The organism is Oceanobacillus sp. J11TS1, from assembly GCF_018333215.1.
In the GTDB taxonomy this organism is placed as follows: Bacteria; Bacillota; Bacilli; order Bacillales; family Amphibacillaceae; genus Oceanobacillus.
Genome location: NZ_BORO01000024.1, coordinates 1 through 57,671 on the forward strand (window position 1 = coordinate 1; position 57,671 = coordinate 57,671).

At 38.3% G+C, this 57,671-nt stretch carries 63 protein-coding genes, 1 riboswitch and 1 other annotated feature (1 of these 65 running past the window's edge); of the genes, 35 read left to right on the forward strand and 28 right to left on the reverse strand.

Features of this window, described 5'->3' with window-relative positions:
- Positions 1–275: 275 nt before the first annotated feature.
- The 4 genes from mnmH to pepT all read right to left on the reverse strand — a co-directional run bounded on the left by mnmH (position 276) and on the right by pepT (position 5,091).
- Entirely contained in the window at positions 276–1,328 is a 1,053-nt protein-coding gene (gene mnmH, locus KI343_RS15420; protein WP_212927318.1) for a tRNA 2-selenouridine(34) synthase MnmH, read from the reverse strand.
- Positions 1,329–1,351: 23 nt separating this feature from the next.
- Positions 1,352–2,404, reverse strand: coding sequence for a selenide, water dikinase SelD (selD, locus tag KI343_RS15425; RefSeq protein ID WP_212927319.1), 1,053 nt, complete (start codon positions 2,402–2,404; stop codon positions 1,352–1,354).
- A gap of 180 nt (positions 2,405–2,584) precedes the next feature.
- Positions 2,585–3,610 (reverse strand): D-alanyl-D-alanine carboxypeptidase family protein, encoded by a 1,026-nt coding sequence (locus KI343_RS15430; RefSeq protein ID WP_212927320.1) that lies wholly within the window; start codon positions 3,608–3,610, stop codon positions 2,585–2,587.
- A 251-nt stretch (positions 3,611–3,861) separates the two neighbouring features.
- Positions 3,862–5,091 carry a peptidase T gene (gene pepT / locus KI343_RS15435; RefSeq protein WP_212927321.1) on the reverse strand — a complete coding sequence of 410 codons (1,230 nt, stop codon included), beginning with the start codon at positions 5,089–5,091 and terminating at the stop codon, positions 3,862–3,864.
- Positions 5,092–5,404: 313 nt separating this feature from the next.
- On the opposite strand from pepT, the gene KI343_RS15440 reads away from it, so the two are divergent.
- The 3 genes from KI343_RS15440 (at position 5,405) to KI343_RS15450 (ending at position 7,822) form a co-directional block, all read left to right on the forward strand.
- Complete coding sequence (locus tag KI343_RS15440; RefSeq protein WP_212927322.1) at positions 5,405–6,247, forward strand: sulfurtransferase; 843 nt, start codon at positions 5,405–5,407, stop codon at positions 6,245–6,247.
- Complete coding sequence (locus KI343_RS15445; protein ID WP_212927323.1) at positions 6,240–6,821, forward strand: DNA-3-methyladenine glycosylase I; 582 nt, start codon at positions 6,240–6,242, stop codon at positions 6,819–6,821. Before KI343_RS15440 ends, KI343_RS15445 begins: the two co-directional genes overlap by 8 nt.
- A gap of 176 nt (positions 6,822–6,997) precedes the next feature.
- Positions 6,998–7,822 (forward strand): aldo/keto reductase, encoded by an 825-nt coding sequence (locus KI343_RS15450; protein ID WP_212927324.1) that lies wholly within the window; start codon positions 6,998–7,000, stop codon positions 7,820–7,822.
- 139 nt (positions 7,823–7,961) lie between these two features.
- Here KI343_RS15450 and KI343_RS15455 read toward each other — a convergent pair whose 3' ends face one another.
- Positions 7,962–8,504, reverse strand: a complete 543-nt coding sequence (locus KI343_RS15455) for an HD domain-containing protein (protein WP_212927325.1) — start codon at positions 8,502–8,504, stop codon at positions 7,962–7,964.
- A 462-nt stretch (positions 8,505–8,966) separates the two neighbouring features.
- On the opposite strand from KI343_RS15455, the gene fni reads away from it, so the two are divergent.
- The 8 genes from fni (at position 8,967) to KI343_RS15495 (ending at position 16,593) form a co-directional block, all read left to right on the forward strand.
- On the forward strand, positions 8,967–10,016 hold the full coding sequence (fni, locus tag KI343_RS15460; RefSeq protein ID WP_212927326.1) for a type 2 isopentenyl-diphosphate Delta-isomerase: 1,050 nt from the start codon (positions 8,967–8,969) through the stop codon (positions 10,014–10,016).
- Positions 10,017–10,345: 329 nt separating this feature from the next.
- Positions 10,346–10,798: a DUF2188 domain-containing protein gene (locus tag KI343_RS15465; protein WP_212927327.1), complete on the forward strand. Its 453-nt coding sequence runs from the start codon at positions 10,346–10,348 to the stop codon at positions 10,796–10,798.
- 83 nt (positions 10,799–10,881) lie between these two features.
- Positions 10,882–11,592, forward strand: coding sequence for a DsbA family oxidoreductase (locus KI343_RS15470; protein ID WP_212927328.1), 711 nt, complete (start codon positions 10,882–10,884; stop codon positions 11,590–11,592).
- Positions 11,593–11,951: 359 nt separating this feature from the next.
- A complete protein-coding gene (locus KI343_RS15475) occupies positions 11,952–12,905 on the forward strand; it encodes an ABC transporter permease (RefSeq protein WP_212927329.1) in 954 nt (317 codons plus the stop codon).
- Complete coding sequence (locus KI343_RS15480; protein WP_212927330.1) at positions 12,895–13,845, forward strand: iron chelate uptake ABC transporter family permease subunit; 951 nt, start codon at positions 12,895–12,897, stop codon at positions 13,843–13,845. The genes KI343_RS15475 and KI343_RS15480 overlap by 11 nt, the downstream gene beginning before the upstream one ends.
- Positions 13,839–14,594: an iron ABC transporter ATP-binding protein gene (locus KI343_RS15485; RefSeq protein ID WP_212927331.1), complete on the forward strand. Its 756-nt coding sequence runs from the start codon at positions 13,839–13,841 to the stop codon at positions 14,592–14,594. Before KI343_RS15480 ends, KI343_RS15485 begins: the two co-directional genes overlap by 7 nt.
- A gap of 144 nt (positions 14,595–14,738) precedes the next feature.
- Positions 14,739–15,704, forward strand: coding sequence for a siderophore ABC transporter substrate-binding protein (locus KI343_RS15490; protein WP_212927332.1), 966 nt, complete (start codon positions 14,739–14,741; stop codon positions 15,702–15,704).
- Between the two features lie 169 nt (positions 15,705–15,873).
- Positions 15,874–16,593, forward strand: a complete 720-nt coding sequence (locus KI343_RS15495; protein ID WP_212927333.1) for a SurA N-terminal domain-containing protein — start codon at positions 15,874–15,876, stop codon at positions 16,591–16,593.
- 88 nt (positions 16,594–16,681) lie between these two features.
- Here KI343_RS15495 and KI343_RS15500 read toward each other — a convergent pair whose 3' ends face one another.
- The 13 genes from KI343_RS15500 to hisZ form a co-directional block, all read right to left on the reverse strand.
- Complete coding sequence (locus KI343_RS15500; RefSeq protein WP_244857006.1) at positions 16,682–17,902, reverse strand: Nramp family divalent metal transporter; 1,221 nt, start codon at positions 17,900–17,902, stop codon at positions 16,682–16,684.
- A gap of 52 nt (positions 17,903–17,954) precedes the next feature.
- Positions 17,955–18,899: an agmatinase family protein gene (locus tag KI343_RS15505; RefSeq protein WP_212927335.1), complete on the reverse strand. Its 945-nt coding sequence runs from the start codon at positions 18,897–18,899 to the stop codon at positions 17,955–17,957.
- A 586-nt stretch (positions 18,900–19,485) separates the two neighbouring features.
- The gene (locus KI343_RS15510) at positions 19,486–19,686 is read right to left on the reverse strand and encodes a hypothetical protein (protein ID WP_212927336.1); all 201 of its coding nucleotides are present in this window, start codon (positions 19,684–19,686) and stop codon (positions 19,486–19,488) included.
- Between the two features lie 27 nt (positions 19,687–19,713).
- A complete protein-coding gene (locus tag KI343_RS15515) occupies positions 19,714–20,130 on the reverse strand; it encodes a hypothetical protein (protein WP_212927337.1) in 417 nt (138 codons plus the stop codon).
- Positions 20,131–20,403: 273 nt separating this feature from the next.
- On the reverse strand, positions 20,404–21,468 hold the full coding sequence (hisC, locus tag KI343_RS15520) for a histidinol-phosphate transaminase (RefSeq protein WP_212927338.1): 1,065 nt from the start codon (positions 21,466–21,468) through the stop codon (positions 20,404–20,406).
- Positions 21,461–22,093, reverse strand: coding sequence for a bifunctional phosphoribosyl-AMP cyclohydrolase/phosphoribosyl-ATP diphosphatase HisIE (gene hisIE, locus KI343_RS15525; RefSeq protein ID WP_244857019.1), 633 nt, complete (start codon positions 22,091–22,093; stop codon positions 21,461–21,463). The genes hisC and hisIE overlap by 8 nt, the downstream gene beginning before the upstream one ends.
- Positions 22,094–22,095: 2 nt before the next feature.
- The gene (gene hisF, locus KI343_RS15530; protein ID WP_212927340.1) at positions 22,096–22,854 is read right to left on the reverse strand and encodes an imidazole glycerol phosphate synthase subunit HisF; all 759 of its coding nucleotides are present in this window, start codon (positions 22,852–22,854) and stop codon (positions 22,096–22,098) included.
- Positions 22,844–23,566: a 1-(5-phosphoribosyl)-5-[(5-phosphoribosylamino)methylideneamino]imidazole-4-carboxamide isomerase gene (hisA, locus tag KI343_RS15535; protein ID WP_212927341.1), complete on the reverse strand. Its 723-nt coding sequence runs from the start codon at positions 23,564–23,566 to the stop codon at positions 22,844–22,846. The genes hisF and hisA overlap by 11 nt, the downstream gene beginning before the upstream one ends.
- Positions 23,563–24,168, reverse strand: a complete 606-nt coding sequence (gene hisH / locus KI343_RS15540) for an imidazole glycerol phosphate synthase subunit HisH (RefSeq protein ID WP_212927342.1) — start codon at positions 24,166–24,168, stop codon at positions 23,563–23,565. Before hisH ends, hisA begins: the two co-directional genes overlap by 4 nt.
- A 414-nt stretch (positions 24,169–24,582) precedes the next feature.
- On the reverse strand, positions 24,583–25,167 hold the full coding sequence (hisB, locus tag KI343_RS15545) for an imidazoleglycerol-phosphate dehydratase HisB (protein ID WP_212927343.1): 585 nt from the start codon (positions 25,165–25,167) through the stop codon (positions 24,583–24,585).
- Positions 25,154–26,458: a histidinol dehydrogenase gene (gene hisD / locus KI343_RS15550; protein ID WP_212927344.1), complete on the reverse strand. Its 1,305-nt coding sequence runs from the start codon at positions 26,456–26,458 to the stop codon at positions 25,154–25,156. The genes hisB and hisD overlap by 14 nt, the downstream gene beginning before the upstream one ends.
- Positions 26,459–27,091, reverse strand: coding sequence for an ATP phosphoribosyltransferase (gene hisG / locus KI343_RS15555; protein WP_212927345.1), 633 nt, complete (start codon positions 27,089–27,091; stop codon positions 26,459–26,461).
- A complete protein-coding gene (gene hisZ / locus KI343_RS15560; protein ID WP_212927346.1) occupies positions 27,079–28,302 on the reverse strand; it encodes an ATP phosphoribosyltransferase regulatory subunit in 1,224 nt (407 codons plus the stop codon). Before hisZ ends, hisG begins: the two co-directional genes overlap by 13 nt.
- Before the next feature lie 109 nt (positions 28,303–28,411).
- Here hisZ and KI343_RS15565 point away from each other — a divergent pair, with 109 nt between their 5' ends.
- The 5 genes from KI343_RS15565 to KI343_RS15585 all read left to right on the forward strand — a co-directional run bounded on the left by KI343_RS15565 (position 28,412) and on the right by KI343_RS15585 (position 32,381).
- Entirely contained in the window at positions 28,412–29,200 is a 789-nt protein-coding gene (locus KI343_RS15565; protein ID WP_212927347.1) for a histidinol-phosphatase HisJ family protein, read from the forward strand.
- Positions 29,201–29,500: 300 nt separating this feature from the next.
- A complete protein-coding gene (locus KI343_RS15570) occupies positions 29,501–30,307 on the forward strand; it encodes an alpha/beta fold hydrolase (RefSeq protein ID WP_212927348.1) in 807 nt (268 codons plus the stop codon).
- 171 nt (positions 30,308–30,478) lie between these two features.
- Positions 30,479–31,402 carry a UDP-N-acetylmuramate dehydrogenase gene (murB, locus tag KI343_RS15575; RefSeq protein WP_212927349.1) on the forward strand — a complete coding sequence of 308 codons (924 nt, stop codon included), beginning with the start codon at positions 30,479–30,481 and terminating at the stop codon, positions 31,400–31,402.
- 107 nt (positions 31,403–31,509) lie between these two features.
- Positions 31,510–31,556: riboswitch (PreQ1 riboswitch) on the forward strand.
- Between the two features lie 91 nt (positions 31,557–31,647).
- Positions 31,648–32,145 (forward strand): preQ(1) synthase, encoded by a 498-nt coding sequence (gene queF, locus KI343_RS15580; protein ID WP_212927350.1) that lies wholly within the window; start codon positions 31,648–31,650, stop codon positions 32,143–32,145.
- A gap of 50 nt (positions 32,146–32,195) precedes the next feature.
- Positions 32,196–32,381, forward strand: a complete 186-nt coding sequence (locus KI343_RS15585; RefSeq protein WP_212927351.1) for a hypothetical protein — start codon at positions 32,196–32,198, stop codon at positions 32,379–32,381.
- A 299-nt stretch (positions 32,382–32,680) separates the two neighbouring features.
- On the opposite strand, the gene ehuA is transcribed toward KI343_RS15585, so the two are convergent.
- The 4 genes from ehuA to ehuB form a co-directional block, all read right to left on the reverse strand.
- The gene (ehuA, locus tag KI343_RS15590) at positions 32,681–33,451 is read right to left on the reverse strand and encodes an ectoine/hydroxyectoine ABC transporter ATP-binding protein EhuA (protein ID WP_212927352.1); all 771 of its coding nucleotides are present in this window, start codon (positions 33,449–33,451) and stop codon (positions 32,681–32,683) included.
- Positions 33,451–34,164, reverse strand: coding sequence for an ectoine/hydroxyectoine ABC transporter permease subunit EhuD (gene ehuD, locus KI343_RS15595; protein ID WP_212927353.1), 714 nt, complete (start codon positions 34,162–34,164; stop codon positions 33,451–33,453). Before ehuD ends, ehuA begins: the two co-directional genes overlap by 1 nt.
- Positions 34,164–34,823 carry an amino acid ABC transporter permease gene (locus KI343_RS15600; RefSeq protein WP_212927376.1) on the reverse strand — a complete coding sequence of 220 codons (660 nt, stop codon included), beginning with the start codon at positions 34,821–34,823 and terminating at the stop codon, positions 34,164–34,166. The genes ehuD and KI343_RS15600 overlap by 1 nt, the downstream gene beginning before the upstream one ends.
- A 142-nt stretch (positions 34,824–34,965) precedes the next feature.
- The gene (ehuB, locus tag KI343_RS15605; RefSeq protein ID WP_212927354.1) at positions 34,966–35,826 is read right to left on the reverse strand and encodes an ectoine/hydroxyectoine ABC transporter substrate-binding protein EhuB; all 861 of its coding nucleotides are present in this window, start codon (positions 35,824–35,826) and stop codon (positions 34,966–34,968) included.
- 344 nt (positions 35,827–36,170) lie between these two features.
- Here ehuB and ytzI point away from each other — a divergent pair, with 344 nt between their 5' ends.
- The 3 genes from ytzI (at position 36,171) to KI343_RS15620 (ending at position 38,124) form a co-directional block, all read left to right on the forward strand.
- Positions 36,171–36,359 (forward strand): YtzI protein, encoded by a 189-nt coding sequence (gene ytzI / locus KI343_RS15610; protein ID WP_212927355.1) that lies wholly within the window; start codon positions 36,171–36,173, stop codon positions 36,357–36,359.
- A gap of 9 nt (positions 36,360–36,368) precedes the next feature.
- Positions 36,369–37,709, forward strand: coding sequence for a right-handed parallel beta-helix repeat-containing protein (locus KI343_RS15615; protein WP_212927356.1), 1,341 nt, complete (start codon positions 36,369–36,371; stop codon positions 37,707–37,709).
- Positions 37,710–37,812: 103 nt separating this feature from the next.
- Positions 37,813–38,124 (forward strand): hypothetical protein, encoded by a 312-nt coding sequence (locus KI343_RS15620; protein ID WP_212927357.1) that lies wholly within the window; start codon positions 37,813–37,815, stop codon positions 38,122–38,124.
- Between the two features lie 429 nt (positions 38,125–38,553).
- Here KI343_RS15620 and KI343_RS15625 read toward each other — a convergent pair whose 3' ends face one another.
- A complete protein-coding gene (locus tag KI343_RS15625) occupies positions 38,554–39,114 on the reverse strand; it encodes a M15 family metallopeptidase (protein ID WP_212927358.1) in 561 nt (186 codons plus the stop codon).
- Positions 39,115–39,291: 177 nt separating this feature from the next.
- On the opposite strand from KI343_RS15625, the gene KI343_RS15630 reads away from it, so the two are divergent.
- From KI343_RS15630 to KI343_RS15660, 7 genes are all read left to right on the forward strand, one after another.
- Complete coding sequence (locus KI343_RS15630; protein WP_212927359.1) at positions 39,292–39,912, forward strand: glycerol-3-phosphate acyltransferase; 621 nt, start codon at positions 39,292–39,294, stop codon at positions 39,910–39,912.
- A 20-nt stretch (positions 39,913–39,932) separates the two neighbouring features.
- Positions 39,933–40,415 carry a DUF456 domain-containing protein gene (locus KI343_RS15635; protein ID WP_244857021.1) on the forward strand — a complete coding sequence of 161 codons (483 nt, stop codon included), beginning with the start codon at positions 39,933–39,935 and terminating at the stop codon, positions 40,413–40,415.
- A 110-nt stretch (positions 40,416–40,525) separates the two neighbouring features.
- Positions 40,526–40,763: a binding site (T-box leader), on the forward strand.
- A 75-nt stretch (positions 40,764–40,838) separates the two neighbouring features.
- Positions 40,839–42,275, forward strand: a complete 1,437-nt coding sequence (gene proS, locus KI343_RS15640; protein ID WP_212927360.1) for a proline--tRNA ligase — start codon at positions 40,839–40,841, stop codon at positions 42,273–42,275.
- Between the two features lie 162 nt (positions 42,276–42,437).
- Positions 42,438–43,613: a M20 family metallopeptidase gene (locus KI343_RS15645; protein ID WP_212927361.1), complete on the forward strand. Its 1,176-nt coding sequence runs from the start codon at positions 42,438–42,440 to the stop codon at positions 43,611–43,613.
- On the forward strand, positions 43,613–44,386 hold the full coding sequence (locus KI343_RS15650; RefSeq protein WP_212927362.1) for a substrate-binding periplasmic protein: 774 nt from the start codon (positions 43,613–43,615) through the stop codon (positions 44,384–44,386). The genes KI343_RS15645 and KI343_RS15650 overlap by 1 nt, the downstream gene beginning before the upstream one ends.
- A gap of 30 nt (positions 44,387–44,416) precedes the next feature.
- Entirely contained in the window at positions 44,417–45,076 is a 660-nt protein-coding gene (locus KI343_RS15655; protein WP_212927363.1) for an amino acid ABC transporter permease, read from the forward strand.
- Positions 45,069–45,791 carry an amino acid ABC transporter ATP-binding protein gene (locus KI343_RS15660; RefSeq protein WP_212927364.1) on the forward strand — a complete coding sequence of 241 codons (723 nt, stop codon included), beginning with the start codon at positions 45,069–45,071 and terminating at the stop codon, positions 45,789–45,791. The genes KI343_RS15655 and KI343_RS15660 overlap by 8 nt, the downstream gene beginning before the upstream one ends.
- A gap of 65 nt (positions 45,792–45,856) precedes the next feature.
- On the opposite strand, the gene KI343_RS15665 is transcribed toward KI343_RS15660, so the two are convergent.
- Entirely contained in the window at positions 45,857–46,336 is a 480-nt protein-coding gene (locus KI343_RS15665) for a glutathione peroxidase (RefSeq protein WP_212927365.1), read from the reverse strand.
- A gap of 88 nt (positions 46,337–46,424) precedes the next feature.
- On the opposite strand from KI343_RS15665, the gene KI343_RS15670 reads away from it, so the two are divergent.
- Complete coding sequence (locus KI343_RS15670) at positions 46,425–47,114, forward strand: GNAT family N-acetyltransferase (RefSeq protein WP_244857024.1); 690 nt, start codon at positions 46,425–46,427, stop codon at positions 47,112–47,114.
- 79 nt (positions 47,115–47,193) lie between these two features.
- Here KI343_RS15670 and trhO read toward each other — a convergent pair whose 3' ends face one another.
- The gene (gene trhO, locus KI343_RS15675) at positions 47,194–48,171 is read right to left on the reverse strand and encodes an oxygen-dependent tRNA uridine(34) hydroxylase TrhO (RefSeq protein WP_212927366.1); all 978 of its coding nucleotides are present in this window, start codon (positions 48,169–48,171) and stop codon (positions 47,194–47,196) included.
- A 477-nt stretch (positions 48,172–48,648) separates the two neighbouring features.
- Between trhO and KI343_RS15680 the strand changes: the two genes are divergently transcribed.
- The 4 genes from KI343_RS15680 to KI343_RS15695 all read left to right on the forward strand — a co-directional run bounded on the left by KI343_RS15680 (position 48,649) and on the right by KI343_RS15695 (position 50,714).
- Positions 48,649–48,858 (forward strand): spore coat protein, encoded by a 210-nt coding sequence (locus tag KI343_RS15680; protein ID WP_212927367.1) that lies wholly within the window; start codon positions 48,649–48,651, stop codon positions 48,856–48,858.
- Between the two features lie 267 nt (positions 48,859–49,125).
- Entirely contained in the window at positions 49,126–49,659 is a 534-nt protein-coding gene (locus tag KI343_RS15685) for a spore coat protein (protein WP_212927368.1), read from the forward strand.
- Positions 49,660–49,694: 35 nt separating this feature from the next.
- Positions 49,695–50,123, forward strand: coding sequence for a spore coat protein (locus KI343_RS15690; RefSeq protein ID WP_212927379.1), 429 nt, complete (start codon positions 49,695–49,697; stop codon positions 50,121–50,123).
- A 390-nt stretch (positions 50,124–50,513) separates the two neighbouring features.
- Positions 50,514–50,714, forward strand: a complete 201-nt coding sequence (locus tag KI343_RS15695; protein ID WP_212927380.1) for a cold shock domain-containing protein — start codon at positions 50,514–50,516, stop codon at positions 50,712–50,714.
- A 136-nt stretch (positions 50,715–50,850) separates the two neighbouring features.
- Here the strand turns inward: KI343_RS15695 and KI343_RS15700 are convergent, their stop codons facing one another.
- Positions 50,851–51,747: an NAD(P)-dependent oxidoreductase gene (locus KI343_RS15700; RefSeq protein WP_212927369.1), complete on the reverse strand. Its 897-nt coding sequence runs from the start codon at positions 51,745–51,747 to the stop codon at positions 50,851–50,853.
- A gap of 246 nt (positions 51,748–51,993) precedes the next feature.
- Between KI343_RS15700 and KI343_RS15705 the strand changes: the two genes are divergently transcribed.
- Positions 51,994–52,617: a TraR/DksA C4-type zinc finger protein gene (locus KI343_RS15705; protein WP_244857026.1), complete on the forward strand. Its 624-nt coding sequence runs from the start codon at positions 51,994–51,996 to the stop codon at positions 52,615–52,617.
- Positions 52,618–52,731: 114 nt separating this feature from the next.
- Here the strand turns inward: KI343_RS15705 and KI343_RS15710 are convergent, their stop codons facing one another.
- Positions 52,732–53,538, reverse strand: coding sequence for a zinc ribbon domain-containing protein (locus KI343_RS15710; protein WP_212927371.1), 807 nt, complete (start codon positions 53,536–53,538; stop codon positions 52,732–52,734).
- A gap of 315 nt (positions 53,539–53,853) precedes the next feature.
- Positions 53,854–55,209, reverse strand: coding sequence for a S1C family serine protease (locus tag KI343_RS15715; protein WP_212927372.1), 1,356 nt, complete (start codon positions 55,207–55,209; stop codon positions 53,854–53,856).
- 275 nt (positions 55,210–55,484) lie between these two features.
- On the opposite strand from KI343_RS15715, the gene KI343_RS15720 reads away from it, so the two are divergent.
- The 3 genes from KI343_RS15720 to typA form a co-directional block, all read left to right on the forward strand.
- Entirely contained in the window at positions 55,485–56,171 is a 687-nt protein-coding gene (locus tag KI343_RS15720) for a response regulator transcription factor (protein WP_212927373.1), read from the forward strand.
- The gene (locus tag KI343_RS15725) at positions 56,172–57,554 is read left to right on the forward strand and encodes a sensor histidine kinase (RefSeq protein ID WP_212927374.1); all 1,383 of its coding nucleotides are present in this window, start codon (positions 56,172–56,174) and stop codon (positions 57,552–57,554) included. It abuts the gene before it with no gap.
- Positions 57,555–57,659: 105 nt separating this feature from the next.
- Positions 57,660–57,671, forward strand: the 5' end (the start) of a protein-coding gene (gene typA, locus KI343_RS15730) for a translational GTPase TypA (RefSeq protein WP_212927375.1). The gene runs 1,809 nt beyond the window's last position; the window shows 12 of its 1,821 coding nt (coding positions 1–12); its start codon is at positions 57,660–57,662; the stop codon falls past the right edge of the window.

Here is a 57,671-nt window from a genome sequence, read left to right on the forward strand (position 1 = left end):
AAACTGTAATTGAGTCATTATTAATTCCTCCTACTTTGTTTATCGTCGTTGAAAACATTGTATCATAAGGAATTAATATGGCTCTTTTTTTATTTCCCCTTTTTACACAATTATATGGACTTAATCCAGAAAAAGGTAAACTCGCTCCACCTCGCTCCGCCCCCGCTCCAAATTCAAACTAAATCCACACACGAAAAAAATAAACCACATAAAATAAACGTAAAAGTTTGATTTTATGTGATTTACTCGCCTTAATAAGAGCTTGATTAAGTTTGTTACATCTTGATTTTTATATTCTCTTCCTGATTAATAAAGTTAATAACGGCTTCCAACGCCTCATCAACACCATCCGCGTGGATATGAATCTGTCTGTCGCTTGGATATTGCTCGAGCGTATGTTCATACCTTGGATCATAATAATAATCTAGCAGAAGTTCTACTGCGGAGGAGAAATTTCCTTGTTCTAAATCCTCAGCGATTTGTTTGGCGACAGGTGTGTGGATATGCTTTTGTATTCTTTGAAAAGCTTCGATGATTTGCGTTTGATGCTCCTCTGGATGGTACTCGTGCAAGATATTTTCAATTCGTTTCTCCAAAGGCAAATGAATAAACAATTGCATACCTGCTTCCTTTGCTTCATGTAAAAACAAAGGTAAGGATACCTTGCCAACTCGTTTGCTTTCTCCTTCTAAAAGAAGATATGGTGATTGATTGTAGTGTTCCAGTTCTTGAACCAACAAAGATTCAAATGTTTTTTGATTATGCGGCTCCAAGCCGATTTGCCCAAATATAGACCCGCGGTGATTCGCCATTCCTTCCAAATCAATTACAGGATAGCCCTTTTGTTTTAATCTTTGTAATAAAATTGTCTTGCCTGATCCTGTATAGCCGTTAAGCACATACAATTTTGGAGTGGAATGCAGCTCATCTAATTTTTTTACCACCCATTGCCTATAGGAACGGATTCCGCCATCTAATCTGGAAACATGCTCACCCATTAAGTCTACAACTGTTGCAGCGGTTTTACTGCGCATGCCGCCGCGCCAGCAGTAAACGACCTTTTCTTTTCCTAGTGTTTGGAATTGAGCAATAAACTCTGGGAGCTTGGCAGAAAAAATCTCTAAACCTTTCTTTTTAGCAGCTTCAGGACTGACTTGCTTATAAATCGTACCTACTTCAGCACGTTCGTCATCATCAAAAACTGGAATATTTATACTTCCTGGAATACGGAACTCTGCAAATTCTTTAGGGGAACGCACATCAACTAATGCGATGGATTCTTCTTTTTGTTTCTTTAATAAATCATGTAATTTTATATCCTGAAACATATTCTCACGTCCTAACAGACCAATTATTCTTCAATGGTTATATGTCCATTATTCCCATCTATGACGTTGCCAATAATAGCTGCCTCAATATTTTTATTTTGGAGATCAGCAAGTAATTTTTCTGCATCCTCTTCCTTTACAGCAGCTAATAAACCACCCGAAGTAACCGCGTCACATAATATCCATTGATCTAATTGATCCAATGATTCTGTGAAAGTAACATCCTCTTTAATATAATTAAAGTTATTTTTGGTACCACCGGGAACCGCACCGTTTTCAGCAAGTTCTTTCACTCTTGGTAAAACAGGCACTTGCTGGTTAGAAATACGGACTTCCACGTTGCTTCCTTTTGCCATTTCTGAAGCATGTCCAAGCAAGCCAAACCCAGTAACATCTGTGCATGCATGGATTTCATAGTTATCCATTGTTTCTGCAGCTGTTTTATTTAACGTAGCCATTACTTTTGTTACGCGGTCAATTTCTTCTTTATTTAATAAACCTCTTTTAATCGAAGTCGTTAAAATTCCTACCCCGATTGGTTTCGTTAAGATAAGGACATCACCAGGTTTTGCACCACTGTTTGTACGGATTTTATCAGGATGGATTGTTCCGGTGACAGCCAATCCAAATTTAGGCTCTTTATCATCAATAGAATGCCCGCCAACTAAGGCTACACCAGCCTCTTTCAGCTTGCTGTCTGCACCTTCTAAAATGCTGGATAGAATTTGTTTATCTAAATCTGCAATTGGAAAAGCGACAATATTCAGTGCTGTTATTGGCTTTCCTCCCATTGCATAGACATCGCTGATAGCATTCGCAGCAGCGATTTGTCCAAAGGAATACGGATCATCCACAATTGGAGTGAAGAAGTCGAGCGTCTGAACAATAGCTGTATCATCATTTAATTTATAAACACCTGCATCATCACTGGTATCTAAACCAACTAATAAATTCGGATTTTCCGTCGCAGGGGAAAGTGACTGTAATACTTGGCGTAAATCTGCCGGTCCGATTTTGCAGCCGCATCCACCTTTGGAAGACAAAGCAGTTAGTTTAATTGGTTCTTTGCTAGTCATATGATCAACCCTTCTGTAATTATATTTTATATCAATTCTACCATATAAGAGGGGGAAGGATGCTTTAGCGAGATTCTAATAAGAAAAATTGGTTTATCCAGAACACTGAAATACTTTATATAAACAAAAAAACACACTAGAATACATAATGATTTTAGTGTGTTTTTTCGATGGATAGCTTTATTCAAATTGTGCTACGTATTCTTCTAAAGTAATGTTTTCTTTTGTTATATATTTAGCTACCTTTTCACCAACATAACGTATATGCCACGGCTCATACTGATACCCTGTAATATCTTCCTTGCCTTCAGGAAAACGAATGATAAATCCATAATTAGGAGCATTTTCCGCAAGCCATTTTCCTTCTTCTGTATCAGCAAACTCGGTTACTAAATCTAAATTTACTTCTGGACTGGTTACATCCATCGTTAGTCCCGTTTGATGCTCACTCTCTCCTGGGCGAGCACTAAATTTATTGGCGTAGTCTTCACCATGTTGGGAAGCATTAGCCGCGAATACATCGACTTGTCGATCGTAGGAACGGTAACCGGATTGGGCGTACATTTCTAATCCTGCTTCCTCTGCAGCAGCGAATAAATCTTCCAAAGCATGTGCCGCATTTTCACGCAGGTATTTTTTAGGTAAATCTTCTGTGAAAGGGAAAGGTACATCTGGCACCATCAAATCTTCTGGGATATAATCTTCCGGAAGCGCAAAGTTTTTATTGATAAGCGCCAGTTCATCGTATGGATTGCTGACAATTTCTGTTCCCGCATCGGTTGTTTCCGGTTGATCAGGAGGTGCAGCTAAACCTTCTCCCGGTTCAATACTTTTATCTTCCTCGAAAAAGGTGAATAATGCTTCTTTTGTAGCTTCGTCATAAACCCCAGAAGCAATTAAGTTTTCGGATTGTAGTTGAAAGTCTGTAATTGCCCAGGTCAATTCTTCATCAAACGTGTCAGATAGATCCAAATCATATCCTATTTGATTTAAGGACGCCTTTAAAAACTGCACATTTTCCCCTTTATCGAATTTCTGTAAATGCATATCGGGAGGAGTAACCTCTTCGCCAAGAGAAGATTCTGCTTGTGAGACATGCTGGTTAGATGCTTCCGAATCTGCATTTTCTTTAACATCTCCTTGAGCTGAACAGCTGGCAAGTAATAAACAAATGGTTGAAAAGGCAATCCAGCCAAGTGGTTTCATTATAATATCCCCTTACTAAAATGGTGTCTTTATTAATTAACCTCCTATGCCCAGAATCGTTTTTCTTTGGGATGGAGTTTTATTTTAGTATAAGTAATTTCAATGTAGAATGAAAGTCAGAAAGTAGAAATTTTCTAGAGAGCATGCGTTCACCTATTTTTCTATTTCTAATATGTAAATGAAGGAAAGCTGGATAAAACCAGTCCATTGATTTTATCCAGCTTAAGTTTGATAGGATGAGTAACCTTTTATTATTTGGAAGCTGCAAATAAACGGCTAATTTCAACAATTACTTTAGCTGCTTTTTCCATATTATTGATGGAAATATATTCAAATTTACCATGGAAGTTCTCCCCGCCAGTAAATAGGTTCGGCGTTGGCAATCCCATAAATGAAATTTGTGAACCGTCTGTACCGCCACGAACTGGTTCAATAATAGGTTCAATATCAAGGTTTTTCATTGCTTGTCCAGCAATATCAACAATATGTTTTACGGGCTCAATTTTTTCGCCCATATTGTAATATTGGTCTTTCATTTCCAACTGAACTGCTTTTTCCCCATATACGATCTTGATTTCTTCTGCATACTGTTTAAGCGTATTTTTGCGAGTTTCAAATTTTTCCCGGTCATGGTCACGGATGATATAGTATACAGTTGTTTTTTCAACATCCCCTTCTACAGAAATAAGGTGATAGAAGCCTTCATAACCTTCCGTGTGCTCTGGAGATTCTTCTTCTGGAAATTTGCAAATAAATTGTGCTGCCATTTTTCCTGCGTTCACCATTTTATTTTTAGCTGTTCCTGGATGGACACTATTTCCATAAAAAATAACGCTGGCAGCTGCAGCATTAAAGCTTTCATATTGCAACTCCCCTAAAGGACCGCCATCTACTGTGTACGCATAGTCGCAGTCAAAGCGTTCTACATCAAATTTATGCGGGCCGCGTCCAATTTCTTCATCTGGCGTAAAAGCAACACGGATTTTTCCATGTTCTATCTCAGGATGATTTATCAAGTATTCCACTGCTGTCATAATTTCGGCAATACCAGCCTTATCATCAGCTCCAAGCAACGTTGTTCCATCGGTCACCATCAATTGATGCCCTTTATAATTAGAAAGCTCTGGAAAGTCATTTGGAGACAGAATGACGTTTTGAGATTCATTCAATACAATGTCTCCACCTTCATATTGGATGACTTTTGGCGATACACCTTTTCCCGTAAAGTCTGTAGCTGTATCTACATGTGCTAAGAAGCCGATTGTTGGAATATCTTTATCTGTATTAGCAGGCAATGTAGCCATTAAATACCCGTTTTCATCATAGGACACTTCTTCCAGCCCAACTTCTTTTAATTCTTTTTCCAATAACTTAATTAAATCCCACTGTCCTGGTGTTGAAGGCGTTGCTGTCGAGTTCATATCCGATTGGGTGTCGATTTTTGCATAAGTTTCTAAGCGTCTAATTAATTGGTCCTTCATAAAAATGTCTCCTTTAAGTAAATTTTAATGCATTAACATAAATACCAATCTAAAAGTTTTTGCAATTCTATTTTCACACTTCTTTGTATATTTTATCATAGTCAGAAAAAATCCGTATTAGAATACTTCTCTAAAAAGCTTTGTATGATGAAAAAAGGCTTTTTCCTGAATAGAATACCATTTTTAATGGGGGATGGAATTACCTCTCACTAAATAATGTTTTCACTCTATCATTTCTTAAGAAAAATTTTTTCTGTTAAAATAAACAGAGAATGATAACACGAGAAAAAATAGAATATGGGAGGGTTTGATTTTGAAAAACATCATTAGCGTGGAAAGACTAAAACGACGCCTAGCGCAAAATAATATTGTCATTGTAGATGTGCGATTTGATTTAATGGATGCTGATGCCGGAAGAAAGGCTTATTTACAAGGTCATATACCTGGTTCTGTCTATATGGACCTAAATAGAGATTTATCTGGCAAAGCAGGCAAGCATGGCGGAAATCACCCTTTACCTGACTGGGATTTGTTTGCAAGGAAGCTTGGGAAATTAGGCATTTCAAACGAAACGACGGTTGTCGTGTATGACCAGGGAAATGATATGTATGCACCGCGTTTTTGGTGGCTGCTTGACTACTTAGGTCATGAAAAGATTTATATTTTAGATGGCGGCATAGATCGCTGGGTAGAAAAGGGAGGAGAGCTTACATCAGAAGTTCCGAATCTTCAGCCAAAAACCTTCCGGAGAAACGAGAAGATAAATCGATACGTTGATATGGAAGAAGTCAGGGAAAAGCTTAGATCTCCTAAAACGACGATTATTGATTCCAGGGCGCCTGCCAGGTATTTAGGTGATGAGGAACCACTTTATTCCCGTGCAGGTCATATTCCGGGAGCAGTGAACTATTTTTGGAAGGGTGTTTTAAAAGAAGATGGTACCTGGAAAAATGAGGAGCAGTTAAGGGAGCATTTTTCCCAATTAGATAAGGACGCAGAAATTATTGTTTCCTGTGGATCTGGTGTTTCCGCATGCCCGAATATTCTAGCGCTTGATAATGCTGGATTTACGAATGTGAAGCTATATCCTGGCAGCTTCAGCGACTGGATTTCTTATGATAAGAATGAAGTAGCTATTGGTGAAGAGGATGAGTAAAGAACGTTGTGCCTGGGTAAGCGAGGAACCTGTTTATATTGCTTACCATGATAAAGAATGGGGTAATCCTGTATTCGGTGATGATCGTTATCTATTTGAAATGCTGACATTGGAAGGAGCCCAGGCTGGATTGAGCTGGATTACGATTTTAAAACGGCGGGAAAATTATCGCCGGGCTTTTGATAACTTTGAACCCGATGTTATCGCTGACTATTCAGATGAGAAAATAAAAGCTTTAATGCAGGATGAAGGGATCATCCGAAACAGACGAAAAATTGAATCTGTGATTAAGAATGCAAAAGCATTCAAGCAGATTCAAAAAGAATTCGGATCGTTTGATCATTATGTATGGGGGTTTGTCGGGAGAGAGCCAATTGTGAATAAGTGGGAAAAGCATGAAGATGTCCCGGCTCAAACGGAATTGTCAAAACAAATAAGCAAGGATTTGAAAAAGAGAGGTTTTTCCTTCGTAGGTCCTGTGATTTGTTACTCGTTTATGCAGGCGATTGGCATGATAAATGATCATACTGCAAACTGTTTTTTAAGTGAAAATAAAAAGGACTTAAGGAATTAATCGATCGGTTGTTTCTGTTGTATTTCCACGGCAAAAGCATCTTTTTAAAAGACAAGCAATTTTCTTTGTTTTATCTATTTCTTCATGTAGAATCAAACTGAATTAACTAGAAGTAATTATATGATAACGCCATCTAGAAACAATGGAAGATGGTTCATAGGAGGGAATGTAAGAAGATGAAATACGTTACATTAAATAATGGATTAGAAATGCCGCAGCTTGGGTTTGGCGTGTGGAAAGTAGAAAATAAAGAAGCTGCTCCTGCAGTGGAACATGCGTTAAAGTCTGGCTATCGTTCCATTGATACAGCAAAAGTTTACGGAAATGAAGAAGGCGTTGGAGAAGCAATCGCCAATAGCGGTGTTTCCCGTGAAGAATTATTTATTACTACAAAAGTGTGGAACGCAGATCATGGTTACGAGGAAACGTTGAAGGCATTTGACGCCAGCTTAGAAAGACTTGGACTAGATTATGTGGATTTATATTTAGTACACTGGCCAACACCTGCTTATGATCAGTATATTGACACATATAAAGCATTGGAACAAATCTATAAAGACGGCAAAGCAAAAGCAATTGGCGTATGTAATTTTGAAATTGAGCATCTAGAACGTTTATTAGATGAATGTGAAGTCGTTCCTGCTGTAAACCAAGTAGAATGCCATCCGTACTTACAGCAAAAAGAATTACGTGCATTTTGTAAAGAAAAAGGTATTCATGTGGAAGCTTATAGCCCTCTTATGAACGGCAGAGATGTGTTAGAAGATGAGGATCTTCAACAGATAGCTGCGAAAAAAGGAAAAACAATTGCCCAAGTAATCCTTCGCTGGCACTTGCAATCAGATTTAATTGTCATTCCAAAATCAGTAACACCTTCTCGGATTGAAGAAAATTTAGATGTATTTGATTTTGAATTAAGTGAAGATGAGATGAAAACAATCGATGCTCTAGATCGTAATATCCGAAGCGGCTCACACCCAAATGAAATGAATGTGCGTTAATTTTTATTATTGGTGGGAAACGCACTATAATATTTTAGCTTAACGGAACAAGCAATCAAAAAACACCTTTCTTCTCTTGTTAGAACTAAAGTGAAACCAAGTTAAGGACACGTTAGTTAGAGGTGGAAGGTGTTTTTTCTTATTTGAAAAAACGTTTTACAGCTTGTTCAAATTCTTTAAAGTAAGGAGGGATTTCATCGGGTGACAGGTGGGAATACATTTTTTCAGCAATGGACTGGTTGTACCATTTTTGTTGGTCATAGCCAGCATTGAAGTTTTTCCAAATACGATCACCGAATTTTTTATGCTCTTTCTCCAATTCCAAAAGATTATCTAGTTTATCCGCGATAATCAGATATTTCACTTCTTTCGGTGCATTTTGCAGATGATTAACGGTTGCTGTTTTTCGCTCCCACCAAGACTTTGATTTATCCTCCGTATGAGAGGCAACAAGATCTGCAACTTCCTTCCCAAATTGCTGTTCAATATCTTTAAGGCTGACACTGGTATCTTCTACCACGTCATGTAAGTAGCCTGCACTAATCAAATCATCAGAGTAACCTGCTTTTTCTAAACGTTCTGCAACACGAATAGGATGGGTAATATAAGGCTCGTTTGAATTTTTACGTACTTGTCCTTCATGAGCTTTCGTAGCAAAAGCTTTTGCATCGTCTCTTTTCATTATTTCCTCCTAAAAACAAAAATAGGTAGTCTTATTATAACAGAAAAAGCGTATATAATCTGACTTTTTTCTCATTAATAACGCCTGTTTTTTTCGACATTAAAAGTGATTAATATTCAATTTTGCGAGTGTTACAGCTTTAAAGAGCATTTGAACGGAACAAATATTGGTAAAATAGTCCCTTAGAAGAGTTTGTCTGCTGTATGTGCCAGTACAGAATTTTATGAGGAAAGATTCCCCTAATAACTTCATCTGTCTTTCATTTATTGCAGGAAACAAGTACACTAGATGTAAGATAAAACGAAACTTCATTTAGTGGAAGCTTCTGTTCTTTTCCTCCTAAGTGTAGTTGCGTGATTCGGAAATCAGCCGTTAAAATAGACTTCATTTTCCTCTGTTTTTGAGGCAGGAAGCTACGGATGATGATACTATGATAATTTTTAAGATAAGCGAGGGACATTCATGGAAAAAGGAATTAACCAACGTAAAACAGAACATATTCGTCTTTGCCTTGAGGGGAATGTAGAAGGTGTGGACAAATCTACTGGGCTAGAAGGAATTCATTTTCTGCATAATGCTTTGCCAGAGATTGACTTTGCAGATATTACATTAGAAACATCATTTTTGGATAAGGCGCTTAAAGCACCGTTTCTTGTCAGTTCCATGACTGGCGGCTCAGAACTGGCAACAACGATTAACCAGAATTTAGCTTTAGCAGCAGAACAAAAAGGATGGGCACTAGCAATCGGTTCAACAAGGGCGTTTCTAGAGAGTGATCAGCATAAAGATTCCTTTCTTATCCGTCAACAGGCGCCGACAGTACCATTAATCGTAAATATTGGTGCGGTGCAACTTAATTATGGCTACGGAGCCGAGGAATGTCAGCGTATTATTGATAAAACAGAGGCTGATTCTATTGTCCTTCATTTAAATTCACTTCAAGAAGCTGTCCAAGATGGCGGTGATTTGAATTTTAAAGATTTGCTGCCAAAAATTGAACAGGTGTGTAAGCAGGTCGATGCGCCAGTCGGTGTGAAAGAAGTAGGATTCGGGATTGATGGAGAAGCTGCAAAAAGACTTTATGATGCAGGAATAGCTTATATCGATGTTGCTGGAGCTGGGGGAACTTCTTGGAGCCAAGTAGAAAAATTACGTTCGAAAGATCCTTTAAAGAAAGCTGCCGCAGAAGCATTTAATAATTGGGGAAACCCAACGAAAGATTGTCTTGTATCTGTGCGGAGCCAGCTTCCTGATGCCCCCCTTGTTGCAAGCGGCGGCATGAAAACAGGAGTAGATGCTGCCAAAGCGATAACAATTGGTGCAGATGTTATCGGTTATGCAAGACATTTACTCCAAGCGGCAACAGAGTCTGCAGAATCCGTTGTGCAAACGATGGATCAATTAGAATTAGAACTCAAAATGACTATGTTTGGTATCGGGGCTGTCAATCTTCAAGAATTGAAAAATACAAAACGAGTATCCATTAATGGAAAATCACTTTTAGAAGCATAAAAAAGACGTGGGAGCTGCTCCCACGTCTTTTACGTTAGAAAGCGCTCCACCTTAAGTCCGACCCGCTCGAAAAAAAGAAAAAGCGCTCCACCTCCAGCTGAAAGCGCTCCAAAAAAGAAAAATGCGCTCCAATCCAGGCAGAAAGCGCTCGAAAAAAGGAAAAAGCGCTCCACGCCCAGCTCAAACCGCTCGAAAAAAAGGCAAAGCGCTCCAATCCAGGCAGAACGCGCTCCACCCCCCGTCCCATCCTCCTCCTGCCCGCTCTAAAACCGAAAAGATGTTTCAAGAAGAGTAAATAGGGAAAAGGCTTTTAAAAGGAGGTATTTACAATGGTTTGGACGATGCGTGATTATCCAAGTTCCATGAAAAACCTTGATAAAGTCGTACGTAAAAAGGCAATTGATATTGCTAATTCCATGGTTGATGAAGGTTATAAGGAAGGACGGGCAATTCCGATCGCAATTGAGCAGGCAAAGGAATGGCATAATAATGCCGATGAAAAGGAGATACGAAAATATGAGAATAGCGGAAAACCAACACAGCGTTCTAAAGAAGGCAAAGAACGGACAAATAATCCGGAGCGACTGGAAGAAGGACAAGAGGTTTATAAACATAAAGAAGGCTGGGCGGTAGCATCTTCAGGGGCCAAACAGGCAAGTGAAGTATTCGATAAAAAAGATGAAGCAGTAAAGAGAGCCATGGAAATTGCTGAAAATAAAGGAACATCGTTAACGGTCTATCGGGCAGATGGCACAATAGAAGAGGAAAGAAGTTACAAATAAAAGCTATACAGATTACTAAACAGATTACTTTGTTCCTTCATTTCCCTATGCTAAAATAAGTGAGGAAAATGAGGTGAACATGTATGAAAGTTGAGATATGGTCTGATTTTGTATGTCCATTTTGTTATATTGGAAAGCGCCGATTTGAGCATGCCTTGGAGAAATTTCCCCATCGCGATCAAGTAACAGTGCAGTATAAAAGTTACCAGCTCGACCCAACTGCGAAGCATATTGCCGGAAAAAACTACGCTGAAACATTTTCAGAGTTAAAGGGTATTCCTTTAGAACAAGTGAATGAGATGAATAAACAAGTCGCTATTCAAGCGGAGGAAGTAGGTTTAATTTACCGCTTTGATGCGATGAAATATAGTAATACATTTGATGCACATCGAATCGCCAAGTTAGCATCAGTTAGTGGAAAAGAGCAAGCGCTTATAGAGCGATTATTCCAAGCTTACTTCACAGAGTCTGAGCTATTAAGTGATCAAGATACGTTAGTTCGATTAGCAGAAGAAGTTGGATTGGCAAAAGATGATGTAGAGAAGGTATTGGACAGCTGTAAATTTCAGAAAAAAGTCAATGAAGATATAGATATAGCAAAACAACTTGGTGTTCAAGGTGTGCCTTTTTTCGTCTTTAATGAAAAATATGCTGTTTCCGGTGCACAGCCGGAAGAAACTTTTAAGCAAGTCCTTGAAAAGGTAAGGCAAGAAGAACAAACCAAGCCAATTTTGCAATCACTTAATCCAAATGAGAATAAAACATCCTATTGTACTGGTGACGAATGTAATTAATAAAAGGAACAGCAGCACGTATTAGCTGTTCCTTTTGAAAAGTTTCCCAAGTTTTTTGATACGCAAAGGGACTGTATTTATTCGCAACGGTGTATATGAAATATGACAAAAGATTGAATAGATTATAAAAAAAACTGCCATTATCGGCAGTTTTTTTTATTCTTTTCTGATTAATAGTAATCTATTATTGACGGTGGCTGATATTTTGGTATACTTAGAAGTGTCATCTAATTGATAATGAATATCATTCTTATTTAGAACAGTTAGAAGTTGATAATAATTATTATCTGGGTTCAGTTTGGATGAAATATGGGATAAGAAAGTTTGAATACTTTCTGTCAGGAAAGGCTTTGCATGTTATGAAGATTTGGCATCTGGTTACATTATTAATTGTTTTTTCGTTTGCTTCTATTTTTCTGGGAGTAACCGATTTGTCACCAAAACATATTTTTAACCTTTCAGAGACGCAACAGCAGGTTTTGCTTACTAGTCGTCTTCCTAGACTGGTCAGTATTATTATAGCTGGAGCGAGCATGAGTATTGTCGGTTTGATTATGCAGCAGTTAAGTCGTAACCGTTTTGTTTCACCTACAACAGCTGGAACAATGGATGCGGCAAGACTGGGGATTCTTGTATCCTTAATGCTATTTACTGCAGCAAGCCCGCTGCAACAAATGAGTATCTCATTTGTATTCGCTTTACTGGGAACATTTGTATTTATGAAGATATTAGAAAAGGTTAAATTTAAGGATGCCGTCTTTATTCCATTAATTGGCCTGATGTTTGGTAATATCATTAGCTCGATTTCCACCTTTATCGCATACCAAAATGATTTAGTACAGAATATGTCATCTTGGATGCAGGGAGACTTCTCCATGATTATGACTGGAAATTATGAGTTAATGCTTATCAGTATACCTATCCTGATCCTTGCCTACATTTTTGCAAATAAGTTTACAATCGCGGGAATGGGTGAGGACTTTGCAAAGAATCTTGGACTGAATTACAGGCAAGTGGTTAATATAGGCTTAGTAATTAGTGCACTTGTTACTGCTTCGGTCGTCTTAACAGTTGGTGTGATTCCGTTTTTAGGGCTAATCATTCCAAATATTGTTGCCATTTATCAAGGTGACCATCTAAAGAGGACATTGATGCATACTGCCTTGCTCGGTGCGGTGTTTGTTCTGTTTTGTGACATTATTGGAAGGATTGTCATTTATCCGTATGAGATTCCAATTAGCCTGACTGTTGGTGTTATTGGAAGTGCCGTATTTATTTTCCTTCTATTAAGGAGGAGAAAATATGGGTTATAAAATGAAAACGTGGATTCTCGCTGCTGTTGCAGTTATTTTGATGGTGTTGTATGTGGTGTATGGCTTAACGGGAAACTTGGATTATATATTACCTAGACGTTTACTAAAATTACTTGCCATATGTTTAACCGGAGGCGCTATTGCATTTGCAACAACAATCTTTATGACCATTACGAATAACCGCATTTTGACGCCGAGTGTTTTAGGCCTGGATTCATTGTACATGTTGGTCCAAACAATTATTATCTTTTTCTTTGGTTCGAATATGATGGTGCTATTAGGTGGAACTGTAAATTACCTGATTTCGATTATGTGCATGGTTCTCTTTTCCTTAGTTTTATATCAATTTTTATTTAAAGGTGAAAAGAATAATATTTATTTCTTGTTATTAGTCGGAATGATTTTAGGTACCTTCTTTGGAAGTTTTACAGATTTTATGCAAGTTTTAATTGATCCGAATGAATTTATGATCGTTCAGGATCGAATGTTTGCAAGTATTAACAACGTAAATACAGATTTGCTTTATATCTCTATAGGGATTATCGTACTGACATTTATTTACTTTATGCGTTTTTATAAATACTTAGATGTTTTGGCACTGGGCAGAGAAGAAGCAATTAATCTGGGTGTTCCTTATCATTATGTTGTTAAAAGATTGCTTATTATCGTCGTTATTCTCATCTCAGTAGCAACTGCATTAATTGGTCCAATTACTTTTTTAGGACTACTTGTGGTGAATGTTTCGTATGAATTAATGAAGACTTATCGTCATTTTTATATTATCTGGGGAGCAGTGCTTATTAGTATCATTGCGCTTGTCGGCGGACAGTTTTTAGTAGAGCGTCTGTTTACCTTCAGTACAACGATCAGTGTTATCATTAATTTCATTGGTGGATTATACTTTATATACCTGTTGTTAAAGGAGAATCGAAAATGGTAAAGCTAAAAAGTGTTTTCAAAGCCTATAATCAAAAAAAGGTTATAGAAGATGTATCATTAGAAATCGAAAAAGGAACAATTACTTCTTTTATTGGTCCCAACGGTGCGGGAAAAAGTACGCTTGTATCCATGATCAGCCGACTTATTTCCAAGGATGGCGGAGCAATTACCATTGACGGGCAAGATATTATGCACACGAAGAATAATGAAATGGCTAAGAAAATATCGATTCTTAAGCAAACGAATGCAGTGAATTTAAAGCTGACGATTCGTGAGCTTGTATCATTTGGACGTTTTCCATACTCCCAAGGGAAGTTAACAAAGGTGGATGAAGCGAAAATTGATGAAGCTATTGATTATATGGAACTTCGCGATATGCAGGATAGATACTTGGATGAACTAAGTGGCGGGCAGCGTCAACGTGCACATATTGCTATGGTTATTGCACAGGATACAGAGTATATCTTATTAGATGAACCATTGAATAATCTGGATATGCGTCATTCTGTCCAAATCATGAAGACATTGCGCAATTTAGTCAATGAGATGGGAAAAACCATTTTATTAGTTATTCACGACATCAATTTTGCTTCCTGTTATTCTGATCATATTGTTGCCTTAAAGGATGGCAAAATAGTGAAACAGGGAAGAACCTGTGATGTAATCGATCGCTGTGTACTTAAAGATATCTATGATATGGATATTGATATCAAAGAAATAGACGGAAGAAAAATATGCGATTATTTCTAAATAAATCGTAAAAAATAAAAAAGTCCCTTTCATATCAATAGATATAAAAGGAACCAAACTCATATTTCCATTTTAACTTATAAAATGAAGCTGGTAAACTACTTTGCTTATAAAAAAAGAACGTTATAACGAGGAGACAATAAAATGAAAAAATCATTACTTTTTATAATGCTTACATCTTTCTTACTTCTTATGGCTGCTTGTGGATCTGATTCGAATGACAATGCGGGCGAAAGCGACAAATCAGAGGGAGAAACACCAAAAGAAGAAACGGTTACAATTACACATGAACTGGGAGAGACAGAAGTTCCTGTGAACCCTGAAAAAGTGGTTGTTTTTGATTTTGGTATTTTAGATACACTTGATAAATTAGATATTCCTGTAACAGGAGTAGCAAAATCAGGAAGTATTCCATCGTACTTAGAAAAATACGAAAGTGATGAGTATGAAAATATTGGCGGATTAAAAGAGCCGGATTTTGAGAAAATTGCTGAGATTGCTCCAGACCTAATTATTATTTCTGGTCGTCAAGCTGATATGTATGAAGAGTTTCAAAAACTGGCACCAACTGTTCATTTAGGCGTAGATACAACAAGATATATGGAATCGTTTGAAGAAAACATGCATAAAGTTGGACAAATATTTGACGTTGACGATCAAGTTGAAACAGAATTACAAACGATTGAAGATAATATTGCCGAGTTAAATGAAAAAGCAGCTGATGCAGGGGATGCTTTAATCATCCTGGCAAATGATGATAAAATCAGTGCATATGGACAAAATTCTCGTTTTGGGATTATTCATGATGTGTTTGGTGTGTCTGCTGTCGATGAGGATATCGAAGCTTCTACACATGGAATGAATGTATCCTTTGAATATGTTATGGAGCAAAATCCAGACATGCTTTATGTTGTTGATCGAGGCGCAGCAATCGCAACAGACGGTGAAACCAATACTGCTGATTTAGTAGAAAATGACTTAGTAGCAAATACAGAAGCATATAAAAATGATCAAATATACTATCTGAACCCGGATGTATGGTATCTCTCAGGCGGAGGTTTAACATCTGTTCAAAAAATGATTGATGAAATTGACGCAAGTTTAGAATAATACCGCATAAATAAACTCCTAGGTTTTCGATCTAGGGGTTTTTTATGTCAGGAAAGAAAATTTTTTAAAATACCTCATCCTAAAATTATTTACTCGAAAACTTGAAACAGGGGAAGCATATATGATTGAATGAAACAAGATCAAATTTTAAAAGTGAGGGATGTTCTCCATGAAGAAGCTAACATTATTGATCGTAATGATGATAACCATGTTCTTAGCAGCATGCGGAAATGACGATAAAGATAATAATGAACAGGAAGAAGGATCACAGCAAGAAGAGGCTGCACAAGCACCAGAACCACTTGAATTTTCAGATAAGGAATTTAAAGATGAAGACGAGACTGTCGTTGTTGTTAACGGAGAAGAAATCCAAGGAAATGCATATAATACTGCCTATTCTGTAGTCAAATCAATTATGCATCAGTCAGGACAGGATACAAAAGATACCGAAGCTTTACAGCAAGAGACAATTAATTTTCTTGTGGAGCAGGAACTAATTACGAAAGAAGCGGCTGAAGCAGGCGTTAAGGTAGACGACAATGAAGTTGAAAAGGAATTAAATGCAGTTAAAGAAACCAATGGTGAAGAGCAATTTGCAAAAACGCTTGAAGACATACATTTAACTGAAGAACAATTTAAACAGCAGCTTAAATATAATATAACAACGGTACAGTATATGGAAGAAGCATTTGAAACAGAAGTAACTGACGAAGAAGTACAAGAGATGTACGATGGATTGAAAGAGCAAGCTGGTGATCAAGAAATACAAGAGTTAGATGAAATTAGAGACCAGATTGAAAATATGATTGTACAGCAAAAACAACAAGAACAATATGCAGCAAAAGTGAATGAACTTAAAGAATCTGCAGAAATTGAAGAGTTGGTTTAATTATAAAGCAAGCAAAAATCCAGTCATTACAGAAAATGACTGGATTTTTGGTATTGTATCCTTATTTGAATGTGACCGATGCGTTAGCTTATAGAAAGGTACCAATCGCATCTACTAGACTGTAAATACCTAAGAACGTTACCACAGCAGTTACCAGCCAGCCGATAATATTTAACCAAAGTTTATTTACATATTTCCCCATGGCATTTTTCTTATTAACGACAACCATAATTAAAATTGCGATTAGTGGCAGAATGAATCCGTTTAATGCCTGTGCAATCAACAGCACTTCTAGAGGTTCAAAACCAAGTCCTGAAGTGATAATGCCTAAAACAATGACAGCAGTAAAGACGATCTTATATTTTTTATTAGAGAAACCGCCCTTCCACCTCATAAAGCTGCTTACTGTGACAGCAGCTCCCATTGGGGAAGCGATTGCTGAAGAAAAACCAGCAGCAAATAGACCGATACTAACAAATAAAGGTGCTAAATCTCCCATGAATGGCTGCAAGGGAGCAGCAAGTTCAACAACACTTCTAACCTCTGTGCCATGAATTAATGCACCAGCTGTAATTAGAATAGCAGCAGTAATAATACCGCCCACGGAGATTGAAATAATGGTATCCCATCTGGCTGCTTTGAGGCCGTCAGTACCATTCCATTTTTCTCCTACTGTTGACGCGTGGATGAAAAAGTTATAAGGAACCACCGTTGTACCAATTAACGCAATAACCATCAAGATAGATCCTTCTGGAATAGATGGGATGAAGGCTCCTTGAAGTACACCGAGAACATCAGAGGTAGCTACAACCATCGTAGTAATGAAAGTGATACACATGATAACGATTAAACCAATCATTATTTTTTCAATAAATTTATAACCGCCGAGTAAATTAAGAATCAAAATAATAATTCCTACCATTGGTGCAACATAATTTTCTGGAATTCCGGATAAATAAGAGATACCCAGAGAAGTTCCCAGTAAATCTCCGCTAATATAGGCAGCACAGCCAACACAAACAGCAATGAGAACAATCCATACGGTTGCAAACTTTAGGATTTGATTTTGAAATAGTTCTCTGATATTTTCTCCTAGGCCCTGCTTTGTTACAATTCCAATTCTGGCTACCATTTCTTGCAGGATAATGGTGGCTACAATGGAAAAAATAACGGCCCATAATAAAGCAAATCCAAATCCAGCTCCCGCACGTGTCGCGGTTGTTACGGTGCCTGGTCCGATAAAGGAAGCGGTAATAATGGCACCTGGCCCTATGACCTTTAGCTTCTCAACAAATTTTGATTGAGACAAATAAACTCCTCCTTGTTTGGCAAGCAATAAACGAGAAGTTTCTCTAGTTATATCACTTGTTATGACCTCCATGAATATGACCTGCCAGTACATAAAGGACAGCTGTGGATACAAAGTGTGCTGAATTTTGATTGAAATCCTGCTGTGGATATACTTCTACAAAATCCATACCGCAAAGTCCTCGTTTACCAAATTCATAGATCATGGTAACAAGCTCATAAGATGTCAATCCATTTCCATCAACAGGTCCGCCCGGGTTGAAGGCAAAGTCAAGTACGTCACTACAAATGGTGAGGTACACAACATCTACATCTTTAGAAGCCATGTCATATATTTGATTAGCGTATTTTTTTAAATCTGTTTGTGCCCGGATATCATTAATGGTTAAGGTTACAGCGCCCGCCTCTTCCGCATGCTTGCCTGTTTCGGGCTTATTTCTAGGCCCTTTAATTCCCGTGTGAATCAAACTTTCATTTCGTACTCCTTCTGTTTCATACAAACGCATAAAAGGTGTGCTTCTGGCAAACTTGTCTCCTTCATGATGCGGCAGATTATCATAGTGTGAATCCAAATGAATGATGCCGACTTTTTTGCCGGTATTCGTCAGGCCTTTGACAATTGGGTAAGTAATTCCATGATCCCCTCCAAGCCCTACGAGAAATTTCTCGTTTTTCCACAGGTTTTCTGCAAAGCTTTCGATGCGGTTCATTGTTTCTGGAACATCATGTGGAACAATGCTCACATCACCTACATCACCTAAGCTTAGATGATCTTCTACATTAATATGGTCGAGCTCCGGCAGATATGTACTGTATCTGGCAGAGGATATTCGTATTTGTTTTGGACCAAGCTCGCATCCAGTATAATCTCCCCAAGTACAGGCGCCTTCCCAAGGCACCCCATAAATCAGTACATCTGTATCGTACTCCTTTGTGCTTGTTAAATTTTTAGCACCTAGCATTGGCGGGGTATTTCCGTAAATATTATTCGAACTCATGAATTCATCTCCTCTTTAAAAAAATGTTATTAATTACTGTTTAACCTGGGACTAGGGGGTTAAAACTCCTTTTTTTGCAAGTTGAGAAAATAGATAATTTTAAGGTATCTGAATGAGAGGACGATCAAAAAATCTTCCAATGATAAGCGGCGAATTTCTGCGTTGACCTGGCTTTTTCGATGGGACTGGGACTGGGACTGCGATTACTCGTCCCATCGAAGAGCCTTTGCGATTACTCGTCCCACCGAAAACCATTGGCTACTTTTGAACACGTACTATAAGAAAAAGTCCCGATTCACTAAAAGAGTAAGCTAACGCAAATTTGGTGGAATTTTTTAAATAACTGGAACGGTTGTACAATTTTTGGAAGGCTGTATCATCGAATGTGAAGCTATAATTAAGGTATTGTCTAAATGGAGATTTTATGCTCTTTAGAAAAGTCATTGATCACTACGCAATGAAAAAGACCCCTATCACGACGACTTTTTTATTGAGTGGTATTAAGAAATTAAAGTAGAGGAACGATAAAAAAGACTGGAAGCTAAGCTAATCCAGTCTTTTTTATCGCTATTTTACTTCGGAATGTCTAATTTTCATCTTCATTTTCTTGATTTTCTCGTTTGAAATTTTGATAAGTGAACCAACAACCTAGCAAAATAAAGGGAACCATAACAAGAATATTTCCTAATGGCGAAAATTCTAATGTGATATTAAGAATTACCAGCACTGCAACGAAAGCTAAAAGTATTAGTATTTGTTTCAATTTAAATTTAAACTTTGATTCCACCTTATTCACTTCCCTTCAATTCATATCTTACTCTATTGTAACACTTTTATTTTTTATTTTATGAACAGATTGAGAAGTGTTGCCATTCCAATATTCATATTTTGTTCTGACACCTTTACCTTGTGCTTCTGCATCTTGGAAAGTATCCATCATTCTAGCAGTTGAAATACTCTCAGCAAGAAGCATAAAGCCGACAACTGGATAAGCACTTGCAATACCTCTCATAACTTGTCTTGCAGTGGCATCCCTGTCTTCATAATCGGCAACGATTTCTTTAGTTTTGCTTGGTGTGAAATAATGAGTGACTTCATATACATCGTAGGTGACCATTCCTTCTTTTTCTGTTCTGTCTGGTCCTGCCGCGGCTTCTGTACTTTTTGTAAAACTGAGGTTTACCCCTAGAAGAATAGTACAGGCTAGTAAACCTATTACGAACTTTCTCATTATTACACCTCCCTTTTTTTAGTTATTAGTTGTCTTCCCGATCTCTATTTTAATAAACATTAAATTGGTAAAATTCCAATCTATTTTCAAGCTAAATGCTTATTTGCTTAAGAAAGAAAAAATATGGCTTTTACAATGGTAAGCGGATCACAGGGAGCATTAAGGAATTGATAAATACTCTACATCTATACCCTCTAGAGGTTCAATGAAACTTATAATGTAAAAGCCATTAAATTTATAATATCTAATGGCTTTTGAGTAATCTATTGAATTTTAGTTTGCTTTCTGAATCCTATCTATCGCATCTAATAGCTTTGACATCTGTTCCCTTGTTCCAATCGAAATTCGCAAATAGTTTTCTAGTCTTGGCTGGTTAAAGTAACGAACTAGGAATCCTGCCTGCTTTAACTCAGAGAAAAGTTTTTCCGCTTCTATATTTGCTGGGGAAGCAAGGACAAAATTAGTTTGAGAAGGGAGGACATAAAAATTTCTTTTCTCTAATTCATGTCGAAAATATTCTCTTGTTGCAATGATTTCTTGTCTTGTTTTTTCAAAATAAGCTGTATCTCGAAAGGCTTCTATTGCTCCAACAATGGCTAGACGGTCCATGGTGTAGGAATTAAAGGAATCCTTTGCCCGCGTTAATCCTTCAATGAGGTCTGGATGCCCTAGTGCCAGTCCGATACGAAGCCCTGCAAGGGAGCGTGATTTGGATAAGGTTTGGACAACAAGCAGGTTCGGATAAGTGTCGATTAAAGGTACAGCTGAAGCTTCCGCAAAATCAGCATAGGCTTCATCAATTATCACCACTTGCTCTGGATTATTTTTTAAAATTTCCTCGATAGACTCAAGTTCTAAATAAATGCTAGACGGTGCGTTCGGATTTGGGAAAATAACACCGCCTTCTGAGTGAAAGAAGGACTCGACAGGGATAGAAAAGTCATCCTTCAAAGAGACTTCTTCCACGTCTAACTGATAAAGCTTTGTATAAACCGGATAGAAGCTATAGGTGAGATCTGGGTATTTAATCGTCTTTCCAGGCTCAAAAAATGTCATAAAACTAAAGGCAAGCACTTCATCAGATCCGTTACCGACAAAAACCTGCTCTTTCTTCAACCTATAATAACTAGCAATTTCCTCTCTGAGTTCATCCACGGTAGGGGAAGGGTAGAGCTGTAATTTTGTCTTTGCCTCTTCCTCTATAGCTGCCAGCACTTTAGGAGAGGGAGGAAAGGGATTTTCATTGGTATTTAATTTTATAATAGAAGGGTCATCTAATTGTTCTCCAGGGACATAAGGTTCTAGCTGCTTGATTAATGGATTCCAGAATTTACTCACGGTGCTGACCCTCTTTTTCAATGTGACGCTCATTTAGTATTTTTTTGATATCCTTTGTAGATACGCCTTGCTCTTCCATTAAGACAAGAGAGTGATATAGTAAATCCGCCAATTCATTCGTTAATTCTTCTTTATCCCTATTTTTTGCGCCGATAACCACCTCTGTAGATTCTTCACCGATTTTCTTCAGGATTTTATCTAACCCTTTATTAAACAGATAAGTCGTATACGCACCCTCCTGCGGGTTTTCTTTACGGTCTTTAATTTTATTGGAAAGTTCGTTAATCATGGAGAATAAAGGTTTTTCGCTTTCGAATAAAGTTGTATCAAAGCAAGTAGTTGTTCCTTGATGACAAGCAGGACCAAGCGGCTGCACTTGAATTACTAAAGCATCCTGATCACAATCAACGCTTATTTTTTTAACTATCTGCTTATTCCCTGACGTTTCTCCTTTATTCCAGAGTTCCTGGCGGCTGCGGGAATAGAACCATGTCTCACCGGATTCTAATGTTTTTGTGAAAGCAATGTCGTTCATATAAGCCAAAGTTAATACTTCTCCTGTTGCATAATCTTGAACAATCGCCGGAACTAGCCCGTTTTCATTGTATTTTATTTCAACATCCATTATCATTTCCTCCTCATTGGTATTCCTTGTGAAGATAAGTACTCTTTTAATTCTTGAATCGGAATCTCTCCGTAGTGGAACACAGATGCAGCCAATGCAGCATCAATTCCTTCTGCTAAAATTTCTGAGAAGTGTTCTCGTTTGCCTGCTCCGCCACTAGCAATGACAGGAATATTTACCGCATCAGCGATTTTTTTCGTTATTTCGATTTGATAGCCGTTTTTTTCGCCATCCGCATCCATGGCATTTACAACAATTTCACCTGCTCCGAGTGCTTCGCCTTGTTTTGCCCATTCAATCGCATCCATTTCTGTATCTTTTCTCCCCCCATTGATAAATACATTAAATTCGCCATCAGCTGTTTTCTTCGCATCAATGGAAAGCACAATACATTGGCTGCCGAATTTATCGGATGCTTCTGTAATTAATTCTGGACGCTGGACCGCGGCACTGTTAATCGATACTTTATCAGCACCTGCATGAAGTACGCTGTGAATATCTTCTATCGTGCGGATGCCCCCGCCCACCATAAATGGAATAGCGATTTCGCGTGCGACTTGTTCTACAACATCTAGGAAAATATCCCGTTCTTCGTTTGAAGCGGTAATATCATAAAATACGAGCTCATCAGCCCCTTCTCGGTTATAGCGTGCAGCCAGTTCCACCGGATTAGCAACATCTTTGATATTTTGAAACTTCTTTCCCTTTACCACACGGCCTTTATCTACATCCAGGCAAGGAATAATTCGTTTAGCGAGCATGATTATCCTCCTTTACAACCTCTTCTAACTGAATAGTCCCATCGTATAATGCTTTTCCGATAATCGCTCCATAAAGGCCGAGTGCCTGAAGGTTTGTAACATGCTCTTTTCGGGAAACCCCGCCAGAAGCGATAATATTCATTGTAGTCGCTTCCTGCATAGCTTTTAATTCCTCTAGATTCGGTCCGCGCAGCATGCCATCTTTTAAAATATCTGTATATACAATGGTTTTTAAACCAGCTGCTTCTAGTTCTCTTGCAAGATCAGCTGCTTTTGTATCACTATTTTTAGTCCAGCCATCCGTTGCAACATAACCATTGCGCGCGTCTAAGGAAACAGCAATCTTATCGCCGTATAACCCGATTGCCTCTGTAAGCAGCGCCCAATTGGTTATGGCAGAGGTACCAAGAATAACCCGGGCAGCCCCGCCTTCTATATATTCCTTAATTGTATCTAAAGAACGAATCCCGCCGCCAACCTCTACAGGAATAGATAGACTTTGAATTGTTTTGAGGATAACCTCTTTATTTTTCGGTTCTCCCGTTTTCGCACCATCTAAATCGACCATATGCAAGAAAGCTCCGCCAGCATCCTGCCATTTTTTTGCTGTTTCCACTGGGGAGTTACTATACGTTGTCTGCTGATGGTAATCCCCTTGCTTTAATCGGACACAATTTCCATCTTTCACATCAATTGCTGGGAAAATGATCATGAAATCAACTCCTCGTAATTTTTCAATAAAGTAATTCCAATTTCACCACTTTTTTCCGGGTGAAATTGCATGCCTGTGATATTTTTATCCTGTACAATCGCAGGGACACGTCCGCCATATTCTGCGCTTGCTATCAGGGTATCTTCAGCCAAACGATCTACGGCATAGGAATGAACAAAATACACATAAGGTTCTTTGCCTAGTTGATCGAATAAGCTATTGTCCTGATTGGCTGTGAGTATGTTCCATCCCATATGGGGAACCTTGACCGAATCAGAGATACGGTTGACTGAACCAGTTAGAAGGCCGAGCCCTGCGCAGCCGCCATTTTCTTCACTAAATTCGTAGAAAAGCTGCATACCAAGACAGATTCCTAGAATGGGTTTGCCATTCGCTGCTTCATCTTTCAAAAGGCTATCTAGTTGATAGCGTTGTAATGCTTCCATCGCATCTTTAAATGCACCCACCCCAGGCAGAATAATTGAATCAGCCTGTTTAATTTCTTCTGGGTCCATCGTCAGTTTGGATGGTTTACCTAGTTTATCTAAGGCAAACTGCAAACTTTTAATATTTCCTGCACCGTAATCAATAATGGCAATCATTTTTTTAGCTCCTTTTTCAATAATAAAAAATATAAGGAAGGAGGAAAGGGAAATTCGAGCCGAACCCGCTCAGAAATCAAGAAATGCGAGGCGCTCGAAAATTAGAGAATGCGCTCGAACCTGGTCGGAGTCGCTCGAAAATCAGAGTAAGCGATCCACCTTGGTCCAAGCCGCTCGAAAATCAGAATAGGCGCTCCACCTTGGTCTAAGCCCGCTCGAAAATCAGAGTAAGCGCTCCACCCCAGTCCGAACTCGCTCCAAAATTAGAGTAAGCGCTCCACCCCGGTCCGAAACCGCTCCAAAATCAGAAGAACCCGCTCCAACATGATCCCAAACCGCCCCAAAATCAGAGGAACCCGCTCCAACCTAATCCCACCCCACTCAACAATCAGTAAACGCCCTCTAATCCTCATGTTATAGACTTCCTTTAGTAGAAGGAACGCCTTTCATCGTCGGGTCCACGGATACTGCTTCGCGAATTGCTCTTCCTAACCCCTTAAAAATGGATTCAATCATATGGTGTGTGTTTGTTCCGTACAAGACTTCTACATGAAGGGTTACTTTGGCATGGCTGGTAAATCCAATTAAAAATTCTTCAACCAGTTCTGTATCAAAATTTCCAACTTTATCTTTTAAACCGTCCACTCGATAAACTAAGAAGGAACGGCCGCTAATATCAAGAGAGACTCTAGAGAGTGCTTCATCCATTGGCGTTGTCGCTGTGGCGTAGCGTTCGATGCTTTCTTTTGTGCCTAATGCCTCGTGGAATGCCTGGCCAAGCACGATACCGATATCTTCTACAGTATGATGCTGGTCTACTTCTAGGTCTCCTTCACATTCTACTTGTAAATTTAGTCTGCCGTGTTTGGTAAGAAGGGTCAGCATATGATCGAAAAAACCAACTCCTGTTTTTAAATCAGATTTACCTTCTCCATCTAAATCAAGAGAAAGCGATATATTGGTTTCTTTAGTTTGGCGTTTTTTTTCAGCGTGACGCATGATGATTCTCCTTTCGAATTCGGATTGCATTCGCATGTGCAGTGAGTCCTTCCGCTTCTGCAATCGTAATAATAGAGTCTGCACAATCGAGCAGTCGTTCTTTAGAATAATGAATGGTGCTTGATTTTTTCATAAAGTCATACACCCCAAGCGGGGAGGAGAAACGTGCGGTTCCGTTTGTTGGTAAAGTATGATTTGGACCTGCAAAATAATCTCCTAACGGCTCACTGGAATAAGGTCCGATAAATATCGCTCCAGCATGTTTGATTTTTTTTAGCTGTTCTTCTGCATTTTCTCCCATTAATTGCAGGTGCTCTGGGGCAATCGAATTAATGAATTCAATCGCTTGCTCTTCCTGATCACAAACTATGATTCTCCCATTCGACTGAATGGATTCACGAATAATAGCTGCACGCTCTAATAAGGGAATTTGCCGACGAACTTCTTTTTGAACCGCTTCGGCATAAGAAAGATCTGTTGTCACACAAATGGAAGTAGCATCCTCTGCGTGTTCCGCCTGGGATAATAAATCAGCTGCGACATAGGAAGCTGGGACTGTATTATCAGGGAACACGCAAATTTCACTGGGGCCAGCAATTATATCAATTGCAACATCACCGAATACCCACTTTTTTGCACGAGCTACAAAGGCGTTTCCTGGTCCGACAATCTTATCTACTTTTCGAATTGATTCTGTTCCATAGGCTAAAGCGGCAATGGCCTGAGCTCCACCAATTTTATAAACAGACTGAGCACCAGCTATTTTTGCTGCGGCAAGGACAGCGGGGCTAATCGTTCCGTCCTGGCGGGGAGGGGTTGTAACCACAACTTCTTCCACGCCAGCAACGATCGCTGGTATGACATCCATTAATACAGTAGAAGGATAGCTGGCTTTTCCTCCTGGTACATAGACACCAACACGGTCGATCGGCGTTATTTTTTGGCCTAAGCGAATACCTGGCCGCGGGCTGAATTGAAAGCCTTCTTCTTTTGTTTTCTGCTGATATTGACGAATGTTTTCAGCTGCTTCTGCCAATGCCTGATAGAGCGCTGGCTGTTCAGATTTTACTTGATCAGAAGCTGTATTCCATTCTTCCTCTGAAACGTGAAGCGAGGATAAATTTGCTTTATCAAATTTTTGGGTATAGTCAAAAACCGCTTTATCTCCATGCTCCTGCACGCCGTAAATAATTTCTAATACCTGTTTATCTAAATTTTGCTGCATCAGCTGCGTTTCCTTTTTTGCATTCGCCAAAGTTTGTTTATATGTGCTGTACCGAAGAATTTGCATTTATCCTACCCCCACAACCTGTTCCAGTTTTTTTAATACATCTTGAATTTCGTTGGATCGTGTGACAAAGCTTGCTTTATTTACGATAAATTTGGTGCTGATTGTTTCTATATCTGCTAATACTTCAAGCCCATTCTCACGTAACGTATTTCCTGTCTCTACAATGTCAACGATATAATCTGCCAGGCCAATCAATGGAGCTAATTCCACCGAACCATTAAGCTTTACTGTCTCTATCGTTTGATTGCGCTTCTCAAAGAAATTTTTAGCGATATTCGGATATTTGGTTCCAATGGTTAAAGTCTGACTATCAGGAAGGAAGGAACCTTTTTTTCCAGCAACGGAAAACTTGCATTTTCCAATTCCTAAATCCAGAATTTCATACACATCTGCCTCTGTTTCTATAATGTTATCTCTGCCAACGATACCGATATCAGCAGCGCCTTTTTCTACATAAATTGGGACGTCCATCCCCTTTAAAAAAATCAGGCGCAGGGTTTTATCTTTATTGAAAAAAACAAGCTTGCGTGTCTTCTCATGAAAATCTTCAAAATGGATTCCTGCTGCTTTTAATAAATCGATAGATTGCTTAGCAGGGCGTCCTTTTGCTAAAGCAATAGTTACAGGTTGCATTTTTCAACGTCCTTTCTCAAAAACCACTCTAGTAATTCCTGATCTGTCTTAAATTCCCGTTGTTCTTTTTGATTGCTATATATGGATTTTTTAGATTTTACGAATATGTTTGGAGCTTTTAAGTCTGATCCACTTTCGCCTGCCGCTCGGGTGATAATTTTTTTGTTAAACACTCTTAGTTGTTCTGCAAGAATAAATGCTCGCTCACGTTCGGCAGATTCATACAAAAGTTCGATCACTTCTGTTTTTTCAGGCATTTCATAAAGCAAATTAGCGAGTAAATCTACTTCAAATGCAAAACCAATTGCCGGCGTTTGCTGTTGGAAGGTATGCGTCAGATAATCATAGCGTCCCCCCATCATAATTGGCTGTCCAAGTCCTTCCGCAAAGCCTTGGAAGATAATACCAGAGTAATAGTTCATATGGTTAATCAAGCCTAGATTAATCGAAATATAAGATTCAATATGATAGTCTTGAAGCAATTGATAAACGTCAGATAGATAATCGAGTTCTTCACGCATCCGATCTGTAGAAATAATATTTTCTGCTTCTTTGATAACCATGCTCGTATCGCCATAGAGCATCGGTATTTTTCGAAGCTTTTTAATCAAATCAGGATCCAGATTCAATTCTTTTAAAAAAGGAACAATCTCCGAAATGTTTTTAGACTGAATGTACTGATCAAGCTGTTTTTGCTGTATAGCATTCAGGTTGGCTTCATGTAATAATTCTTTATAGAAAGTCGCGTGACCAATTTCTATTTTAAAAGAAGGGATTTTTATTTCGTTTAAGCTTGTTACAGCTAATGCAATCAGTTCCGCATCTGCTTCAGGCGTGCGCTCTCCAAATAATTCTACACCTGCCTGCGTGCGGGAACGTTCTTCGGCAGTAGAACGAAAAATATCCAGCACATAAGAAAGACGTCCAGGTGTTTCTAAATTCTGTAAATTCGTATAATGTCTGGTAATTGGAATCGTTGCATCTGGTCGCAGGACAAGCACTTCTCCAGATGGATCGATTAGCTTTAACATGTCCGTTGTATTGACTGTTCCCTGAACATCATTATATAAATCATAATTTTCAAAAACAGGTGTCTCTACCTGCTGATAGCCAAATTTAGCGAAACGGTCAGTTAATTTATGAATAACATGGCGTTTCTTTGCAAACTGTTCCGGGTAAAACATGGAATGAAGCAGTTGTTTATTTCTCATAAAATTCTCCTTCTTAAACACTTTATTAATTTAATGCTTTATCTAATTAAAGTTATTTAGTATTATATAAATGTTCAGAAAAAATGTCAATGAGAGGAGCATAACTTTTATGTATGATTTTCATATGCATTCCAACTTTTCCGCAGATTGCGATGCTAAGATGGAGGATATGATTCAAGAAGCGATAAAAAAAGGATTAAAGGAAATTGCTTTTACGGAGCATTTAGATGTGGATTATCCGGATAAGGAATGGGATTTTAGTTTTAACCCGGAGGTTTATCAAGAAAAATTAGAACTGCTGCGCACGAAATATCAGGATAAAATTCAAATTCGTAAAGGGATTGAAGTCGGTGTGCAGCCGCATGTACTAGAGGAAACATCCGATTTTATTAATCGATTAAAGCCAGAATTTATCATTTGCTCGATGCATTCCGCGAATAAACAAGATTTGCATTCCGGTATATTTTTTGAAGATAGAACGGTGGATGAAGCATACCGCATTTATTTTGAAGAATACTATGCGTGCATAAAAAAGTTTAAAAACTATCATATTTTAGGGCACCTTGATTTAGTCAGCAGATATGCTTCAGCAGAGCCGGAACATGTACCGACAGAAATAATAGAAGAAATTTTAAAGCTTGTTATCTCTGAGGGGAAGGGAATTGAATTAAATACATCCGGCTATAAATACGGCATGAATGCCCCGCTCCCAAGTGATTTTATTTTGCGTATGTATCGGGAGCTTGGAGGAGAAATAATAACACTTGGCTCTGATGCGCACCGGCCGGAGGAGATTGCTGCTCATTTTAAGGAAGCTAAAGAGATATTAACAAATTGCGGTTTCTCCTATATATGTAGTGTGAATGGGGAAGAAATCCATTATCATTCCATAAAATAAGTTTTTATATCAGCGAGCATTGCGTGTGCTCGTACCGTTTACAAATGATTAAAAGCAAATAGAATGCTGCTTTTTAAAAGGCAGATTCTATTTGCTTTTTTCTTGTGTGAAAAGATGTTCTAATAAGCGAAGGATGTTATAATAGCAATGTATTTTTAGCGGTTAAAAAGGGATGGGTGTATCATTCCTTTGTTTTGCATAAGTACGACGATGGTATCTGCGAGGATATATGGCGGATGCCGACTTTTCTAATTAGGAGACAAACATAGATCTACAATAGAAATTGAGGGAAGTAAATACATGAGAAAGAAGATTGCAGGTATTGTTTTATGCGTACTAATCGTCAGCGGTATTGCTTTGGGTGCTTATTTTTATCAGCAGGACCAAACCAGGGCGGAAGAGTATACTGGCGCACCGACTATTTTTATACATGGATATAAAGGAACAGAAAATTCATTTGGTCATATGCTTGACCGATTCGAGAATACGTACCAGTGGGGAAATAAAGGCTTTGTTTACTATGTTACAAAGGATGGAAGCATCGTCGATTATAATTTAAATGAAGGAAGATATGCACCAATGTTTGTGCAGATTGTCTTAGAGGATAATCGCGCAAGCTTTCAAAAAAGCACAGAATGGATTGCAAGTGTTCTTCTTCATTTAAAGGAAAATTATCGCGTAGAAGAAGTAAACTTAGTCGGGCATTCTATGGGCGGTATCTTGGCAGTGAAATATACGATGGAATATACTTTGAATGGCTATCCAAAAGTGAATAAGCTGGTTACAATCGGCAGCCCATTTGACGGTATTTATAATGAAAATTATTTTAAAGTTCATCAAGACGAAGCTGCAGAAGATTTGAAGCCGAATTCGGATGCTTTAAAAGTCTTGCGAGATAATATGTTTCCGGCAGAAGTGAAGGTGTACAGTATAGCCAGTACGGGAGACTCTGTGGCTGTCCCAGAAAGTGCGAAGGCGCTCAGATATATGATACCAGAACAAAATTATAAAGAGACAATCATTGATGATCCGCAACTTACACATAGTGCATTGCATGAAAGTATGCAAATTGATAAATTGATTCACAGCTTTTTGTGGCAAGATTAACTGGATTCAACTACAATAGTATAGGATTCATCATTTACTCCAGTCCTTTTTGATATCCAAGACGGAGTAATCATGGTGTCTGCACTTAAAAAATGGCAGGAAACCTCAGTCGGAAACAGAATAACAAAGCCAAATATAGAAGGTCATTTGGCAAATTAAAGGAATGATAGCATGAATAACTACCATCATTTATATGATAATCTAATTCAACATACAGATAAAGATAATGTATTGGTTAATGAACCAATAAGAGAACATACGTATACTAAATTAGGCGGTACCGCAGATTTTTATATCACTCCATCGTCCTATGAAGAAGTACAGGCGATTATTCGTTTTGCCAATCAAGAGAATGTGCCATTTACGATGCTTGGAAATGGCTCTAATTTGATTGTAAAGGATGGCGGTATTCGCGGGATTGTTATGAATCTTCAACAGTTGTCATCGATATGGAGAGATGGAGATAAGATTATCTCTCAGAGTGGCGCGAGAATTATTGATGCCTCTCGTTTTGCTTTAAAAGAAGAACTGGCAGGACTTGAATTTGCTTGCGGGATTCCAGGTTCCGTTGGCGGCGCTTTGTATATGAATGCAGGCGCGTACGGTGGAGAAATCAAAGATGTATTGGAAAGTACAGTTGTTGCAACCAAGGATGGAGAGTTGCTGACGTTAACGGCGGAACAGTTAGATCTTAGCTACCGTACAAGTAATATCCCGGATAATGGCTATATTGTTTTGGAAGCCACGTTTGCTTTAAAACCTGGAGATAAGGCAGAAATTAAAGAAAAAATGGATGATCTTACGTATAAAAGAGAATCCAAGCAGCCATTAGAATACCCGTCTTGTGGCAGTGTGTTTAAACGCCCGCCAGGATATTTTGCCGGCAAATTGATTCAAGATAGTCATCTTCAAGGAAAGCAAATTGGTGGAGCGGAAGTATCTAAAAAACATGCCGGTTTTATTGTCAATAAAAATAATGCAACGGCATCTGAATATATTTCATTAATTCAATTTGTCCAAGCGACAGTGAAAGAGAAGTTTGATGTCCAATTAGAGCGTGAGGTTCGAATTATTGGCGAGGACGCAGAGGCATAACGTACTGCGAAAAGTAGAAAGATCGTGTTCAAACCTTTTTAATGTGAAAAAGAAAGATTGACATCTATTTTATTCATTCTTATACTTATGAAGTGTTAATTAACTATTTGACAGAGGTTCTTAGCAATAACCCTCTATAAAAAACTAAGGACAACTTGCGATTATAAGCCATGTTCCTTAGGAGCGTGGCTTTTTTTAGTGCATGTAAGGGTGCTTTTATAGATTTATTAAAGGAGATGAGCAGCATGGCAGGAAGAAGTGAAAAGGATCTTCAAGGAATTGAATTATTGGGAAATCAGGAGACTGTATATGCATTTAACTATACACCAGAAGTGTTAGAGGTATTTGATAACCAGCACCCGAATCGAGATTATTTTGTAAAATTAAACTGTCCGGAATTTACAACACTTTGCCCTAAAACCAATCAACCAGATTTTGGAACCATTTATATCAGCTATATTCCAAATATCAAAATGGTAGAAAGCAAGTCTTTAAAATTGTATTTATTCAGTTTTCGGAATCATGGAGATTTTCACGAGGACTGTGTCAATATTATTATGAATGATTTAATCGAACTGATGGATCCCCGATATATTGAAGTGAGAGGGAAATTTACCCCGCGTGGCGGAATTTCCATTGACCCATATTGCAATTATGGAAAGCCGGGAACAAAATTTGAAAAGATGGCAGAAAATCGATTAATGCAGCATGATATGTATCCGGAAACAATAGATAACCGATAAGGAAAGTATTTATAGTGTGTGTTTAAAAAGGATAATAAAAAGAACCTGGATTGGTTTGGAAATCGAATGGAGCGGATTTGCCTCAAGTTCGAGCGCGTGTGGAGCTAATTGGAGCGGATTTCATGGTTATGGAGCGCCACGTTCAGCCTGAGGTGGAGCGCATTCAGCATAAGTTGGAGCGGTTTTCTCATTTTTCGAGCGCATTCAGCTTAAGATGGAGCGCATTTCACGGTTAAGGAGCGGGTTCAGCTAAAGTTGGAGCGCTTTTTTCGGTTATGGAGCGCTTTTCACGGTTAAGGAGCGCGTTCAGCCTAAAGTGGAGCGCATTTCTCGTTTATCGAGTGCATTAGCTTAAGATGGAGCGCTTTTCTCAGTTTTGGAGCGCATGTGAGCTATTCGGAGCGTGTTCGATTACTTTCTGAGCTAGTTTCAGTGGGTTTAGTTTATTTTTGAACACTCACTTTTATGAAGTTAGATGAAAAAGACCAGGCAGAGCAAAAATCTGACTGGTCTTTTCATAAGAATATTTCTCCTCTTATCCTCTAAAACGCTGCAAGAAGGATTGAACACGCGGGTTCTCTGAGTGCTCAATGACTTCACTGGCTGTTCCTTGCTCTGCAATAACCCCTTCGTCTAAGAAGAGCACTTTGTCCGCTATATCCAGGGCAAAATCCATTTCGTGCGTGACAAGAACCATCGCCATATCATCATTTTCTGCAATATCACGGATGACATTAAGGACTTCTCCGACAAGCTCAGGGTCGAGTGCGGAGGTAACTTCATCAAACAGCATAATTTTTGGGCGCATCACGAGCGCGCGGGCCATCGCTACACGCTGCTTTTGTCCGCCAGAGAGCTGACTCGGATAATTATCCAGCTTACTCCCTAGTCCTACACGCTCAAGCATTTCCATTGAACGCTTTTTCACATCATTTTTATCTTCTTTTTTAACATGAATCGGCGCTGTCATACAATTTTCTAAAATGGTCATATGCGGAAACAAGTTGAAATGTTGAAATACCATTCCAATATCTCCGCGAATGGAGCGCAGGTGACTTTCATTCGCATGGACCATTTTTCCGTTCTTCTCCATTTTCCACAGGTTACGGCCATCCACGATAATATCACCGGTTGTTGGCTGCTCCAGAGTCATAAGCATGCGGATAATTGTTGTTTTCCCAGATCCACTCGGACCAATGACTGCCACTTTCTCTGCTGGGTATATATCTAAATCAATTCCTTTCAGTACTTCTACATCGCCGAAGGATTTATGAACATCTTTGTAGGTTACGATTGGTTCAGCCATTATTGCATTGCTCCTTTATCCTTTATAATTTGATTTTTATCGAACCTTTTATTGAAACGATTTTCTAATCTTTTTATCAATACAGCAGAAGGATAGCTTAATAATAGGAAGATGATGCCTACAATGGTTAATGGCTCAAGGTAGGACCAGTTTGCTGCACCATACGATCTAGCCATCAGCATAATCCCTGCGACACCGATAGTGGATGCTAGTGGAACTTCCTTAAACATAATAATAAAATAATTTCCGAGCATTGGTATGGTTGGAGGGATTGCTTGTGGCAAGATAATCTTGCGCCATTTATCCCAAGTTGAAACATTCAATGCTGTAGAAGCTTCCCATTGCCCTTTATCCACATTTTCAATTCCAGATCGATAAATTTCACCAATATACGTACTAAAGTGTATACCAAGTCCTAATACTGCACAAGCAAACGGGTGGAGGGATACGCCGATATAGGGTATCACTGGCAACGCATAATAGATGAAAAATAGCTGAACGAGCGGCGGAGTAGAGCGTATGAATTCCATTATCCAAGTGATAATAAAATGAATAAATCGATTTGGAATCCGACGTAAGAATGTCCATAAGAAACCAAAAATTAAAGCAAAGAGATAGCTGGATAATGTCAGACCGATTGTAATTCCTAATCCCTGTAATACCACGGGTAATGCATCGAGAAATGTATCCCAGCTCCAATAATTCAGATTCATCAGCTAGCTACCCCTCTCTTTGCCAATTTTTCAGCCTTCCTAGTAAGGAAAATTAATGGAAGTGCTAAAATAAAATAGAATACAAGTACCATTAAATAAATCATCGGTGATAGTGACAAGCTTGTACTTCGCATGACATCTCCATAATATAAGATATCTGTTAAACCGATTAAGGAAACTAGGGATGTCCCTTTTAAAATTTGAATCGTATAGTTACCGAATTCAGGCAGCATCATACGTACAGCTTGCGGGAAAATAATCAGACGCATCTTTTGAAAGGAAGACATATTTAAAGCAGCTGAGGCTTCATGCTGTCCTTTTGAAACAGATAAAATAGAGCTGCGAACAACTTCTGAAAGATACGCACCATAGTTTAATCCAATTGCAATAACACCGATCCACCAATTGGATCCCAGGTTAATTCCAAATAGCATTGGTATAGCATAGTACAGCCAGAATAGCTGAACAATCAAGGATGTTCCTCGGAACACCTCTACATAAAATCCAGTAATTTTTCGTAATAAGAAGTTTTTGGAAAGTCGACATAGTCCTGCGATAAATGACATGCCATAGGAAAATAATGCCGAAGCAATTAATATGGATACAGTTACTTGTACACCACGCCATAATTGCGGGGCAATCTCTACTATTGCATTAATGGTAAGTACCTCCTTTATGCTGTTATTTGTGAGATTTTATTAAACTTGAAGGTGATGATCAGAAAAAAGAAAGGGCGCTCCTTAGTGAAGGAACTGCCCTATGGAGTACGTAAACCTATATTAGCTAATTAACCCTTCAAAATTAAACTTCTCCTTGGCATACCTGTTCAGTTGTTACAGAATCAACTGGAACAAAATTGGTTTCTGGATGGAATCCATTTTGTTCAAGCAATTCAGCCACTGTGCCATCTTCCTTTAACTCTGCTAATTTTTCGTTATATGCATCACGAAGCTCTTCGTTTTCAATGCTGAATGCAGCTGCTCCGTAGCTTGGTACGCCTTCAACATCAGGCTGTTCAAAGCTTTCAACGATTTCTAAATCCTCTGTGTCAGCAGATTCAAAAGCCATACGTACTGTCATTTCCGTACCCGTTGTTGCATCAGCACGTCCTGCTTGAATCGCAGAGAAGGTTGCAGGGATATCCGAAGCAGTAATAATTTGGTCGTCAGCTACCCCTTCTGATTTTAAAAACTCAATTTCTGTCGCGCCCTCCATTACAACCACGGTTATATCCGGGTTATCTGAAATATCCTTATAGCTTTCAATCGATAATGGATTACCTGCTTTCACAACAAGTCCTTCACCATACACCATTTCCGGCTCACTGAAAATTGCATTTTCACAACGGTCAGGGTTGATAGCCATACCAGCAGTGACGAGATCAAATTGTCCGGCTTGCACTCCTGGAATCAGTTCACTGAAGTCGGATAATTTTCCTTCGACATTATCGACTCCGAGTTCAGCAAAAACTGCTGTTGCAATATCAACCGCGGCTCCTTTTAATTCACCATTATCCTCATAAGCATAAGGTGATTCATTTGCAAAGCCTACTTGGACAGTACCGGCATCTTGAATACTTTCTAGGCTATTATCCGACCCGCCGCAAGCAGCCAATAACAATAAAAAGGAAGCTATACTTATAAGTATTAATTTCTTCTTCAATTGAATTAGTCCCCCCTAATCATTTAATAGAATAAAAAATGTTGATTCTATAGCAATCCTTAAAAAAGAATGTTACAAAAATCAACATGAGTTAACAAACATATTACAGATAAATAAAAATATTCTCAAACCTCATATTTTCCCAAAAATATGAATTATCTGCTGTTTGCCAGCGTGAATAGAAAATAACTTATGTATACCAACATATACGATAGTATAATAGCTTATCCTTTTAATAACGCAGGAGTCTCTCTTTTAGCGGAGAAATAGAAATAAATTGAAAAGGGGTGCAGAGTTTAATAGGATAGAAGATAAGAAGATAAAAAATATGATGGAGGTAAATTATGGGGTCCTATGTTGCAGTAATTACTGTTTCAATCATTGTGGTGGCGATGGTTATTATTTTATCTATGGTCACTTTGTCAAAAGGGTATGGCTATAAGCATAAAATAGATCCGCTTCCCGACGAAGAGGCAAACCGCTATAATGATAGGAATGAAGTGATGGAAAACAAAGAAAAAATAAATTCTTAGGAGAAAATAATGAAGAAAATGGGATTATTAATTATAGCAGGATGTGCAGCTGTTGGTATTTTGTTTGCCTTTTATCCGCTCCAACATACAAACCAGGCTATTTATGTAGCGGTGGATGGGGACGACAAAAATGAAGGTACAATGGAGCATCCTTTTCGAACGATTGCGAAAGCCAGCTCTGAAGCAGAGGCGGGAACTACGGTATTTATTCGGGAAGGTACCTATAAGGAGCAGCTGATTGTGGAGCACAGCGGTACGAAGCACAAACCAATCACGTTTCAAGCATATGAAGAGGAAGAAGTCGTTATTGATGGAGAGAACCTAAACGCTGCAGAAGGAGATAGTGCGCTCGTTGTTCTGGAGGATAAGGATTATATAAATATCGAAGGACTGACAATACAGAACTTGACTACAGATCTGATGGATGAAACCGTAATGGGTATTTTTATCAATGGCTCCAGCAGTCATATTACAGTTAAAGATAACAAGATTAAAGGGATAAAAACATGGCATGATGAAGGAAATGGACATGGAATTGCTGCATATGGGATGGATTCTATGGAGGATATAACTATCGTGCATAATGTCGTTGAGGATTTAAAGCTGGGTACAAGTGAATCGATTGTATTAAATGGAGATATTGATGGTTTTATGGTAGAGCGGAATACAGTTCGGTACAGTGATAATATTGGAATTGACCTGATCGGGTATGAGGGTGTTGCGAATCATGCTTCCGCTGACTATGTTCGTAATGGGACTGTGCAAAATAATAAGGTTCATCATATATCTACTTTGTCTAATCCGGCGTATGATGGAGAATATAGTGCAGCCGCTATTTATGTCGATGGCGGAAAAGATATCCTTATCCAAAAGAATGAATTGTATCAAAATGACATTGGGATTGAAGCTACATCAGAGCATGCCGGGAAATATGCAGAAGATATTCAAATTACCAATAACCATATATCCAACAATTATTATACCGGGATAGCTATTGGCGGCTATGATGAACATAGAGGCGGCACTCGCTATACGTTGATTTCTCAGAATTACCTCGAGCAAAATGACACGAAAGGCTTAGATGGCGGACAGCTGTTGCTGCAGTATAATGTTCACGATAATGAGATTGAGGAAAATAAGTTTGCTGCCAGCGACTCGCGTATTTTTATAGCCAATTTCTTTCAAGAAAATCGAGATAATCGTCTGGCCGAAAATATCTACTATAGAGAGCGTGACAAAGAGGGGATTTGGATTTGGAAGGACGAGGAGTATACCTCTTTTTCGGCATTTATAAAAGCTTCCGGCGGCGATGATACATCACAATATATTTATCCTGACGAAGCGCAGTAAAAACAAGTGAGTTCAGGTAATATTTTTAACAACTCCTTCCCCAAAAGATAAGTTTTAGCCTGACAAAAAAGGGTAATATCTTTATAAGAAAAGGGGGCTTCTAATGATGACACGGAAAAAATACTTTGTAACAGTGGATACGGAGGAAATTAGCGAGGTTTCATTGCCGGATGACGGTATTGAATATGAAATATATGCGACACCAGAAGAGGTAAAAGAGATTGAAGTTCTGTTTGCAAGAAAAGATGAAAATGCAAAGGATGCAGTTAAATTTGTGGGGAAACCGTTTGATGAGTGGGGAGCCGATGCAAAACGAAATAAGTATGAGGCATATCTGATTACGCTTTATCGCAAATTGTACGAATTGGGTACCGATGAAACAAAGAAAAAAATAAAAGAACTCAATCTGTTTTAAAAGGTGGTATTCAACTAATTTTTTGAGAGAACGCTGCGAGAAATCAGTTAACCTGGTAGAGTATGTGAAGCATGTTATGTAACGTGTTACCATAATCGGGCCAAATTGTGCAAACTTTCCTAGGATGCGGTAACTTCTGCTAAGATCCTGCAAGATAAGGGCGACCTTAGCAGAAGTTCCTCTTCCCATAGTGATATTTTTATCGCAGTGTAACTGGCTAGGACTGGGACTGCGATTGCGATTATTCGTCCCATCGAAGGGCTTTTGTAAGACTCCTACTTCAAGGAATGAGTAAAAAATATTTCTAAGGGGGAGATCTAACAGCCAGTAACGGTCCGATTCGTTCAACTAACCTTCAGTGGGGGATGAAAGAAAACCCCCACTGAAGGAAGTTTCACTTTATTGGACTTTTGAATATTCTCGATAAGCCTACTCTTCTTCATTAGGAGGGCGATAACCTTGTTGAAGCTCAGAAATACTTAAACCAAATGTCATCTGTAAATGCGGATAATCTTTAAAATGACTAAAATCGCCACCCCATTCAAAACCCAGATCTTTTGCAATTTCTGCAATCTCAAACCAATCGGCTTCTCCGTTGTCATTACCATCATAGTGAATATCCCAGATGATTTCCCCGTCATGATTACGTATAGCATAGTCAACAGCAAGTCCATAATTATGATAACTTTCTCCTGATCTGGCATGCGTGACAATGTTACCTTCAACTTCTCTGCCTCTCGCATAAAGTGCTTCTTGTTCTTCTTCTGTGCGCAGGCCGTCTGTAATAACAACTTCTATATCTTTATCGTAAGCACGATCAATTAACGTTCCGACAGCTTCTTGAACAGCAGGATGAAGTTCCGATACAGACTCATTCTCATCTACGCGTTCATATGAATCAAGGTTCGTCTGATAGTAAAACCAAAACAGCAAACCAATAAAAAGAATAATAGCGGCCCAAGAAAGAATAAAATGTTTTAAACCTTTCATTCGTTGTTTCTAACTCCTTTTAAAAAGACTCTCTTTAAGTAGCATAACACGAATGATAGGTTGACGAGGGCTTGAATAACCTTGAAAATACTTCCTTTTTGAAAACAGAATCAAATGGATTTCTTATTCGAACAAGACATATAATAAAAGAAAGCTGACAGGGATGGAGGAAAATTAATGTTTTACCTCATTAGCTGTTCGATAGGTTACATCTTTGGCTGTATTCATGGTTCGCAAATCATCGGGAAAATAAAGGGACGGGACATTAAAAATGAAGGTGTGAAAAATGCAGGTGCATCCAATACAACAATTCTGTTAGGATGGAAATATGGTATTATTGTTGCTATGATTGATATTTTTAAAGCTACACTTGCTATTTTACTCGTTTTATTGATTTTAGGAGAAGCGGGAATATCGCCTCAAGGAGTTTCTTTATATATTTATTTGACGGCTTTATTTGTGATTATCGGTCATAACTATCCGGTTACAATGAAATTTAGCGGCGGAAAAGGAACAGCCTCGCTGGTAGGAGCATTAATTGCCATTGACTGGCGTGTCGCTTTCACCGGGATTGGTATTTTATTGTTGTTAAGTTTTGCGACAGACTATCTTGTTATCGGAGTCCTGTTTATGTATATATCTTTTCTTATAACAACGTTTTATTTCTTTGGAAATGGTCCGTTGCTCGTTGTGACTGTTTTAACGTTGCTGTGTATATACAAACATATGGAAAATTACCGCCGTATTATGGCAAAAGAAGAAACAAAGTTATCAAGCATGTTTAAAAAGAGTGCTTAGTTTGAAATGGAGGATGTAAGTTGGATGTTTTAGTATGGATAATTATTATCCTTTTATTTATTGCAAGTTTTCTTGGGATTATCTTCCCGATGATTCCATCTGTAATCGCAATTTGGGGAGGTTTTCTACTTTATTATTTCTTTATAAATGGTGATTCCCTGACCTGGTGGTTTTGGGTAGGAATGATTGTGGTCACGGTAATTCTATTTGTAGCAGATATTATTGCCAATAGTTATTTTGTGAAAAAATTTGGAGGAAGCAAGGCTGGAGAACGTGGTGCTGCAGTAGCTGTTATTGTCGGCTCGTTTATTACACCGCCATTTGGGATTATTTATGTGCCATTCCTGACTGTTCTCGTGATTGAAATCATTCAACGAAGAACGGTGAAAGAGGCATTCCGTGCTTCTATCGGCTCATTTCTAGGGTTTTTAGGCGGATCTATTGCGAAGGTATTCTTGCAGCTGATGATGATTGTTTGGTTCTTTATCGCAGTCTGGTTTTAACTGGCAGGATGAAATCGCTTGGGGTAAGACAGGCTAATTTACTTTTTCACCCGACAAAAAGACGTCTGCTTCTTGACTTTCATCGACGGGGACTATATATTAAAAGCATAGTTGAAATGTTGACGGAGAATAGTACGTTGTAAATGTCTAATACAGAGAGAAAAAGAATGCTGAGACTTTTTCTTAGACATGCAAGGGAACCTGCCTCCTGAGTTCGCCATATAAGGAGAAATCACTCTGAAACTGGCGCGGTTTTGGCCGTTATCAAATGAAGTGTATATATTGTGCTGCGTACAGGGCAGCTTATATATAAACAAGGGTGGTACCACCTAGACCTCGGTCCCTTTTATGGATGGAGGATTTTTTGTGTTTTAAAAAGGTTATTCAAATAGAAGAACAAAACGAAGAAAGAGGTGCTTACAATTGGGTAAGAAAAACAAACAATTTGTAGAGAAAATTACAGCAATGGAGGACGATTTCGCACAATGGTACACAGATGTTGTGAAGCAGGCAGAACTTGTTGACTATGGTCAAGTGCGCGGAACAATGATCATCAAGCCATATGGCTATGCGATTTGGGAAAATATTAAAAATGAATTGGATCGTATGTTTAAAGAAACAGGTCATACCAACGTTGCTTTTCCACTTTTTATTCCAGAAAGCTTACTGCAAAAGGAGAAAGACCATGTAGAGGGTTTTGCGCCTGAGGTTGCCTGGGTAACCCATGGCGGAGACGAGGAATTAACAGAACGTATTGCGGTACGTCCAACTTCGGAAGTGCTTTTCTGTGATTATTATTCCAATAATATTCATTCTTATCGCGACTTGCCAAAGCTGTATAATCAGTGGTCCAATGTGGTTCGCTGGGAAAAAACGACACGCCCGTTCTTACGTTCTTCTGAGTTCCATTGGCAAGAAGGACATACAGCTCATGCAACAGATGAAGAAGCAACAGAAGAAACAAACCGTATGCTAGGCATTTATGCAAAGCTGGTTGAGGAATATTTAGCAATTCCAGTTCTTAAAGGAAAGAAAACAGATAAAGAAAAATTTGCAGGTGCGGAATTCACTTTAACTATTGAAGCTTTGATGCATGACGGGAAAGCCTTGCAATCCGGTACATCTCACCATTTTGGCTCTGGGTTTGCTGAGGCATTTGACATTACGTACTTAGATGAAAATGGAAAAAGCCAATTTGTTCACCAAACTTCATGGGGCTTATCCACCCGTATTATGGGGGCACTAATCATGGTACACGGTGATAACCGCGGCTTAGTAGTTCCACCACGGATCGCTCCAACACAGGCAATGATTGTTCCAATTGCGCAGCATAAAGAAGGTGTCTTAGACAAAGCTTATGCATTACGTGATCAATTAGCGAAAATTGCCCGTGTCGATATTGACGGCAGTGATAAAATGCCAGGCTGGAAATTTAACGAATATGAAATGAAAGGAATTCCTGTCCGCATTGAAATGGGTCCAAAGGATATTGAGAAGGAGCAGGTTGTACTTGTTCGCCGTGATACGGGTGAAAAAGAATTTGTTGCTTTGGCAGATGTGGAAGAACGTCTTGTTGCTTTACTGGATGAAGTACAGGAAAATCTTTATAACCGTGCATTAGAGCATCGTGAAGAAATGACACATACAGCAAAAGATATGGACGAATTCAAAACGGAAATCGAAAAAGGCGGATTTGTCAAAGCAATGTGGTGTGGAGACGTATCGTGTGAAGAAAAGATTAAAGAAGAAACAACAGCAACCTCCCGCTGTATTCCATTTGAATCAGAAAGCGTAGCTGAAAAATGTGTATGCTGCGGTAAAGAAGCAAAAGAATTAGTTTACTGGGCTAGAGCCTATTGATCAAAAAAACAGATTGAGTTTAACGCTCAGTCTGTTTTTTTTAGCTATTTAATAAATATCTGAAAATATAATCTATTTCATTAACTATTGCATAAGTATACACCGTTATGTTATAAATATACATATTAATTAATAAATATACATTAGGCAGGGGAATAAAATATGAAAGCAAATTTACAAAATGAATTAGATAAAGTCATAGATGAATTAACCTATTTAAGTGATACTATTTTTGAAAATCCGGAGCTTGGAGACAAAGAATATGAATCTATGAAGCTTTTAACAGATTATTTAACAGCACATCAATTTAAAGTGGAAAAAGGTCTTGTCGATCGCGATACAGCTTTTAAAGCTACATATTCCAGTGGAAAACCTGGTCCTCAGATTGCGTATTTAGCTGAATATGATGCACTTCCAGGAATTGGACATGGCTGCGGGCATAATCTGATTGGAACCATGAGTGTTGGTGCAGGTGTTGTATTAAGTAAAGTAATCGATGAAATTGGCGGAACGGTTCATGTCATCGGAACCCCGGCAGAAGAAACCAACGGAGCAAAAGTGCCGATGAGCGAGCAAGGTATCTTTGACGATATTGACGCTGCGATGATTTTACACCCTAGCGGTGCCTCCCAAGAGAGTGGTGAATCTTTAGCTATGGATGCTATCCAATTTGAATATCATGGGAAAACAGCACATGCAGCGGCTGCTCCGGAAAAAGGAATTAACGCATTAGATGGTGTGCTTCAATTATTCAGCGGTATTAACGCTTTAAGACAGCATGTGAAATCAGACGTTCGGATTCACGGAATTATTCCAGAGGGAGGACATGCAGCGAATGTTGTGCCTGATAAAGCAGTAGCGCAGTTCTATGTTCGAGCAAAAAGTCGTTCTTACCTTAATGAAGTAGTGGAAAAAGTGAAGCATATAGCTGAAGGGGCAGCTCTTATGACAGGAGCAAAGCTAACCATATCAAATTATGAATTAAGTTATGATGATATGGTCACGAACCAGGTTTTATCCGATTTATTTACGAAAAATTTAAAAGAGACAAGCAGACTTCCTGTTTATAGTTCAAAAGAAGATTATGGCTCTATTGATATGGGGAATGTCAGCCAGGTGGTTCCGGCAATTCATCCGTATATTGGTTTAAATAATGAAGAATTAATTGCTCATACGAAGGAATTTGCTGACCAAACGATTACAGAAGACGGACATCTGGCATTGTATGAAGGGGCCCTTAGTTTAGCAAAAACAGGCTATGATTTACTGACAAATAAAGAAGTTGTTCAAGCGATGAAAGAGGAATTTAATAAAAATAAAGAAGAGGTATCTATCTAATGAAAAATAAACTTATTTTCCCTTTATGCATGTTATTATTTGCAGCTCTGTTAGCAGCTTGCGGATCAGATGATAATGAATCAAAAGCATCCAGTGGAGGAAATGGTGTATTAAAAATGGGGACTTCAGCTGATTTTCCTCCATATGAATCACGAAATCCTCAAGGAGAATTTGAAGGATTTGATATTGAATTAGCAAAAATTATTGCCAAAGAACTGGATATGGAATTAGAAATACAAGATATGAAGTTTGAAGGACTGATTGGTTCGTTACAGGCGGATCGCGTGGACATGGTCATATCAGGAATGAACGCAAGCGAAGACCGTAAAAAGAATGTAGACTTCTCTAAGGTTTATAATGACACCGGGCAAATGTTTGTTACCAAGGATAAACCAATGGAATCGCTCGATGAGCTAGAAGGAAAAACGCTTGGTGTCCAGCTCGGTTCCATTCAAGAAGAAGGTGCAGACGCTTTAGCAAAAGAGTATCATTTTGAAGTGAAAAAAGTAGATGATGCAGGGATTTTAGCGCAAGAATTGAATGCGAACCGTATCGATGTTGTGTATTTGTCTAAAGAAGTTGCTCTTGGATTTATAGATTCCCAAGGGTTCTCGGGTTTCGATGATCCCAATGCTCCTTCTTCTGGTATGGCAATTGCTTTTCCAAAAGGAAGCGATCTGGTGGACGATGTGAATAACATATTAGAAAAATTAGAAGAAAATGGTACGCTTGCTAGCTTAAAAGAGGAATGGATACCAAATTCAATAAAATAAAATACGGCAGGAAGAAACGAGGTGAGAGGCATGAATTTGGATTTTTCTCAGATCGTGCCTTATATTCCTTTTATACTGGAAGGAATAGGCGCGACATTAAAGTTTGTCAGTGTATCCATTTTGGCAGGATTTATATTAGGCACGATTTTGGCAATATTTAAGATAACCGGTTTTTGGCCGCTGAAGTTATTCGCTGATGTGTATACATCTATTTTTCGTGGTACACCGCTTATTTTACAATTAATGATTATATACTTAGCAATCCCGCAATTAACAGGCTATGATATATCTGCATTTTTATCCGCTGTTTTAGCGTTTGGATTGAATTCGGCTGCCTATATATCTGAAATTATCCGGGCTGGCATTATGGCAGTTGATAAAGGACAGACAGAAGCAGCAAAAGCTTTGGGCGTTCCTTATCGTACCATGATGTTACATATCATTTTACCGCAAGCTTTTAAAAATATTCTTCCTGCACTAATGAATGAGTTTATCACTTTAACAAAAGAATCGGCATTAGTATCTACAATCGGCTATTTGGATTTGATGCGTCGTGCACAGATCGCTGGAGCAGATCTTTATAGAAATTTCGAGCCGCTCTTTTTTGCGGGTGTCATTTATTGGGTAATGGTTACGATATTGACCTTAATTGGACGGTATGTTGAAAGGAGGATGAGACAGAGTGATTAAAACGGAAAATATAAAAAAAGTTTTTGGCAAAAATGAAGTGCTAAAAGGGATCAGTACAACCATTGATAAAGGGGAAGTCGTCACAGTTATTGGCCCCTCTGGGTCGGGAAAATCAACCTTTTTACGCTGTCTCAACCTATTAGAAGAACCAACCTCTGGACACATATATATCAACGGCGAGGCAATCACCGACCGGGCAGTTAACAAAATGGAAGTACGAAAGAATATTGGGATGGTATTTCAGCATTTTCACTTATTCCCACATATGACGGTTCTTGAAAACGTCACGTATGCACCACAAAAGGTGAAAGGTATGTCGAAAAAAGAAGCAGAGCAAACTGGAAAAAATTTATTGGCAAGAGTAGGCATGACAGATAAAGAAAAGGCATATCCCAATCGTTTATCAGGTGGCCAAAAACAGCGTGTGGCTATTGCCCGTGCATTGGCGATGGAACCAGAAATGATGCTTTTTGATGAACCGACTTCCGCACTTGACCCGGAAATGGTAAAAGAGGTTCTCGATGTGATGAAAGGACTAGCCGAAACAGGAATGACGATGGTGATTGTGACACATGAGATGAATTTTGCGAAAGAAGTTGCGGATAGGGTTCTCTTTTTAGATGAAGGTGTACTGATGGAAGAAACAGATCCAATAACGTTTTTCTCTAATCCAAGTACAACACGCGCACAGCGCTTTTTAAAAAAGGTACTCTAAAGAAAACTTAAAGGTTCAGGAGGATAGTAACACTACCCTCCTGCGCTTGTGGACTAAACATTCGACTAGCTTAGGAGCGTCTCAATGTCTTTTTCTATCTGAGCAGGATTTTTTTGCGGTCCCCATCGTTTAACAACTTTTCCATCACGATTAATAAGGAATTTCGTAAAATTCCATTTAATTTGGTTGCTTAACAAGCCTTTTTGCTCCCTGGTTAAAAAATCAAAAAGCGGATGGGCATTGTTTCCTTTTACATCAATTTTTGAAAACATTGGAAAGGTCACACCATAGTTCTTTTTGCAAAATTGATTAATTTCTTCATTTGCTCCTGGATCTTGAGAGCCAAATTGATTACATGGGAATCCGAGTACTTCAAAGTTACGGTCTTTAAATTGATCATACAGCTTCTGCAAACCATCAAATTGAGGAGTAAAGCCACATTTACTTGCTGTGTTTACGATAAGTAACACTTTCCCCTTGTAGTCTGCCAGCGGCTTTTCTTCGCCATCAATCGTTTTTGCTGAAAAATCATATATACTTGTCATGTTGCTCCTCCTCAAAAAATGATAAGATATTAACGTATCAAAAAGAATACCTAATCTATTCGTATTATAGCAAGAAAGGACGTTTACTGTGTCAGAAGCGATGAAACATATTCCATTACATGGAGAAGAAAAAAATGCTTATTTACGCTACCTCACTACTAGCGATTTACCCGATATTTTAAACCTGCAAACCATTGTTTACGAAGATTTAGAGGATAAAAAAAGGTTAGAAACCTTAGATGAGAAGGAGTTCCGTACGATATTAGAGGGAGAGCCGCTGATGGTCGGTATCTTCCACCGGGAGAAACTGATTGCATTTCGAGCTTTTCTAAATCCTGATCATGATGAAGAAGGTTTAGGAAGAGATATCGGCTTAACGGAAGAGGATTACACACAAATTATTTACTCAGAGATTTCGAACGTGCATCCAGATTATCGAGGGAATCACTTACAAACAAAGATGGGCAATGTGATTATGGAAAGATTAAACCAATCTTCCTTTCGATATATTTTAGCTACTGTCGCTCCAGGAAATATTCCGAGTATGAAGGATAAATTTGCGCTTGGGATGCAGATTTATAAAGTGAAAGAAAAGTATGGTGGAAAACTGCGTTATATATTTTGTAAGGATCTAGAGTCGAACGATGTTGGCGCAAAGCAGCAAAAGGAAATCCATATGAAGGATATTGATAATCAAGCAAAGCTCATGGAAGAAGGTTTTATTGGTACAGGGATGAAAAAAATCGATAATGCGTGGATGGTTATTTACCAAAAATAAATCATTCATCAAACAGGCTAAGGATGCGTTATACATCCTTAGCCTGTTTGCGTCGTATATAGTAAATGCAAGTTTCTAATTAAGCATTTGTTGTTTCTGGAAGTGTTTCTCCAATAGCTGCTAGACGTTCTTTTACTTCTTCTACGGATAGATTATGCTCTTTTACATAAAGGTTGCGAGGACTAACACGGCATTCATGTGTGCATCCACGTAAATATTTATGTTCATTTTCTTCAGAAGCAAGGATTTGTTTATTACATTCTGGATTTGCACAGTTCACATAACGCTCACAAGGCTCTCCGTCAAAGTAGTCTTTTCCAATCACTACATGTTCTTTACGGTTTACAGGGACGCTGATACGCTCGTCAAATACATATAGTTGTCCATCCCATAATTCGCCTTGTACTTCCGGATCTTTTCCGTAAGTAACGATACCGCCATGTAATTGTCCTACATCATCAAAGCCTTCTTCTTTTAGCCAGCCACTGAATTTCTCACAGCGAATTCCGCCTGTGCAATACGTGACGATTTTTTTATCTTCAAGCATTTCTTTGTTTTCCTTTACCCATTCTGGTAATTCACGGAAAGTCTTGATGTCTGGACGAATTGCTCCGCGGAAATGTCCGAGATCATATTCATAGTCATTACGAGCATCTAATACGACTGTATCTTCGTCTTGCAATGCTTCATAAAATTCCTTGGGTTCTAAATAATTACCTGTTGTTTCTAATGGGTTAATGTCATCTTCTAAACGTAATGTTACTAATTCTTTTCTAGGGCGCACATGCATTTTCTTAAAAGCATGCTTATCATGCGCATCAACCTTAAATACCATATCTTCAAATCGAGGATCCGCATGCATATGATCCATATAAGCATTTGTTTGCTCCACAGTACCTGATACTGTACCGTTGATACCTTCCTCGGCTACCAATATACGTCCTTTTAGCCCGAGCTCTTTGCAGTATTTGAGATGTTCTGCAGCAAATGTTTCTGGGTCCTCAATGTGTACATAATTGTAATAAAGTAAAACTCGATATTCTTGTTTTGTTTCCATTTGGTCTACCACCTATTCATTTATATTTGCAAGATACAAATGAGTTTGGTTGCGTTTATTCATTTTTCGTCTTGCAATTCTTTATTCTATCACGTTTTTTAGGATTGTTCCACCATCTAAAAATTACTATTTTCCCCGAATGATCACATTTTGATCACATTTAATTTAAGTATTATTTATTTTGGTGCAGAGCCTTCATTTGACCTAGTTTCATCCCCATATTTATTCATTAATTTCAATTATAGGTTTTGGCGTTGGCCATTTATTTTAAGAAGCGTTAATTTTGTTCCTTTATAAGATATGGAGAAAATACTTTTAATTAAGTGGTGTAGAAGAACACAGAATTGCTATGTAATGAAGCATAATTAAACATTAATGCGAAAGTCCACTTTTCTAAAAAGATTTAGACTTGAGCATAGTCAATATAATCTATTCCCCCATATGATGAAGTATCTATGAAGGAGGGAGGATGGAATTATGAGTGAATCGTCCAAAAAACCAATGATGCCTAATAAAGTGGTTGAGGTGATGGTGGATAGTATTTTTCGTAAAAACGGAGTGAAACCGGAAGAGGTAAAAAATACTCTTTCCGAAAAACAGCGTGAAATGCTGCGAGAAATGGTTACTGATTTAAAACAGCAAGTGGAGGAGTTTCAAAAAAATAATGCATCCGAAAAGAAAGAATAATTTCTTTAAAAATGTGAAGAAAGAATGATTTCTTCACATTTTTAATAGCCCCTTCACCGCAATCATTGGATGACGATGTAATTATCTTTTTAGCGACTGCTATAGAAAAAAGCCTGATTTACGGAAAAAGACTTTCTTATTGAGAACCATTTCTAAAAGTTAGACTAGGTTATTTTGCTATTTTTGTGCTCTTTGTGCAGGTGTACAGGAAGTATAGTTATCAATACCATAAATTACTTTAGAACCTATAGAAAGGAGTGTTGATTGATGTCTGTTTACAGAAGTAGACCAGAAGGGACCCATCGTTTTCATGACGATTTTTATGGAGACGATTATGTGTGCGATCCACAGGAATCTGGATATGAAACAAATAATTATCAAGCATCACCAGCTGATTATAATAACTCATTCAATTCAAATTTTGGTGAGGCAAGTGTTGTGCAAGATGGAGACGAATTCTCGTATATGGAACAAGAATCTGCAGAAGTTATTTGGATTAAAGAATCATGCGATATCGTAGTGCATACAACAGATACTCAAGTCGCTGCATCCTTACAAGCTGCATTACAATTAGCTATTGCGATTGTTGTCCGTATAACCATTGGTGATTCCGCAGATGGAGATGAAGTAGAACAAGAATTATTACAAACGATCAGTTCCAGTCAAGTAAATAAGCAAAAAATATTCATCTACAATACGAAGGATGCGAAAGTTACAACCACAGATACAGATATAGCAGTAAATATCCAACTGCTTTTACAGCTGCTTGTTGCGTTGGTAGTCTTGATTGATATTCTGTAATCCAAATTGAATAAAGAAAGGAGTGGGAACGCATGATGCCAAAAAAAGAATGGAGAGCATTAGATCACTGTGATGATAATAATGATAATGACGCAATAGTAGATCAAGAGGCCAAACAAAAGAATGTAACGAAGCAATCCTCGGAGGAATGGATAATTATCAAAGACTCTGAGGGAGTTGAAGTACAAACAACAGATACACAAGTAGCAATTAGCTTACAGGTAGGTATTGAAGTAGCTATTGCTGTTGTACTAAGTATTACACTGGCCGATTCAAACCAAGCAAAAGCTGTTTTCCAAGATCTAGAACAAGTTATGAAAACCAAACAAAGTAATCGTCAAAAAACAATTGTTGAAAAATCGAAAAATGTTTCAGTAACCACAACAGATACAGACGTCGGAATAAATATTCAACTATTAATTCAATTGTTAATAGCTATTGTAGCAACCCTGGATATTTTATAAGAATACTTGAGGTTCCTTCTGGGGCTTGCCTTATTGAACTCCCAATAATAAAGGGAGTTCAATTTTATGTTGAACAGGAAACTTTTTCTTAAATCAGTACGTTATTTTAAGTATTTTATGTAGCTCCTACGTCTGGTAATGGTAAGCAAAAAATGTATTTTTATGAACTGATTCTCATCTTTTAGTGAAAACGCTTCTCCAGTTGAAAAACGTCGAATTTTGTTCGATGATACTCCTTGATATTCGCTTGCATTTTTTTATGAAAGGGGTTAAAATAATAATTGCAAAAGGTAATTGGAGTTACAAGAATACTTTACGATCTCTTTTTCAAGATGGTGTAAAAGTATTTCGTTTTCAATGATTTTGCATATCTTGTATAAGGAGGTCATGATAATGACTGGTAAAGTAAAATGGTTTAATGCAGAAAAAGGTTTTGGTTTCATCGAGCGTGAAGACGGAGACGACGTATTCGTACACTTCTCTGCAATCCAAGCTGAAGGATTCAAAACGCTTGAAGAAGGTCAAGAAGTTGAATTTGAAATCGTAGAAGGCAACCGTGGCCCACAAGCTGCAAATGTTGTTCGTCTTTAATCGAGTACAACTAAAATAAAACGAGTATGAATTCGTTAAAAAACCTCGAATGTCCTTAGGCATTCGAGGTTTTTTAACGGTTCGACTTCAAAAATATTACCTGAGAAAAAAAGGGATGTTCCCACAGTCAGAAATATTAAAGGGTGATTTCAGCTTGATGCGCGAGCAGTTTAATTAGTGCTTGCGTACCGCTGTCAGCTTCTCCCATGTCTGCTAATTCTTTATAAAGTTTTAAGGATAATTCTAGTCCGGGTGCTGGCATCCCCATATTATGAGCGGATTCTAAGGCAATCTCCATGTCCTTAATAAAATGTTTTACATAAAATCCAGGTTCATAGTCCCTTTCAAGCATTCTTTTACCTAAATTGGATAAAGAAAAACTTGCAGCAGCTCCGGTGGAAATGGTAGCAAGAACTTCCTCTGCATCTAATCCAGCTTTTTTTGCATATAAAATGGATTCACAAACACCAATCATATTGGTTGCGATAGCAATCTGGTTTGCCATTTTTGTATGTTGTCCAGCTCCTGCAGGTCCATGTAAACTAATTCTTTCTCCTAGAACACGAAATATTGGAGCGACTTCATGATAAGCATCTTTATCTCCGCCAGTCATGATGGCTAGTGTGCCATTTTTTGCACCAATATCTCCTCCAGATACAGGAGCATCTAAAGCAATGAGGCCTTCTTTTTTTGCATCTTCATAAATTTCCATTGCTAAACTAGGTTTAGATGTCGTCATATCAATCAAATAAGTATTTTTTTTCGCATTTTTTAGAATACCCTTATCTCCATAATAAACCTTTTTCACATCTTCCGGATATCCTACCATCGTAATAATCACATCACTTGCTTTTGCGAGACTTACTGCGTCCTCATGCCAATTTGCTCCTGTTTCCAAAAGCTCTTCTGCTTTGGATTTTGTTCGCGTGTAAACATTTAATTTGTAACCTGCTTCCATTAAGTTTTTCACCATGCTTTTCCCCATTACGCCCAAGCCGATAAAACCAATTTTTGTCGATGATGCTGTTACCATACTATCCGTCTCCTTTGTGTAGATGTTTATGAATATTAACCTACGTTAAGCTATATTCGTTGTGTCGCCGATGAATCAAAATCTCACCATGGAATCCCTGAAATTCCTTTCTTCCAACGAAATATACTTGGCAACGATTGCCGTGAATCGAATCATACAGGATACATATAGTATAAAATGATTCCACAATAAAAAAACAGTAGTTTGCTTATATTTGCTTTTTTAGAGAGGAAGAGGAGGAGAATGATGAAGAAAAATATAGATCGACTAAAACAACGGCTCCTTACAAGACAAGAGGAGTTAATTGAAAAATTAAATCAAGCGGCCGAAGCAAAATATGAATTTAGTCAAGAATCGTTAGGAGAGTTATCTAATTACGATAATCATCCGGCTGATACTGGGACAGAACTATTTGACAGGGAGAAAGACAAGACGTTACAACGGCATATGGAATCCGAACTGGAAGCGATTAATGAATCTGTTCATGCGATGGAAGAGGGGACGTATGGAATTTGCAAAGTATGCGGAGGAAATATTGACCCAGAACGGTTAGAAGCTTTACCTACTGCAGATTGCTGTGTAGAGCATGAGAAGGATAGAACATATCTTGGAGGGGTTCCTACCCGTGTTTCCAGAACGGTAGGGGACGATGGAAAGAATAGCTGGCGGGAAGTTGGATATTATGGCACATCCAGCTCATCAACAGAGTATTTTGGAGATATGTATGAATCTGAGGATGGGGCAGTGGAACCAGAAGAGGTAGGCGTGGAGGATTTCCTAGCTGCGGACATGGAGGGTAATTTTTCACACGTGATGCCAAACCATAATAAATATGAAGAACGATTAGATGAAGAAAATGAAGCAGATTAAATGAAAGCGTTTGGGTATTGATTTGCCAAGGGATTGATTGAAATATAAAAAAGCTGTTCCTCTTGACTAGATAAGTGTCAATGAGGAACAGCAATCGTATGATCGTATCTGATTTTACCAAAATCCAAAGTTATTCAGCACATTTGCAAAGATACTTCCCATGAACGTTTCCAACAATAGGTAGTATCCTAAGATCAAATGTATAAGGAATACGGCTGTGAGAGCATATATTTTATCTATTTCTCTTGATATAGAATCCATTAATACATATGCTGGTATGAACAACATAGGTGCAAGAATGGCTAACAACATAACATAGACCATGAAGTCTAAACCGATGGCAACTAAAAGGTACCCGACGACAAAAAAGACGGTATAAGGTAATAGATAACCACCAGTTTTAGCTGTTGTATCAAAGAAATTATCCTGACTTCCCAGTATCCTGCCTGCTCCAAAGATGACGATAATGCTACCTGCAAAGAATAATAAGAACTTTAAAAATGGGACCAGAAAGGAATCCATAAATGGAGGCGAAACAAGAGAGAACTGGTTAAGCGTGATGTACAATAAAATAGAATATAAAAGTGCGGTTAACACAATCGATATAGCACCGGAAATCCAGTTCCTTTCTGTAAGGTTTCTCGCCTTACCCGGCGATTTTAGATGAGCAAGTGCAAAATGACCAAATCCGCCAGATAATTCTTTCACTGTTGCTCCCAGATCACTCACGGTATAAGGTGTACTTTCAGACTGTTCCTCTTGTTGAGATTGGTTTGCAGTCTCTGCTGTAGAGGCAGCTTGTTCTTGGCTAGTCGGCTCAACAGGCTCGATAGGCGTGTTTTCTTGCTGATTTAAAGGCTGCCCGCATTTTGTACAAAATTTCCCTTCTTCTGTTTCTTGATGACATGATGGGCAAATCAAAAAATCACTTCCTTTCAAATATAATAGGGTTATTCACAAGATGTATGTAATCCTGCTTTAATAAATTAGTATATCGAAATTTGGTGAGAAAAGGTAGAGAAATCGGGATAATTTTCCTGTTTTTTTGAATAAGGGTCGAGTAATCGCAATCCCAAACAAGCAGCATTTTTGACTATCTGTTTTCATAAAACTTTGCAACAATATATCCTATGCGATTGATTTGGATAAAAAAACTCCTTATCGATAATTTTATTCGATAAGGAGTTTTATTCATATAAAAGTAACTAGAAAACTTTTGCAATTCACGGTACGTGGTTAAGACTGTGCCTGATTTGTTTTGAGTTCATCCATTTTTAGCGTAATGGAATGGACTTCCCCTTCACGTATAAATTCAATTTCAACATGTTCTCCTGCTTGACCTTGATCGTACAATTGTTTTCTAAGCTCAATAATAGATGTGACCGGATTTCCATTAATTTTTGTAATCACATCAAATTTTTGGAGGTTAGCATGGTCAGCAGGTGAATTTGGTTGGACATTGGCAATCACCATACCGCCTTCTACATCGTCCGGAAGCTCAATTTCGTTTTGATACGCTGCTGGAACTTGGCTTAATGGCGCTGTGGAAATACCGATTAATGGACGAGAGACTTCCCCGTCTGTTTCTAGTTTTTCAATAATTGGCAGAGCTTCGTCAATCGGAATAGCAAAACCTATACCTTCTACTTGACTTTGGGCGATTTTCATGGAGTTAATTCCGATAACCTCACCATCTTTGTTCACTAACGCCCCGCCGCTATTACCAGGATTAATCGCTGCGTCTGTTTGCAGTACCTCAGTTACCCAGTCAGGAACGCGGTCTCCGTTTGTATCTACTTCAACAGAACGGTTCAATCCGCTTATTATCCCTTTTGTCACACTATTACTAAAGTCCATTCCAAGTGGATTTCCGATTGCCATCACGGTTTCTCCTACTTGGGTATCATCACTGGAGCCTAAGTTGGCTACTGTATCTACATGCTCGCCATCGATTTCAAGAACAGCTAAGTCGGTTAATGCATCCGTTCCAAGCACCGTTGCGTTTACTTGATTTTCTTCATCCAGTGCTACTTGGACCTGCTCTGCGCCTTCTACAACGTGGTTATTGGTGACAACATAAGCTTTTCCATCTTCTTTTTTATAAATGATTCCAGATCCAGTTCCAGCCTCTTGACTGTCTTCCCATAAGCTTTGCTGCTGCATATTAATGACCCCAACGACAGCCTGTGATATTTCAGATATATCGGCTGAAACTTCAGCATCATCAGATGCAATCGTCGGAATGATTTCTTCTGATGAATGATTGGAAGATGAAGTTTCTTTTTGTTCTGTTGATGAATCCAGGATATTACCGGAAGCAGTCAACAATTGATTTCCTAAGAGCATGATAACAAGTACAGAGGAAACAATGCCTCCGACCACGCCACTTACAAAACCGCCAAACCACCCTCTAGGTTTTTTGAGTTTTTTTGCCGATGAAGCAACATAGGTTGTTTGTTGTTCATTTGTTGGTGTTTCTTGTTCTGATCTATTTGGTTCAATTGTAGATGCTTCATCAGTGGAGTCTGTTGTTTTTTCAATGTCGCTAGGTATATTTTCATTGCCTTCATTTTGATTATCATTATTGTTCATTGAAAAGCACCTCCAAGTTATTTAATTTATCCTTATAATAATACGAACGATGGGTAATCGTTTGGTATAATTGTGTAAAAACTGTGTAATCTTGGACATGGTTTGTCAAGGGTGAGGTATTCGTGTAAAAATAGATAATATAAAATGAAAGTTTTTAGAGTCTGGCTGGACTGCAATGAATTGTCCCGGGGGATGCGATAATCTCCCTATAATGAATAGTTTATCCATAAATTTTGTTCCTATTTTATTCTGTAGTTAAAGAGGGGGAATAACAAATGTCATACCATATTGGTCTTATAGAAGATGATAAAAATATACAAGATATTGTTGTTGCTTATTTGAAGAAAGAAGGTTATCAGGTAACTGTATTAGGAAATGCCGAAGACGGTTGGACATTATGGGAAAATAATCCGCCTGATATGTGGGTATTAGATATTATGCTTCCAGGGATGGATGGTTATGAATTTTGCAGGAAAATCCGTAATGAAAGTGACGTTCCAATTATAATTATTTCCGCGAAAGATGAAGAAATTGATAAGATTCTTGGTTTAGAGCTTGGCGGCGATGATTATTTGACGAAACCGTTTAGTCCGCGAGAATTAATAGCCCGTATCAAAAGATTATTTAAACGCGTGCAACCGAAGTCTGCTGGTAAAGAGGAAGAAGATCGGGTGAAGGTGGATCAACTTCTGGTCTATAAGAACGAGCGCAGGGTGTTTTTTGAAGGTATAGAGTATGAAACAACTGCAAAAGAATATGATATGTTGCTTTTACTTGCGGAGAATCCAAATCGAGCTTTTTCTCGTGAGGAATTACTGATAAAAGTATGGGGCGATGACTATTTTGGCAGTGATCGCGCCGTGGATGATTTAATGAAACGCATTCGTAAAAAGATGGAGAATATTCCACTCGAAACCGTATGGGGATTTGGCTACCGCCTAAGAAAAGATGAGGAAGCGTAGATGAAATTACAATCGCAATTAAATGCTGCTTTTACAGCACTGCTGCTTGTTATTATGACGACTGCGGGATTAGTTATTTACTCGCTTGTTTTAGATGTACTAATCCAAGATGAAAAACGTCAGCTTGCAGAAACAGGCGAATTATTAATAAATTTTCTCTCCGAACAGTATGACGATGCAAGCGAATATCGTAATATTAATGATTTTTTACAGCAACAGGATTTACAGCTCTTTTTGTATGATCGAAATTTAGATACCGTTTTATTTTCAACGATGTCTATTTCAGTGGTGAATGAATTCTTTCAAGAAAATAACTTTGCAGATACTGAAGAATCCTTATGGCAGCACGGGAACGATCGCTTTGTTACACAAAGAATTTTATTTTACCCGGAACAATCGGGCATGGAATTAATCTTATTAACACCAATCAATGACTTAAGAGCTGTCCAGGAAAACTTTTTCTTCCGATTAGCATGGGTATTTTTAATTGGAGCACTGGCTGCAGTTATTTTAAGCTATTTTATGACGAATAAATTAGTTACACCGCTGTCCTTATTAAAAAAAGAACTGAAAAAAGTTGAAAATCGCCAATTTGATCAAATGAAACGGATTCGAGCAAGTGGAGAGATAAAAGAAGTAGAGCAGAGTGTCTATGACATGGCACAGACATTGGAGCAATATATGAAGTCACAACAGACTTTCTTCCAAAACGCGAGTCATGAGTTGAAAACACCTCTTATGACGATTCAAGGTTATGCGGAAGGGATTCGAGACGGTATTTTCGATGAAAAGGATACAGAAAAAGGGTTGGACGTCATGGTGACAGAAGTAAACAGACTAAAGAAAATTATTAATGAGATGATTTTGCTTGCTAAGTTAGATTCTCAGCCTGACGTATACGAAGAAACAGAAATTGATGTTCAAACCTTTATTGAAGGGATTATGAGTAAAGCATTGCCAATCGTCAATGAAAATAAGCTGGAGCTGCATCAACAAGTAGATGGACCAATAACGATTCATGCAGATGAAGAAAAGTTGTTACGGGCTGTTTCTAATGTAGTATTTAATGCAATCAGGCATGCTTCTGAAGAGGTTTCTATACGCGTTTATCAGCAAAAAAATCAAATTTATTTTGAAGTAGAGGACGATGGAGAGGGAATTTCTCAAGAAGATGTGGACAAGATATTCCATCGATTTATGAAAGGGAAAGGTGGAGAGACAGGGCTCGGGCTAGCTATTGCCCGCGCGATTATTGAACAGTCCCACGGGAAGATTTTCGTATCTTCATCAGAGAAACTTGGAGGGGCGAAGTTTACGATGCGTTTGCCAGTCTATACACCGAAAGAAATAAAAAAAATAAATCATAAGAGTAAAGATGTCTAAGTTTCTTTATCACAGCAAACTGTCGAAAATTGTTTTGCATCATCTTGGAAAATATGATATAATAAATTGGTTTTACATCTGATATGTTAGAGGAGCGTACTATTTATGCAATTAAGA

Excerpts from the sequence above, each read along its gene's own strand:
- ytzI (WP_212927355.1), top strand. The coding sequence starts at position 36,171 with ATGGGGTCCTATGTTGCAGTAATTACTGTTTCAATCATTGTGGTGGCG.
- KI343_RS15655 (WP_212927363.1), top strand. The coding sequence starts at position 44,417 with ATGAATTTGGATTTTTCTCAGATCGTGCCTTATATTCCTTTTATACTG.
- KI343_RS15690 (WP_212927379.1), top strand. The coding sequence starts at position 49,695 with ATGCCAAAAAAAGAATGGAGAGCATTAGATCACTGTGATGATAATAAT.
- pepT (WP_212927321.1), bottom strand. The coding sequence starts at position 5,091 with ATGAAGGACCAATTAATTAGACGCTTAGAAACTTATGCAAAAATCGAC.
- KI343_RS15630 (WP_212927359.1), top strand. The coding sequence starts at position 39,292 with ATGTTTTACCTCATTAGCTGTTCGATAGGTTACATCTTTGGCTGTATT.
- KI343_RS15480 (WP_212927330.1), top strand. The coding sequence starts at position 12,895 with ATGGGTTATAAAATGAAAACGTGGATTCTCGCTGCTGTTGCAGTTATT.
- KI343_RS15720 (WP_212927373.1), top strand. The coding sequence starts at position 55,485 with ATGTCATACCATATTGGTCTTATAGAAGATGATAAAAATATACAAGAT.
- KI343_RS15705 (WP_244857026.1), top strand. The coding sequence starts at position 51,994 with ATGAAGAAAAATATAGATCGACTAAAACAACGGCTCCTTACAAGACAA.
- murB (WP_212927349.1), top strand. The coding sequence starts at position 30,479 with ATGAATAACTACCATCATTTATATGATAATCTAATTCAACATACAGAT.
- hisZ (WP_212927346.1), bottom strand. The coding sequence starts at position 28,302 with ATGAGAAATAAACAACTGCTTCATTCCATGTTTTACCCGGAACAGTTT.
- KI343_RS15725 (WP_212927374.1), top strand. The coding sequence starts at position 56,172 with ATGAAATTACAATCGCAATTAAATGCTGCTTTTACAGCACTGCTGCTT.
- hisD (WP_212927344.1), bottom strand. The coding sequence starts at position 26,458 with ATGCAAATTCTTCGGTACAGCACATATAAACAAACTTTGGCGAATGCA.
- selD (WP_212927319.1), bottom strand. The coding sequence starts at position 2,404 with ATGACTAGCAAAGAACCAATTAAACTAACTGCTTTGTCTTCCAAAGGT.
- KI343_RS15715 (WP_212927372.1), bottom strand. The coding sequence starts at position 55,209 with ATGAACAATAATGATAATCAAAATGAAGGCAATGAAAATATACCTAGC.
- hisB (WP_212927343.1), bottom strand. The coding sequence starts at position 25,167 with ATGCGTCACGCTGAAAAAAAACGCCAAACTAAAGAAACCAATATATCG.
- KI343_RS15465 (WP_212927327.1), top strand. The coding sequence starts at position 10,346 with ATGGTTTGGACGATGCGTGATTATCCAAGTTCCATGAAAAACCTTGAT.
- KI343_RS15455 (WP_212927325.1), bottom strand. The coding sequence starts at position 8,504 with ATGAAAAGAGACGATGCAAAAGCTTTTGCTACGAAAGCTCATGAAGGA.
- KI343_RS15505 (WP_212927335.1), bottom strand. The coding sequence starts at position 18,899 with ATGAGTTCGAATAATATTTACGGAAATACCCCGCCAATGCTAGGTGCT.
- KI343_RS15475 (WP_212927329.1), top strand. The coding sequence starts at position 11,952 with ATGAAGATTTGGCATCTGGTTACATTATTAATTGTTTTTTCGTTTGCT.
- KI343_RS15645 (WP_212927361.1), top strand. The coding sequence starts at position 42,438 with ATGAAAGCAAATTTACAAAATGAATTAGATAAAGTCATAGATGAATTA.
- fni (WP_212927326.1), top strand. The coding sequence starts at position 8,967 with ATGGAAAAAGGAATTAACCAACGTAAAACAGAACATATTCGTCTTTGC.
- KI343_RS15495 (WP_212927333.1), top strand. The coding sequence starts at position 15,874 with ATGAAGAAGCTAACATTATTGATCGTAATGATGATAACCATGTTCTTA.
- ehuA (WP_212927352.1), bottom strand. The coding sequence starts at position 33,451 with ATGGCTGAACCAATCGTAACCTACAAAGATGTTCATAAATCCTTCGGC.
- KI343_RS15515 (WP_212927337.1), bottom strand. The coding sequence starts at position 20,130 with ATGAGAAAGTTCGTAATAGGTTTACTAGCCTGTACTATTCTTCTAGGG.
- KI343_RS15570 (WP_212927348.1), top strand. The coding sequence starts at position 29,501 with ATGAGAAAGAAGATTGCAGGTATTGTTTTATGCGTACTAATCGTCAGC.
- KI343_RS15685 (WP_212927368.1), top strand. The coding sequence starts at position 49,126 with ATGTCTGTTTACAGAAGTAGACCAGAAGGGACCCATCGTTTTCATGAC.
- KI343_RS15615 (WP_212927356.1), top strand. The coding sequence starts at position 36,369 with ATGAAGAAAATGGGATTATTAATTATAGCAGGATGTGCAGCTGTTGGT.
- KI343_RS15700 (WP_212927369.1), bottom strand. The coding sequence starts at position 51,747 with ATGGTAACAGCATCATCGACAAAAATTGGTTTTATCGGCTTGGGCGTA.
- ehuD (WP_212927353.1), bottom strand. The coding sequence starts at position 34,164 with ATGAATCTGAATTATTGGAGCTGGGATACATTTCTCGATGCATTACCC.
- queF (WP_212927350.1), top strand. The coding sequence starts at position 31,648 with ATGGCAGGAAGAAGTGAAAAGGATCTTCAAGGAATTGAATTATTGGGA.
- trhO (WP_212927366.1), bottom strand. The coding sequence starts at position 48,171 with ATGGAAACAAAACAAGAATATCGAGTTTTACTTTATTACAATTATGTA.
- KI343_RS15650 (WP_212927362.1), top strand. The coding sequence starts at position 43,613 with ATGAAAAATAAACTTATTTTCCCTTTATGCATGTTATTATTTGCAGCT.
- KI343_RS15565 (WP_212927347.1), top strand. The coding sequence starts at position 28,412 with ATGTATGATTTTCATATGCATTCCAACTTTTCCGCAGATTGCGATGCT.
- KI343_RS15470 (WP_212927328.1), top strand. The coding sequence starts at position 10,882 with ATGAAAGTTGAGATATGGTCTGATTTTGTATGTCCATTTTGTTATATT.
- KI343_RS15625 (WP_212927358.1), bottom strand. The coding sequence starts at position 39,114 with ATGAAAGGTTTAAAACATTTTATTCTTTCTTGGGCCGCTATTATTCTT.
- hisG (WP_212927345.1), bottom strand. The coding sequence starts at position 27,091 with ATGCAACCTGTAACTATTGCTTTAGCAAAAGGACGCCCTGCTAAGCAA.
- KI343_RS15450 (WP_212927324.1), top strand. The coding sequence starts at position 6,998 with ATGAAATACGTTACATTAAATAATGGATTAGAAATGCCGCAGCTTGGG.
- KI343_RS15620 (WP_212927357.1), top strand. The coding sequence starts at position 37,813 with ATGATGACACGGAAAAAATACTTTGTAACAGTGGATACGGAGGAAATT.
- KI343_RS15680 (WP_212927367.1), top strand. The coding sequence starts at position 48,649 with ATGAGTGAATCGTCCAAAAAACCAATGATGCCTAATAAAGTGGTTGAG.
- KI343_RS15490 (WP_212927332.1), top strand. The coding sequence starts at position 14,739 with ATGAAAAAATCATTACTTTTTATAATGCTTACATCTTTCTTACTTCTT.
- hisIE (WP_244857019.1), bottom strand. The coding sequence starts at position 22,093 with ATGGATGTTGAAATAAAATACAATGAAAACGGGCTAGTTCCGGCGATT.
- hisA (WP_212927341.1), bottom strand. The coding sequence starts at position 23,566 with ATGATCATTTTCCCAGCAATTGATGTGAAAGATGGAAATTGTGTCCGA.
- hisH (WP_212927342.1), bottom strand. The coding sequence starts at position 24,168 with ATGATTGCCATTATTGATTACGGTGCAGGAAATATTAAAAGTTTGCAG.
- KI343_RS15665 (WP_212927365.1), bottom strand. The coding sequence starts at position 46,336 with ATGACAAGTATATATGATTTTTCAGCAAAAACGATTGATGGCGAAGAA.
- KI343_RS15430 (WP_212927320.1), bottom strand. The coding sequence starts at position 3,610 with ATGAAACCACTTGGCTGGATTGCCTTTTCAACCATTTGTTTATTACTT.
- mnmH (WP_212927318.1), bottom strand. The coding sequence starts at position 1,328 with ATGTTTCAGGATATAAAATTACATGATTTATTAAAGAAACAAAAAGAA.
- hisF (WP_212927340.1), bottom strand. The coding sequence starts at position 22,854 with ATGCTCGCTAAACGAATTATTCCTTGCCTGGATGTAGATAAAGGCCGT.
- KI343_RS15485 (WP_212927331.1), top strand. The coding sequence starts at position 13,839 with ATGGTAAAGCTAAAAAGTGTTTTCAAAGCCTATAATCAAAAAAAGGTT.
- KI343_RS15445 (WP_212927323.1), top strand. The coding sequence starts at position 6,240 with ATGAGTAAAGAACGTTGTGCCTGGGTAAGCGAGGAACCTGTTTATATT.